Source organism: Winslowiella sp. 2C04, from assembly GCF_050037805.1.
Taxonomy (GTDB): domain Bacteria; phylum Pseudomonadota; class Gammaproteobacteria; order Enterobacterales; family Enterobacteriaceae; genus Erwinia; species Erwinia toletana_A.
In genome coordinates, this window is record NZ_CP188300.1 from 1,955,693 (window position 1) to 2,012,416 (window position 56,724).

At 51.1% G+C, this 56,724-nt stretch carries 55 protein-coding genes and 2 pseudogenes (1 of these 57 running past the window's edge); 27 read left to right on the forward strand and 30 right to left on the reverse strand.

The annotated features are described in order from the left end of the window. Positions 1–679, reverse strand: the 5' portion of a protein-coding gene (gene znuC, locus ACP3TC_RS08695) for a zinc ABC transporter ATP-binding protein ZnuC (RefSeq protein ID WP_313852366.1). 77 nt of this gene lie to the left of the window's left edge; the window shows 679 of its 756 coding nt (coding positions 1–679); the start codon lies at positions 677–679; its stop codon lies off the left edge, out of view. Between the two features lie 78 nt (positions 680–757). Here znuC and znuA point away from each other — a divergent pair, with 78 nt between their 5' ends. The 3 genes from znuA to lpxM all read left to right on the forward strand — a co-directional run bounded on the left by znuA (position 758) and on the right by lpxM (position 4,139). After that, positions 758–1,705, forward strand: coding sequence for a zinc ABC transporter substrate-binding protein ZnuA (gene znuA / locus ACP3TC_RS08700; RefSeq protein ID WP_313852365.1), 948 nt, complete (start codon positions 758–760; stop codon positions 1,703–1,705). Between the two features lie 14 nt (positions 1,706–1,719). Next, on the forward strand, positions 1,720–3,042 hold the full coding sequence (gene mepM, locus ACP3TC_RS08705) for a murein DD-endopeptidase MepM (protein WP_313852363.1): 1,323 nt from the start codon (positions 1,720–1,722) through the stop codon (positions 3,040–3,042). A gap of 122 nt (positions 3,043–3,164) precedes the next feature. Further along, the gene (gene lpxM / locus ACP3TC_RS08710) at positions 3,165–4,139 is read left to right on the forward strand and encodes a lauroyl-Kdo(2)-lipid IV(A) myristoyltransferase (RefSeq protein WP_426818028.1); all 975 of its coding nucleotides are present in this window, start codon (positions 3,165–3,167) and stop codon (positions 4,137–4,139) included. Between the two features lie 121 nt (positions 4,140–4,260). Here lpxM and ACP3TC_RS08715 read toward each other — a convergent pair whose 3' ends face one another. The 7 genes from ACP3TC_RS08715 to ACP3TC_RS08745 all read right to left on the reverse strand — a co-directional run bounded on the left by ACP3TC_RS08715 (position 4,261) and on the right by ACP3TC_RS08745 (position 15,041). Further along, entirely contained in the window at positions 4,261–5,466 is a 1,206-nt protein-coding gene (locus ACP3TC_RS08715) for an anthrax toxin-like adenylyl cyclase domain-containing protein (RefSeq protein ID WP_426818029.1), read from the reverse strand. Between the two features lie 135 nt (positions 5,467–5,601). After that, a complete protein-coding gene (locus tag ACP3TC_RS08720; protein ID WP_313852359.1) occupies positions 5,602–6,834 on the reverse strand; it encodes an MFS transporter in 1,233 nt (410 codons plus the stop codon). A gap of 91 nt (positions 6,835–6,925) precedes the next feature. Beyond that, the gene (locus ACP3TC_RS08725) at positions 6,926–9,238 is read right to left on the reverse strand and encodes a GNAT family N-acetyltransferase (protein ID WP_426818257.1); all 2,313 of its coding nucleotides are present in this window, start codon (positions 9,236–9,238) and stop codon (positions 6,926–6,928) included. 49 nt (positions 9,239–9,287) lie between these two features. Next, complete coding sequence (locus tag ACP3TC_RS08730) at positions 9,288–10,592, reverse strand: lysine N(6)-hydroxylase/L-ornithine N(5)-oxygenase family protein (RefSeq protein ID WP_313852357.1); 1,305 nt, start codon at positions 10,590–10,592, stop codon at positions 9,288–9,290. Between the two features lie 10 nt (positions 10,593–10,602). Continuing rightward, positions 10,603–12,156: a pyridoxal phosphate-dependent decarboxylase family protein gene (locus tag ACP3TC_RS08735; RefSeq protein WP_426818030.1), complete on the reverse strand. Its 1,554-nt coding sequence runs from the start codon at positions 12,154–12,156 to the stop codon at positions 10,603–10,605. A gap of 445 nt (positions 12,157–12,601) precedes the next feature. Beyond that, the gene (pyk, locus tag ACP3TC_RS08740; protein ID WP_313852355.1) at positions 12,602–14,044 is read right to left on the reverse strand and encodes a pyruvate kinase; all 1,443 of its coding nucleotides are present in this window, start codon (positions 14,042–14,044) and stop codon (positions 12,602–12,604) included. A gap of 127 nt (positions 14,045–14,171) precedes the next feature. Next, positions 14,172–15,041: a MurR/RpiR family transcriptional regulator gene (locus ACP3TC_RS08745; RefSeq protein WP_426818258.1), complete on the reverse strand. Its 870-nt coding sequence runs from the start codon at positions 15,039–15,041 to the stop codon at positions 14,172–14,174. 385 nt (positions 15,042–15,426) lie between these two features. Here ACP3TC_RS08745 and zwf point away from each other — a divergent pair, with 385 nt between their 5' ends. Both zwf and ACP3TC_RS08755 read left to right on the forward strand, forming a co-directional pair. Next, complete coding sequence (gene zwf, locus ACP3TC_RS08750; RefSeq protein WP_313852354.1) at positions 15,427–16,902, forward strand: glucose-6-phosphate dehydrogenase; 1,476 nt, start codon at positions 15,427–15,429, stop codon at positions 16,900–16,902. 224 nt (positions 16,903–17,126) lie between these two features. Then, complete coding sequence (locus tag ACP3TC_RS08755; RefSeq protein ID WP_313852352.1) at positions 17,127–17,765, forward strand: bifunctional 4-hydroxy-2-oxoglutarate aldolase/2-dehydro-3-deoxy-phosphogluconate aldolase; 639 nt, start codon at positions 17,127–17,129, stop codon at positions 17,763–17,765. Between the two features lie 42 nt (positions 17,766–17,807). Here the strand turns inward: ACP3TC_RS08755 and purT are convergent, their stop codons facing one another. Continuing rightward, positions 17,808–18,986, reverse strand: coding sequence for a formate-dependent phosphoribosylglycinamide formyltransferase (purT, locus tag ACP3TC_RS08760; protein WP_426818031.1), 1,179 nt, complete (start codon positions 18,984–18,986; stop codon positions 17,808–17,810). Between the two features lie 136 nt (positions 18,987–19,122). Between purT and ACP3TC_RS08765 the strand changes: the two genes are divergently transcribed. Together ACP3TC_RS08765 and ACP3TC_RS08770 are read left to right on the forward strand one after the other, a co-directional pair. After that, positions 19,123–19,437, forward strand: a complete 315-nt coding sequence (locus tag ACP3TC_RS08765; protein ID WP_426818032.1) for a YebG family protein — start codon at positions 19,123–19,125, stop codon at positions 19,435–19,437. Between the two features lie 112 nt (positions 19,438–19,549). Further along, on the forward strand, positions 19,550–20,206 hold the full coding sequence (locus ACP3TC_RS08770; protein ID WP_426818033.1) for a tellurite resistance TerB family protein: 657 nt from the start codon (positions 19,550–19,552) through the stop codon (positions 20,204–20,206). Positions 20,207–20,231: 25 nt separating this feature from the next. Here the strand turns inward: ACP3TC_RS08770 and ACP3TC_RS08775 are convergent, their stop codons facing one another. Further along, complete coding sequence (locus tag ACP3TC_RS08775; RefSeq protein ID WP_313852347.1) at positions 20,232–20,684, reverse strand: acetyltransferase; 453 nt, start codon at positions 20,682–20,684, stop codon at positions 20,232–20,234. Between the two features lie 104 nt (positions 20,685–20,788). Here ACP3TC_RS08775 and ACP3TC_RS08780 point away from each other — a divergent pair, with 104 nt between their 5' ends. Beyond that, entirely contained in the window at positions 20,789–22,852 is a 2,064-nt protein-coding gene (locus tag ACP3TC_RS08780) for a prolyl oligopeptidase family serine peptidase (RefSeq protein WP_426818034.1), read from the forward strand. On the opposite strand, the gene exoX is transcribed toward ACP3TC_RS08780, so the two are convergent. The 3 genes from exoX to ACP3TC_RS08795 all read right to left on the reverse strand — a co-directional run bounded on the left by exoX (position 22,853) and on the right by ACP3TC_RS08795 (position 24,586). After that, entirely contained in the window at positions 22,853–23,512 is a 660-nt protein-coding gene (gene exoX, locus ACP3TC_RS08785; RefSeq protein ID WP_313852344.1) for an exodeoxyribonuclease X, read from the reverse strand. Positions 23,513–23,538: 26 nt separating this feature from the next. Beyond that, the gene (locus ACP3TC_RS08790) at positions 23,539–24,282 is read right to left on the reverse strand and encodes a carbon-nitrogen hydrolase family protein (protein ID WP_426818035.1); all 744 of its coding nucleotides are present in this window, start codon (positions 24,280–24,282) and stop codon (positions 23,539–23,541) included. Positions 24,283–24,355: 73 nt separating this feature from the next. Continuing rightward, on the reverse strand, positions 24,356–24,586 hold the full coding sequence (locus ACP3TC_RS08795; protein ID WP_426818036.1) for a DNA polymerase III subunit theta: 231 nt from the start codon (positions 24,584–24,586) through the stop codon (positions 24,356–24,358). 163 nt (positions 24,587–24,749) lie between these two features. Between ACP3TC_RS08795 and yobA the strand changes: the two genes are divergently transcribed. Genes yobA through ACP3TC_RS08810 form a run of 3 tightly spaced genes read left to right on the forward strand, consistent with a single transcriptional unit; the run spans position 24,750 to position 26,403 of the window. Further along, positions 24,750–25,127, forward strand: a complete 378-nt coding sequence (gene yobA / locus ACP3TC_RS08800; RefSeq protein WP_313852340.1) for a CopC domain-containing protein YobA — start codon at positions 24,750–24,752, stop codon at positions 25,125–25,127. A 3-nt stretch (positions 25,128–25,130) separates the two neighbouring features. Continuing rightward, positions 25,131–26,009, forward strand: a complete 879-nt coding sequence (gene copD, locus ACP3TC_RS08805) for a copper homeostasis membrane protein CopD (protein WP_426818037.1) — start codon at positions 25,131–25,133, stop codon at positions 26,007–26,009. A gap of 52 nt (positions 26,010–26,061) precedes the next feature. Beyond that, a complete protein-coding gene (locus ACP3TC_RS08810; RefSeq protein ID WP_313852338.1) occupies positions 26,062–26,403 on the forward strand; it encodes a YebY family protein in 342 nt (113 codons plus the stop codon). A 373-nt stretch (positions 26,404–26,776) separates the two neighbouring features. Here ACP3TC_RS08810 and ACP3TC_RS08815 read toward each other — a convergent pair whose 3' ends face one another. Continuing rightward, positions 26,777–27,202 carry a tyrosine-type recombinase/integrase gene (locus ACP3TC_RS08815; RefSeq protein ID WP_426818038.1) on the reverse strand — a complete coding sequence of 142 codons (426 nt, stop codon included), beginning with the start codon at positions 27,200–27,202 and terminating at the stop codon, positions 26,777–26,779. Positions 27,203–27,353: 151 nt separating this feature from the next. Next, positions 27,354–27,548, reverse strand: a pseudogene (locus tag ACP3TC_RS08820) (terminase small subunit); the annotation flags it as partial. 49 nt (positions 27,549–27,597) lie between these two features. Between ACP3TC_RS08820 and ACP3TC_RS08825 the strand changes: the two are divergent. Further along, a complete protein-coding gene (locus ACP3TC_RS08825; protein ID WP_426818039.1) occupies positions 27,598–28,206 on the forward strand; it encodes a hypothetical protein in 609 nt (202 codons plus the stop codon). Here the strand turns inward: ACP3TC_RS08825 and ACP3TC_RS08830 are convergent. Beyond that, positions 28,184–28,633, reverse strand: a complete 450-nt coding sequence (locus tag ACP3TC_RS08830; RefSeq protein WP_426818040.1) for a lysis protein — start codon at positions 28,631–28,633, stop codon at positions 28,184–28,186. The genes ACP3TC_RS08825 and ACP3TC_RS08830 overlap by 23 nt on opposite strands. After that, a pseudogene (locus tag ACP3TC_RS08835) lies at positions 28,630–28,788 on the reverse strand (lysozyme); the annotation flags it as partial. The pseudogene ACP3TC_RS08835 and the gene ACP3TC_RS08830, both read right to left, overlap by 4 nt. Positions 28,789–28,805: 17 nt before the next feature. Between ACP3TC_RS08835 and ACP3TC_RS08840 the strand changes: the two are divergent. From ACP3TC_RS08840 to ACP3TC_RS08855, 4 genes are all read left to right on the forward strand, one after another. Next, a complete protein-coding gene (locus tag ACP3TC_RS08840; RefSeq protein ID WP_426818041.1) occupies positions 28,806–28,934 on the forward strand; it encodes a DUF2511 domain-containing protein in 129 nt (42 codons plus the stop codon). A 133-nt stretch (positions 28,935–29,067) separates the two neighbouring features. Further along, on the forward strand, positions 29,068–29,568 hold the full coding sequence (locus tag ACP3TC_RS08845) for an SHOCT domain-containing protein (protein ID WP_426818042.1): 501 nt from the start codon (positions 29,068–29,070) through the stop codon (positions 29,566–29,568). A gap of 646 nt (positions 29,569–30,214) precedes the next feature. Beyond that, positions 30,215–30,454 carry a DNA polymerase V gene (locus ACP3TC_RS08850; RefSeq protein WP_426818043.1) on the forward strand — a complete coding sequence of 80 codons (240 nt, stop codon included), beginning with the start codon at positions 30,215–30,217 and terminating at the stop codon, positions 30,452–30,454. Between the two features lie 2 nt (positions 30,455–30,456). Beyond that, positions 30,457–30,780: a phage repressor protein gene (locus ACP3TC_RS08855; RefSeq protein WP_313852328.1), complete on the forward strand. Its 324-nt coding sequence runs from the start codon at positions 30,457–30,459 to the stop codon at positions 30,778–30,780. Between the two features lie 114 nt (positions 30,781–30,894). Here ACP3TC_RS08855 and ACP3TC_RS08860 read toward each other — a convergent pair whose 3' ends face one another. After that, a complete protein-coding gene (locus ACP3TC_RS08860) occupies positions 30,895–31,053 on the reverse strand; it encodes a hypothetical protein (protein WP_426818044.1) in 159 nt (52 codons plus the stop codon). A gap of 330 nt (positions 31,054–31,383) precedes the next feature. Between ACP3TC_RS08860 and ACP3TC_RS08865 the strand changes: the two genes are divergently transcribed. After that, positions 31,384–31,560: a hypothetical protein gene (locus tag ACP3TC_RS08865; RefSeq protein WP_313852325.1), complete on the forward strand. Its 177-nt coding sequence runs from the start codon at positions 31,384–31,386 to the stop codon at positions 31,558–31,560. A 260-nt stretch (positions 31,561–31,820) separates the two neighbouring features. Here the strand turns inward: ACP3TC_RS08865 and ACP3TC_RS08870 are convergent, their stop codons facing one another. Next, on the reverse strand, positions 31,821–32,339 hold the full coding sequence (locus ACP3TC_RS08870; RefSeq protein WP_313852323.1) for a hypothetical protein: 519 nt from the start codon (positions 32,337–32,339) through the stop codon (positions 31,821–31,823). A 329-nt stretch (positions 32,340–32,668) separates the two neighbouring features. Between ACP3TC_RS08870 and ACP3TC_RS08875 the strand changes: the two genes are divergently transcribed. Then, positions 32,669–33,391, forward strand: a complete 723-nt coding sequence (locus tag ACP3TC_RS08875) for a YoaK family protein (RefSeq protein ID WP_426818045.1) — start codon at positions 32,669–32,671, stop codon at positions 33,389–33,391. Positions 33,392–33,567: 176 nt separating this feature from the next. Here the strand turns inward: ACP3TC_RS08875 and ACP3TC_RS08880 are convergent, their stop codons facing one another. The 5 genes from ACP3TC_RS08880 to ACP3TC_RS08900 all read right to left on the reverse strand — a co-directional run bounded on the left by ACP3TC_RS08880 (position 33,568) and on the right by ACP3TC_RS08900 (position 40,062). Beyond that, entirely contained in the window at positions 33,568–35,028 is a 1,461-nt protein-coding gene (locus ACP3TC_RS08880; protein ID WP_426818046.1) for a 4-hydroxyphenylacetate 3-hydroxylase family protein, read from the reverse strand. 16 nt (positions 35,029–35,044) lie between these two features. Then, positions 35,045–36,301 (reverse strand): acyl-CoA dehydrogenase family protein, encoded by a 1,257-nt coding sequence (locus ACP3TC_RS08885; RefSeq protein ID WP_426818047.1) that lies wholly within the window; start codon positions 36,299–36,301, stop codon positions 35,045–35,047. A 31-nt stretch (positions 36,302–36,332) separates the two neighbouring features. Further along, entirely contained in the window at positions 36,333–37,724 is a 1,392-nt protein-coding gene (locus ACP3TC_RS08890) for a tryptophanase (RefSeq protein ID WP_426818048.1), read from the reverse strand. A 26-nt stretch (positions 37,725–37,750) separates the two neighbouring features. Beyond that, positions 37,751–38,470, reverse strand: a complete 720-nt coding sequence (locus ACP3TC_RS08895; protein ID WP_426818049.1) for a DUF6875 domain-containing protein — start codon at positions 38,468–38,470, stop codon at positions 37,751–37,753. 71 nt (positions 38,471–38,541) lie between these two features. Beyond that, positions 38,542–40,062 carry an MFS transporter gene (locus tag ACP3TC_RS08900; protein ID WP_426818050.1) on the reverse strand — a complete coding sequence of 507 codons (1,521 nt, stop codon included), beginning with the start codon at positions 40,060–40,062 and terminating at the stop codon, positions 38,542–38,544. A gap of 89 nt (positions 40,063–40,151) precedes the next feature. Between ACP3TC_RS08900 and ACP3TC_RS08905 the strand changes: the two genes are divergently transcribed. After that, complete coding sequence (locus tag ACP3TC_RS08905; protein WP_426818051.1) at positions 40,152–41,066, forward strand: LysR family transcriptional regulator; 915 nt, start codon at positions 40,152–40,154, stop codon at positions 41,064–41,066. A gap of 25 nt (positions 41,067–41,091) precedes the next feature. Here ACP3TC_RS08905 and ACP3TC_RS08910 read toward each other — a convergent pair whose 3' ends face one another. Then, positions 41,092–41,385 (reverse strand): hypothetical protein, encoded by a 294-nt coding sequence (locus ACP3TC_RS08910; RefSeq protein WP_313852315.1) that lies wholly within the window; start codon positions 41,383–41,385, stop codon positions 41,092–41,094. A gap of 166 nt (positions 41,386–41,551) precedes the next feature. On the opposite strand from ACP3TC_RS08910, the gene ACP3TC_RS08915 reads away from it, so the two are divergent. Next, entirely contained in the window at positions 41,552–41,980 is a 429-nt protein-coding gene (locus ACP3TC_RS08915; RefSeq protein WP_426818052.1) for a DUF4186 domain-containing protein, read from the forward strand. Positions 41,981–42,004: 24 nt separating this feature from the next. Here the strand turns inward: ACP3TC_RS08915 and ACP3TC_RS08920 are convergent, their stop codons facing one another. Then, the gene (locus tag ACP3TC_RS08920; RefSeq protein WP_313852312.1) at positions 42,005–42,433 is read right to left on the reverse strand and encodes a hypothetical protein; all 429 of its coding nucleotides are present in this window, start codon (positions 42,431–42,433) and stop codon (positions 42,005–42,007) included. 327 nt (positions 42,434–42,760) lie between these two features. On the opposite strand from ACP3TC_RS08920, the gene ACP3TC_RS08925 reads away from it, so the two are divergent. Further along, positions 42,761–43,009 carry a hypothetical protein gene (locus tag ACP3TC_RS08925; protein ID WP_313852310.1) on the forward strand — a complete coding sequence of 83 codons (249 nt, stop codon included), beginning with the start codon at positions 42,761–42,763 and terminating at the stop codon, positions 43,007–43,009. A gap of 78 nt (positions 43,010–43,087) precedes the next feature. On the opposite strand, the gene ACP3TC_RS08930 is transcribed toward ACP3TC_RS08925, so the two are convergent. Beyond that, the gene (locus ACP3TC_RS08930; protein ID WP_313852309.1) at positions 43,088–44,110 is read right to left on the reverse strand and encodes a glycosyltransferase family 9 protein; all 1,023 of its coding nucleotides are present in this window, start codon (positions 44,108–44,110) and stop codon (positions 43,088–43,090) included. 671 nt (positions 44,111–44,781) lie between these two features. Between ACP3TC_RS08930 and ACP3TC_RS08935 the strand changes: the two genes are divergently transcribed. Beyond that, positions 44,782–45,732, forward strand: coding sequence for a VirK/YbjX family protein (locus tag ACP3TC_RS08935; protein ID WP_313852307.1), 951 nt, complete (start codon positions 44,782–44,784; stop codon positions 45,730–45,732). A 66-nt stretch (positions 45,733–45,798) separates the two neighbouring features. After that, on the forward strand, positions 45,799–46,251 hold the full coding sequence (locus ACP3TC_RS08940) for a GNAT family N-acetyltransferase (RefSeq protein ID WP_426818053.1): 453 nt from the start codon (positions 45,799–45,801) through the stop codon (positions 46,249–46,251). Between the two features lie 335 nt (positions 46,252–46,586). On the opposite strand, the gene rsmF is transcribed toward ACP3TC_RS08940, so the two are convergent. The 3 genes from rsmF to yebS form a co-directional block, all read right to left on the reverse strand. Next, the gene (gene rsmF, locus ACP3TC_RS08945) at positions 46,587–48,026 is read right to left on the reverse strand and encodes a 16S rRNA (cytosine(1407)-C(5))-methyltransferase RsmF (RefSeq protein ID WP_426818054.1); all 1,440 of its coding nucleotides are present in this window, start codon (positions 48,024–48,026) and stop codon (positions 46,587–46,589) included. A gap of 98 nt (positions 48,027–48,124) precedes the next feature. Next, a complete protein-coding gene (locus ACP3TC_RS08950) occupies positions 48,125–50,758 on the reverse strand; it encodes a PqiB family protein (RefSeq protein ID WP_313852303.1) in 2,634 nt (877 codons plus the stop codon). Then, positions 50,727–51,971, reverse strand: a complete 1,245-nt coding sequence (gene yebS / locus ACP3TC_RS08955) for a membrane integrity lipid transport subunit YebS (RefSeq protein ID WP_313852301.1) — start codon at positions 51,969–51,971, stop codon at positions 50,727–50,729. The genes ACP3TC_RS08950 and yebS overlap by 32 nt, the downstream gene beginning before the upstream one ends. Before the next feature lie 244 nt (positions 51,972–52,215). Here yebS and ACP3TC_RS08960 point away from each other — a divergent pair, with 244 nt between their 5' ends. The 4 genes from ACP3TC_RS08960 to htpX all read left to right on the forward strand — a co-directional run bounded on the left by ACP3TC_RS08960 (position 52,216) and on the right by htpX (position 56,672). Continuing rightward, on the forward strand, positions 52,216–52,716 hold the full coding sequence (locus ACP3TC_RS08960) for a GAF domain-containing protein (RefSeq protein ID WP_052900090.1): 501 nt from the start codon (positions 52,216–52,218) through the stop codon (positions 52,714–52,716). A 96-nt stretch (positions 52,717–52,812) separates the two neighbouring features. Then, positions 52,813–53,496, forward strand: coding sequence for an RNA chaperone ProQ (gene proQ, locus ACP3TC_RS08965; protein ID WP_313852296.1), 684 nt, complete (start codon positions 52,813–52,815; stop codon positions 53,494–53,496). Positions 53,497–53,515: 19 nt separating this feature from the next. Then, entirely contained in the window at positions 53,516–55,558 is a 2,043-nt protein-coding gene (prc, locus tag ACP3TC_RS08970; RefSeq protein WP_426818055.1) for a carboxy terminal-processing peptidase, read from the forward strand. A gap of 235 nt (positions 55,559–55,793) precedes the next feature. Further along, complete coding sequence (htpX, locus tag ACP3TC_RS08975; protein WP_313852292.1) at positions 55,794–56,672, forward strand: protease HtpX; 879 nt, start codon at positions 55,794–55,796, stop codon at positions 56,670–56,672. Positions 56,673–56,724: the final 52 nt, after the last annotated feature.

Below are 56,724 nucleotides of genomic sequence, written 5' to 3' on the forward strand. Positions count from 1 at the left end.
TAGCCAGCTGCTCGGCTCCGCGCGGGCCAAACATCGAAATAAACTCCGGATGCTGCGACACCACTTCCGGCGTGCCGGAACAGCAGATATGGTGATTCAGGCACAGTACCTCATCGGTTTTCGCCATCACCAGATGCAGATCGTGTGAAACCATCAGCACGCCGCAGTTAAGCTCGCGGCGCAGCTGATCGATCAGATCATACAGCGCGACCTGGCCGTTAACGTCAACACCCTGGGTGGGTTCGTCCAGCACCAATAATTGCGGATTATTCAGTAGCGCCCGCGCCAGCAGTACGCGCTGAGTTTCACCGCCGGAGAGTTTTTGCAGTGGGTATTCGAGTAAATGCCCGGCCTGTACCCGCTTCAGGGCTGGCAGAATATCGGCTTTTTTGACCGTCGGACGCAGCCGCATAAAGCGATCAACCGTCAGAGGCAGCGTGGAGTCGAGGTGCAGTTTTTGCGGCACATAGCCAATGCGCAAACCGTTGGGTCTGTCCAGTTTGCCTGAACCAGGGGCAATAAGCCCCAGCACTACGCGTACCAGCGTAGATTTTCCGGCACCGTTTGGGCCAAGCAGCGTCAGAATGCGTCCGGGTTCCAGCTTAAGTGAAACATCAGACAGCACGCGACGTTGACCAAAGGTCACCGAGATGTTTTCCAGCGTTACAAGTGAGGACATTATCGATTACAGGTTGCAGAAGATATCGAATGTTATAATATCACACTACTTCCGCTAACCACGATGGATTGACGCATTATGTTACACAATAAAAACCGCTTTATGACTGCCCTGTTGACCCTGGGTTTTACCGCTTCGCTTGCTATGCCTGCCTCGGCTGCGGTAGTGGCCTCGATTAAGCCACTTGGTTTTATCGCAGCGGCGATTGCCGACGGTGTTACGCCGGTCGAAGTGCTGCTGCCTGATGGTGCATCAGAGCATGACTACGCACTGCGTCCATCCGACGTCAAACGCTTGCAGAGCGCGGATCTTGTGGTGTGGGTCGGCCCTGAAATGGAAGCTTTTTTAACCAAATCCGCCAGCGGTTTACCGGCGAAAAAGAACCTCGAGCTGGCTGCTTTAACCGGGGTTAAACCGCTGCTGATTCGCGGTGCTGAAGACGATGAACATCATGAAGATGGCCATGCAGACCATGATGAAGAGGGGCACGATCACCATCATCACGGTGAATATAATATGCACCTCTGGTTATCCCCAGAAATAGCAAGGCAATCTGCGGTTGCAATCCACCAAAAATTATTGGAACTTATGCCGCAAAGCAAGGACAAACTAGACGCCAACCTACAGAACTTTGAGGTTAGCCTGGCGAAATTTGACCAGCAGATTAGTTCCGAGCTTGCGCCAGTGAAGGGGAAGGGATATTTCGTTTTTCATGATGCTTACAGCTACTTTGAAAAACACTACGGGCTGTCGCCTTTAGGGCATTTTACCGTGAATCCTGAGATCCAGCCTGGTGCCCAGCGATTACATCAAATACGAACACAGTTGGTTGAGCAGAAAGCCGTTTGCGTTTTCGCTGAACCACAATTCAGGCCGGCCGTCATCGATGCCGTCGCCCGCGGAACTTCTGTGCGAAAAGGCACCTTAGATCCGTTGGGGATGGGTATCAGCTTAACTAAAGACAGCTATGTGAAATTCCTCTCACAGCTGTCGAGCCAGTATGTGAGCTGCCTGAAAGGAGCATAGAGGAATAGTAAATAGTGCAGCAGATAGCCCGCTCTGTCGCCATGGCGTTCAACAACTTACCACGTCCCCACCGCATCATGCTGGGGTCGCTTACTGTCGTTACACTGGCCGTCGCTGTCTGGCGGCCTTACGTTTATCATCCCGGCGAAAACCCGATCGTTAAGCATATTGAACTGGAAAAAAGCGAGCTGCGTACCTTGCTGCCGGAAGCCAGTGAACCGATCGATCAGCCGACTCCGGCCCCGGAAGAAGATATTCCCAAAGACGAAATCGATGAAGATGTTCAGAATGAGTCGGGCACTCACGATTATACCGTCTCTACAGGCGACACCCTGAGCAGTATCCTTAATCAGTACGGTATTGATATGTCTGATATCAACCAGCTGGCTAAAGCGGATAAAGACCTGCGTAATCTGAAAATCGGCCAGCAAATTTCCTGGACTCTGACTGACGATGGTCAGCTACAGCGTATGACCTGGGAAATGTCGCGCCGTGAAACCCGTACCTATGATCGCTCCGGCAATGGTTTTAAAGCCACCAGCGAAATGCAGCAGGGCGAATGGAAAAACAGCGTGCTCAGCGGCACGGTGAACGGCAGCTTTGTCAGCAGCGCGCGTAAAGCCGGGCTGAGCAGCGGCGAAGCCAGTGCGGTGATCAAGGCAATGCAGTGGCAAATGGATTTCCGCAAACTGCGCAGCGGTGACAAATTCTCGGTATTGATGTCACGCGAAATGATGGATGGCAAAAGTGAACAGAGCCATCTGTTAGGCGTTCGATTGAATACCGGCGGCAAAGACTACTACGCGATTCGTGCCGAAGACGGTAAATTCTACGATCGCAGCGGTTCTGGCCTGGCGCGTGGCTTTATGCGTTTCCCAACCGTTAAGCAGTATCGCGTCTCCTCAAACTTTAATCCACGTCGCCTTAATCCGGTGACCGGCCGTATTGCTCCGCATAAGGGCGTCGATTTTGCCCTTCCGGTCGGTACGCCAGTGCTGGCGGTGGGTGATGGTGAAGTGGTGGTGGCGAAGCGCAGCGGTGGGGCCGGTAACTATGTGGCAATCCGCCACGGTCGTCAGTATATGACGCGCTATATGCACCTGAAAAAACTGCTGGTCAAGCCAGGCGACAAGGTGAAGCGTGGCGATCGTATTGCGCTCTCCGGCAACACGGGGCGTTCAACCGGTCCGCACCTGCATTATGAAATCTGGATTAATAACCAGGCCGTTAACCCACTAACGGCAAAACTGCCGCGCTCTGAAGGACTGACAGGTAAGGATCGCAGAGATTATCTGGCGCAGGTCAAAGAGGTGGTTCCGCAGCTGAGACTGAACTAAGTCCGGCATGCAGTAAAAAACCGACGGCGCGGGCTGTCGGTTTTTTTTCGTCTGTGTTCGGGAATGATTGCAAATTTGCCTGTCAGCACTATCATTAGCCGGTTATTGTTTGAGGCGAGTGCATGGAAAACAGAAAAAAAAGTAGTGTTGAATTTATTCCCGTCTTTCAAAAGGCTTTCCTTAAACCGAAATACTGGGGTGTCTGGCTGGCAATAGGTGCTTGTGCCGGTATGGCGATGCTGCCTGCGCGCGTCCGTGACCCTATTTTAGGTGGGCTGGGGCGCACCGCCGGTAAGTTTGCCCGCAGTGCGCGCCGTCGTGCGCAAATCAATCTGTTTTACTGCCTGCCAGAGCTGCCAGAACAGCAGCGTGAAGCGATTATTGACCAGATGTTTGCGGTGGCGCCGCAGTCGATGGTAATGATGGCCGAGCTGGCGCTGCGCAAGCCAGAACATGTGCGTGAGCGCGTTGAGTGGCACGGCAAAGAGATTATTGAGGGCTTGCGTGCTGAACAGCAGAACGTAATTTTCCTCGTGCCACATGGCTGGGCGGTCGATATTCCGGCGATGTTGATGGCGTCAGAAGGCCAGAAAATGGCCGCGATGTTCCACAACCAGCGCAATGAGCTGGTTGATTATATGTGGAATGCGGTACGCCGCCGCTTTGGTGGCCGGATGCATGCCCGTAATGACGGCATCAAGCCGTTTATCAGTTCAGTGCGTCAGGGCTACTGGGGCTACTACTTGCCCGATCAGGATCACGGCGCGGAACACAGTGAATTTGTCGATTTCTTTGCCACCTATAAGGCAACGCTGCCGGCGATAGGCCGTCTGATGAAAGTGTGCCGGGCGAAAGTCGTGCCGCTGTTCCCGGTTTATGACAGCAAAACGCATAAGCTGCATGTGCATATCCGTCCGCCAATGGATGATTTGCTTGAGGCGGATGATAAAACGCTGGCGCGTCGGATGAATGAAGAGGTCGAAATTTTCGTCCGGCCAAATCCGGAGCAGTACACCTGGATTCTTAAACTGCTAAAAACCCGTAAAGAGGGTGAGCAGGAGCCGTATCAACGCGACGAGCTTTTCCCGAAGAAATAAGCCACCGGGAAGTTGTTTGCGGCTGATGCCGGGTGTCGGAAGGTCGGTTTGCTTATCAATCCTGTGCAGATTGATAAGCAAGCTGTTGGCACAAAGACGCTCAATAGATCGTCCGGAAACCTTACACCTGTTTCCAGTGATGGATGGCGACGTTTTGCGCATCTTTAAAGCCTGAAGAGCGAATACCGGTAATCTCTTTTTCCCAAAGCGGATTTAACGGCACATAGTAGCCCGCATTTTTTGCAACCTGCACCAGCGTTTTTAACTCATCTACGTTTCTTATCACACAGATCTCATCGAACTGATCCAGTGGTTCAGGCAGGGTAAAGGCCGCAGGAAAGTTTGCCTCCATATCCGTCGCAGGATTGCCAGTGTCGGTGCTATGGTGCACTACGGCTTCACCTTTACCGACCAGCCGCTGATTAATTTCGGGGATCATAGTGAGGATGCGTGAAGAAGCATTACCAAACTGTTTATCTTCTGGCTCATAAAACATACCGGGATGGGTATAAGCTGCCTTTAAGGGTTCGGCAAGGTCTGCAGGGGAAGTTCGATAGTTATCAACTCTGGTCTTGAAAACGACATGTGAGACGTCGTGTAGCGATAACATATCCTGTGCACCGAAATCCTCGGTTAAAGGGGCAATTAAAAAAATGTCGTAATCGGCTGTCAGTGGTTTTTTATTTTCTCCCGGTGGGGCGAGCACTTCAACCGGCATACCTTCATGACTGACCAGGTACATTCCTGGCTCTTTATCAGAGAGGGCTAACTCAAATTTATGTACAACACCTTTTGGCGTGCTGGCTTCTAATTCAACAGGATGACGGCGTGCATCATATTTTACGTTATCGACAACATTATTTTCGATAAGCACATTGAGACGCGCCAGGGTCAATTCTAATGGGATCCGCCGGGCGTAACCTTCGGCCACACAACACGCTACTTGCTGATTAAATTTCCTCAGCTTTTCCTCTGACTGATCGGCCAGCTTACTTAACTCTTGCTTTGCACAGATGAAAGCCGCTTGCGGGCCCCAGTTTGCGCTTTTTCCTTTTATATGGAATCCTTTCGTTGGGTGCCCATTCTCAATCAAATCTGTTGCCATCACATCAACCGGGCGAATACCGATAATACAATTTTTCTCTTGCGCCAGCGTTTGCAATTTAATGAGATGATCTGCCACAACGCCGATCCCTTCCTTTTGGCAGAGTTCCTTAACTTCAGCCAGTCGTTCTTCCTCGTTTTTGGGCTGTGACTCAGCTGAAGATGCCGGGTGTATGGATTCCGCAGACACGGGGCGTTGCGAATTTGACACGCTTAATGTCATATATCTCCCTGGTGAAATCGATGTGGCATGTGAAATGGCACAATAATTGACGCAAAAGAAGTCCTTTTCTTTCGGTTTTCCAGGAAAACTACTGTTTATGCATCTTCGGTAATCAGTTTTAGCCGCTTCAACAGCTTACAACGCCACAATCTGGCTGCGCCGCTGGCGTTCGCGCAGAAATCCCCGCACCAGTGCGAACCAAATCAATCCCGCCAGCAGATTAATGCCGCTGAACCACAGATTGCCGCCGGCAAAGTAACCATATTTCGCCAGTTCAATGCCAATGGCGAAAGCGGCAATACTTAACATGCCAATCATCGCCGCTACGCTGCCTTTACCTGCCTCACTGGAAAACAGCGTCAGGCGATAAAGACCCGCATTGACCAGGCCGGAACCAAATGCATACAGGCTCAGACCGGCAATCATCCACAGATAGTCATGACTGTCGATAAACGCACTTAACGCGGCGATAATCAGCCCGAGCAGAATTGGCCATGCACCCAGCCTGAGCGGTTGCTCGAGCGGTACGCGTCCTGCCAGTCGGCCCAGCGTCAAATTACCGACGATCATCGCCAGGAACACCGGCAGTTGCAGCAGCGCATATTGCATGCGGCTGAGGCCCTGGTCATGGATCAGAATCACCGGTGACAACGCAACCCACGCCAGCATCGGGATGCCAAGAATACCGATAGACAGTGCGCCGCCGATCACCTGGCGGTCTTTCGCCAGCGCCAGATAACCTTTGCCCATCGATTTCAGTGATACCGAGGCGTTTCGATCTCCGGCGGTCTCCGGCATGCTGCGCCATAGCCCGATCAGCGCGATGGCGGTCACCGCAGCGAACAGATAAAACATATCGCGCCAGCCACCCACGCTGAGGAACGCCGCGCCCGCCACCGGTCCGGCCAGCGGAGCCAGCAGCGCCACGTTGGCCATCAGCGCGGTGATTTTCACACTCAGCGCTTCATCAAATGCCTCAAGCACGGCGGCATAGCCTACTGCGCCAATAAAGCACAGGCTGATGCCCTGAATAAAGCGCACGGCGACAAATTGTTCAATGCTCTGCACCCAGTGCATCACCAGGCAGGAAAGCATAAAGAACGCCACGCCAAACAGCATGACCGGACGGCGGCCAAATTTATCTGACAGCGGGCCCAGCAGCCATTGCAGCAATACACCGCCCACCAGATAGCCGGTCAGTGAAGCGGAGACCCATTCCGGTCCGACATTAAATTCGCCGGTAACCAGCAGCATACCCGGCTGAATCATATCGTGGGCGATATAGGTCGCGAACTCGAACAGCACCAACGAGAAGGGGAAGATCAGGTGACGAAAAGTCAATTTTGATACCGGGGTGTACGACGCCATCCAGGCTCCTTGTTTCCAGTAAACGTAAAAACGCGACCGCCAGTGCGGTCGCGCTAAAGATAAACTCTGTAAACAGCAGTTTACTGAGGTTTTACTTATCAGCAAATCGGGCGATTGGGTTAATCAACGTTCCGGCAAATTTCAGATTTTCTGCCGGATCGGACAGGTTAATCATCTGCTGGTTATTGGCCAGTTGCAGACGGTTGAGACAGGAGAGCTCGAACTCCGGTACAAACAGATCGTAGCGGGCAAACTTGCTGGCCAACTGCGGGTGCGCCTGTTGATACTGTTTTACGCAATCCGCGACGCAGCGCCAGAAGGTCTCTTCCGGCAGCGTGTTATCCTGCGCCAGAATAGCGCCAATAAAGCGGAAGATACAGTCAAACACATCAGTGAAGATAGACAGCAGCTTCAGATTTTCCGGCACGTCTACCGCCAGGCGCTGGGCTTTTTCTGGCAGCACAGCATCCGGATTCAGTACGGCAATCTCTTCACCAATATCTTTCATATAGGCGCTGACGGGCAGATTATTTTCCAGCAACAGAATCAGGTTTTCGCCGTGCGGCATAAACACCAGATCATGCTGATAAAAGCAGTGCAGCAGCGGGCTTAAGTAGCAGCGCAGATAAGCGTTCACCCAGCTTTCGGCGCTGACGCCGGAGTCGGCAATTAACGCGGGCAGCAGCGCTTGCTGATGATGATCGATATGCAGCAGCGACGCCATGGTCATCAGGCGCTGATTAGGTTGTAGTGCAGCTACCGGGTTATCACGCCACAGCGCAGCAAACATCTTCTTGTAAGCGGAGTCGCCGCTGATCGCCTGTTCATAGTAGCGATTATGGTAGCCGATGGCCGCCACTTCACGCAGGATGCGAAAATCGCACTGCTGAAGCCAGCTGTCGTTTTTCACCAGGCCTTCCAGCCACTGGTTTACCGCCGGAGTGGTGGCCATGTAATAAGGTGACAGACCGCGCATAAAGCCCATATTCAGTACCGACAAGGCCGTTTTCACATAGCGCTTATTCGGCTGACTGCGGTTAAAGAAAGTACGGATCGATTGCTGTGCCTGATACTGATCGTCGCCGGTGCCGAGATAAATAATGTCGCGCGCGGCGATATCCGGTGCAAATACCGTCAGCAGCTTATTCTGCCACTGCCACGGGTGCACCGGCATAAACAGATACTGTTGGCGATCGACGCCGATTTCATCCAGACGGGCGTTGAAAGCGTTGATGGTCGCTTCACCCAGCTCATCACGCATCAGCTGTTGGTAGTTAAGCTCATCAAGGCTGGAAAAGTGCGCATTACGCAGATTTACCGCGACCCATATCAGGTTAACCGGCGTGGCGGCTTCCGGCGCGTAGGCGAGATAGTCGCGGGCATCAAAACCGATGCGGCCATTATTGGCGACGAAGCACGGATGGCCTTCGGTCATTGCGGCTTCCACCGTCTGGAAGTCGGCTTTGGTCAGCGCTTTGCTGTCCGGGTTATTGTTTTGCAGTTTAAACACGCTGCTGCACAGCGTGCTGGTGATCTCTTCCATGTAGGTCGCCAGCATCGCTGAAGGAATGCCAATCTGCTGACTGAATTCGACGATAAAGCTAAGCGCATCCAGCTTCAGCGGTTCGCCATTCTGATGCTTGATCAGCGAGTCGAGGTCGATCGACCAGTGATCCAGCGCCATGCGCGTCGCGCAGAACTGATATTCCGCTTCGGCACCCGGCACCGCCAGGCTGTAACGGTCAAGTTTACCGGCTGACGCCACTTTTTTTGGTTCAATCAGTTTTTCATGGGCGAACTCGGCAATCGCCTTGCGGATTAACAGGCGGTTTGCCAGCGTCCAGTTGTCGCTGGCCAGATGGCTGCCGGTCAGCAGCGTTGAGCTGTTATTCATAGTTAAAGATTCCTGCAATAAAGCTTTTTGATAGTCATCGCGCTGACAGAACGCCAGCCAGGCGGTTTTATGGCCCATATCGATGGTGTGCTGATAGCGAAAGCCCGCACGTTTATTCAGCGGATGAATTTTGTGGTTGCGCACATCCGGTTCTACCACCACCCGGCCGACCTGCGGCAGGCTGAACATGTAATCCATTACCGTGCTGAACACCTGCCAGCTAAACTGTTTCAGCGGTTTCTCTGCCGGGGCGATCAGGATGTGCATGCCGTAATCATCATCGCGTGCCGGATAGAACTGACCGACCTGGTCCTGCTGCGCCTGGTAGAACTCCATCAGAAAGACCGGCTGCTGATTGCAACAGCCAATCAATGCCGCGTTGGGGTTATCGCGCGTCAGTTCACGATAGAAACCCGCGACGGTCTCGAAAGAATCATCCTGCATGCCCCAGAAACGCGCATAATCCTGCGTCACCCAGCGGTAAACCCGTTCGGCATCCTCTGCCTGCATTGGACGCAGGGTGAACTGGCCCGCCGGACGGGTAGCGCGCCAGAGAGTGTTATCGCTCACTGCGCACCTCCGATTGAGCCGGAAAAGTCTGGAAAGCAATCTGGCGCTCGACCGGATAGATCTCACGTCCGGTAATTTCGCGAATCAGCACCGAGTTGCGATAGCAGGCCATGCCTAAGTCCGGCGTGACAAAGCCGTGGGTGTGCAGTTCGGCGTTCTGTACAAACACCTGGTTATGCTGATCGATGCTGTAGTTACGCTGCACGTCATAGCGGCCTTTCTCATCCCAGCGCAGGCGATCGGCAATGCCTTCGACGAACATCGGTGGCTGGTACTGATAACCGGTCGCCATCACCAGCCCTTCACTGCGGCGGACAAAGTCGACATCCTGCTCCTGCTGATGCAGCGCCAGCTCAAATTCACCGCTCGGCAGCCAGCGCATATCGTTCAGTTCAGCGTGGGTAAACAGATTGACGTTAAGATCGCCATCCAGCTGTTTCACATACAGCAGGTCATAAATGTCGTTGATCAGACAGCTGTTAATCCCTTTATACAGATTCTTATGTTTAGCATTCAGCTCATCCCGCTTGCTGGCGGGCAGGGCATGGAAATAGTCAATCCACTCCGGCGAGGTCATCTCCAGCGTCAGCTTGGTGTACTCCAGCGGATAGAAGCGCGGTGCACGGGTTATCCAGTTCAGCTGATAATGATGCGTGTCGATATCACATAGCAGGTCGTAGAAGATCTCGGCGGCGCTCTGGCCGCTGCCCAGCACGGTGATCGAGTTTTTCTGCTGTAACGCCGCTTTGTCTGCCAGATACTCACTGGAGTGCGTCAGGCGCTGACGATGCGGGCGGCTGCATGGCGGCATCCACGCGCTCGGGCCGGTGCCCAACACCAGTTTGCGTGCCAGCCAGCTTTGCGTTTCACCGGTCTGCGTTGAGACGCTGCGCAGTCGATAACATTGCAGCTGCTCGTCATAGCTGACGTAGTCAACCCGGGTATTCCAGTGCAGATTATCCAGTTGGGCGCTGGCCCACTGGCAGTACTGGTTATACTCCTTGCGCATCAGGAAGAAGTCTTCACGGATATAAAAACGATACAGCTTGCCGGTTTGCTTCATATAGTTAAGCAGGCTGAAGCGGCTGGTCGGGTCGGCCAGCGTCACCAGGTCGGCCATAAATGGCGTTTGCAGATGCGCGCTTTCCAGCATCATGCCGGTGTGCCAGTCAAATCCGCTATTCTGATCGAGGAATACGCCGTCCACGCCTTCAATTGGATCTGTCAGGCAGGCCAGGCCGAGGTTAAACGGGCCGATGCCAATACCGATAAAATCATAAATCTTGTCATTCATGGTTTTGCTCTCACTGATTAACCGCGCTCAGGCTCTGACTTCGCGCCAGTTCACGTCCGTAATGTGCGACCAGCGCAATAATGTCTTCCAGGTCTGCTGTGGTGGTGGCCGGATTCAGCAGGGTAAACTTCAGATACTGGCGGCCATTCACTTTGGTGCCAGCCACTACCGCGTTACCGGAGCGGAACAGCGATTTTCGGATCTGCGCATTGATCTCATCGACCACCGCATCGCTGACGCCAGGGCGTGGTAAATAGCGGAAGATCTGGGTCGTCAGCTCTGGCTGATGCAGCACGTCAATCGACGGGTGGGCTGTCAGTAGCTGATGTGCGGTGCGGGTCAGGTCAAGCAGCGTATCGAAGGCTTCGCCCAGTGCATCCGGCCCCATAATGCGCAGCGTCATCCACATTTTCAGCGCATCGAAACGTCGGGTGGTCTGAATGCTTTTATTGACCAGATTTGGCGTGCCTTCCTGCTGCGCACTGAGCGGATTCAGATAATCGGCATGCACCGTAACGTGGCTAAGGTGCTGACGGTCGCGGACAAAGAACGCGCCACAGCTGACGGTCTGGAAGAACGATTTATGGTAATCAACCGTGACGGAATCAGCCTGTTCAATGCCGTTCAGGCGCTGACGGTGCTGTGGTGATACCAGCAGGCCGCAGCCGTAAGCGGCATCAACATGCATCCATAAACCGTAATGCTGGCAGAGCGTCGCCACCGAGCTAAGCGGATCAATGCTGCCAAAATCGGTCGTGCCGCTGGTGGCAACGACCGCAATCGGAATCAGCCCTTGCTGGTGGCAGCGCTGGATTTCCTGCTCCAGCAGCGTGGCGTCCATGCGGTAGTGCTCATCGTGATCGATGGCAATCACCGCGTCGTAACCGAGGCCGAGAATCGCCGTCGATTTTTGAATGCTGAAGTGGCTCAGTTTTGAGGTGAAAATACGCCACTTACTGGCTTCCGGCGGCAGGCCTTTCTGCTTAATCAAATGGCCCGGGCGATGTTTAGCACACCAGCTGTCGCGGGCCAGCAGCATTGCCATCAGATTTGACTGGGTACCACCGCTGGTAAAGATACCGTCTGAACTGGCGGGCAGGCCGATACGGCTTAACGTCCAGTCGATGACTTTCTGTTCAATTAAGGTGCCGCCCGCGCTCTGATCCCAGGTATCGACCGAGCTGTTTACCGCGCTCATAATCTGCTCTGCCAGCAGTGAAGGCAGTACCACCGGGCAGTTCAGATGGGCAATATATTTCGGATGATGGAAGTAGACCGCATCGCGCAGATAGAGCTGCGACAGCTCTTCCAGAGCCGCGTCGCTGTTCAGCAGCGGGGCATTAAGGTCGACAGCGTTAAACGCCGGTGCCAGCTCATGGGGAAGAATACCGCTAAAAGGTTTTTCGACCTGCTGAATGGTGTTGTTGATTAATTGCAGCGCCGTCAGCGTTTGTTGCGAATATGCATCAAGCTGGGCGGCATTAAACAGCATATCACCAGCCGCCTCATCGGGGTGTTGTTGAAACTGTGAGGCAGTGAGCGCTGCTTGAGAACCAAAGACCATACCCTGTACCTTTTTTTGGACGTAAGAAACCCTGCCGCCATAGCAACATGACAGCCGTTTACCCTGCGATGTCAGAAGACATCAGTTAAATGCTATTTAAGAATTATCAGAAACACACTTGTTCGATTAATGCGCTAAAACAGCGTCAGAAGTCGATAGTGCGCGATAATCACTCATTTCATAAGGTTAAATCACTATATGTTACCCGGATGTTACCTTTTATTGGTGTGAATGAGATTATAAATGGTAATCATTAGCATTCAATGAGTTTATTCTTACATGAAAGTGTTAAGCTTTATTGATGTTAAATTTGTGATGCAGATCACATTTTTGTGCCGGGGAAACCAGAGTGACTATCGGGCTATTGGTGGCGGGTGGAGGATATTTCAGCAGGGAAGTGCAAAAAATTGGGCTGCAAGGGCAGCCCAATCGGTTACGGCAGAAATTATTCGACGCGTAACACGCGGCTGGTATTGGTAGTACCGACGGTACTCATCACGTCACCCTGAGTGACGATAACCAGATCGCCGGAAACGAGGAAGCCTTTATCACGCAGCAGGTTAATGGCATCGTTAGCCGCTGCCACGCCGTCATTATTACTGTCGAAGTAAACCGGCGTAACGCCACGATACAGCGCCGTCAGGTTCAGCGTACGCTCATGACGTGACATGGCGAAAATTGGCAGGCCAGACGTAATACGTGATGTCATCAGCGCGGTGCGGCCAGATTCGGTCATGGTGATAATCGCCGTCACCCCTTGCAGATGGTTAGCAGCGTACATGGCCGACATGGCAATCGCCTCTTCGATATTATCGAACTGTACTTCAAGGCGGTGTTTGGATACGTTGATGCTCGGGATCTTTTCCGCACCCAGACAAACTTTCGCCATCGCTGAAACGGTTTCCGCCGGATACTGACCGGCGGCGGTTTCGGCAGAAAGCATTACCGCATCCGTACCATCCAGCACTGCGTTCGCCACGTCCATCACTTCTGCGCGGGTTGGCATTGGATTCGTGATCATCGATTCCATCATCTGGGTGGCAGTGATAACGGAACGATTAAGCTGACGCGCACGACGGATCAGTGCTTTCTGAATACCGACCAGTTCAGGATCGCCAATTTCGACGCCCAGATCGCCACGCGCCACCATCACAACGTCTGAGGCAAGGATAATGTCATCCATTGCGGCCTGGGTGGCCACCGCTTCTGCACGCTCGACTTTTGAAACGATCATCGCGTCGCAGCCAGCTTCACGTGCCAGTCGACGTGCGTAGTGCAGGTCTTCGCCGCAGCGCGGGAAAGAGACGGCCAGATAGTCGACGCCGATTTTAGCTGCGGTCAGAATATCGGCCTTGTCTTTTTCGGTCAGCGCTTCTGCCGACAGGCCACCGCCAAGTTTATTAATGCCTTTGTTATTGGAAAGTGGCCCCCCGACGGTGACTTCGGTGAACACTTTCATGCCCTGAACTTCCAGTACTTTTAGCTGTACGCGCCCGTCGTCGAGCAGCAGCACATCGCCAGGCACCACATCTTCCGGCAGGCCTTTATAATCAATGCCGACTTTTTCTCTGTCGCCTTCGCCTTTGCTCAGGTTGGCATCCAGCAGGAAGCGATCGCCGAGATTAAGGAAAACTTTGCCTTCTTTAAAGGTAGAAACTCGAATTTTCGGACCTTGCAGATCGCCGAGGATCGCCACGTGACGGCCAAGTTTTTTTGCAATTTCGCGGGTTTTATCGGCACGAAGCTGATGATCTTCAGGCGTACCGTGCGAGAAGTTAAGACGAACAACGTTAGCGCCAGCAGCGATGATCTTTTCAAGGTTGTTATCGCGATCGGTTGCCGGGCCTAAGGTAGTTACAATCTTGGTTCTTCTGAGACGTCTTGACATGTAGGACTCCGTTGACTTGTAAACGTGGTGTTGCCATAGCAATCACGGGTTCATCTGTTCTGGTTATAACATTTATATAACAAGGGGCATACCTGGTCGACCCCCTGATTTTAATAGTAGTTGAATGCTAGCGCGGAAAGAGCGAGGTTGCCGCGTCCTTATCTAACCGCGATTCTTTCAAACCTTCTTTGACGCGCTTCAGGTTATCTCTGAATTTTGGTCCCCGACGTAAAGTAAAACCGGTTGCCAGCACATCAATCACGGTTAATTGCGCGAGGCGCGAGACCATTGGCATGTAAATGTCGGTATCTTCAGGCACATCGAGGGTCAGTGCCAGTGAAGCCTCAAGCGCCAGCGGAGAGCCGGGTGAGGTAATTGCCAGCACGGTGCCGTCATTTTCGCGTGCCAGACGTGCCAGTTCGATTAAATTTTTGGTGCGGCCAGTGTGCGAAATCAGCACGATCACGTCACCTTCTGCGCTGTTCATGCAACTCATGCGCTGCATCACAATATCATCGGAATAGATGACAGGAACATTGAAGCGGAAAAATTTATTCATCGCATCATGAGCCACCGCCGCCGAGGCGCCGAGGCCAAAAAAGGCGATTTTCTTTGCCTGGGTCAGCAGGTCGACCGCACAGTTGACCACGCTGATATCAAGATGCTGGCGTACCTGGTCCAGACCGGCCATCGCCGATTCAAAAATCTTGCCGGTATAACAGTCGACATTGTCATTTTCATCAATGTTACGGCTGACATACGGCGTGCCGGTGACCAGACTTTGGGCCAGTTGCAGTTTAAAATCGGGGAACCCTTTGGTTTCCAGCCGGTGACAAAAGCGATTAACCGTAGGCTCACTGACTTCCGCTGCACGTGCCAGCAAGGCGATGCTGGAGTGCATGGCGGTTTGTGGCGCGGCGAGGATCACCTCAGCAACTTTGCGTTCAGATTTGCTAAGGTATTCAACAGAAGTCTGAATTTTTTCCAGCATATTCATCGGGGGATAACCACTCATCAATTCTGACGATTTCATTCAAAGGAGAAATCGATGTCATTTTGTAGAGAATATACAATGCCATAACGGATGACAGGCAGAGCCAGACGGCCAATCTTTACATTTTTTATCAGAGTATGAGCTGGGTCTGATTTTCATAATGGTAAAACGGTAACAAAAAAGTCGAAAAATTACGCACAAACTGACCTATTGCTGATTTAAACAGCCAGTAAATTGGACATTGGCAAATACATTGGCCTGGCAGACGCCGCGCAGGTTTACGCGCCATAGCCAAAGAAGTACATTGTATTGAAAGAAAATTACAATTAAGAGTCTGACTGATTACGGAATCCGCAAGTCAGATTCATCCGGAAACGAGGAGATTAAAATGGCGGTAACACAAACAGCCCAGGCATGCGATCTGGTTATTTTCGGTGCCAAGGGCGATCTTGCACGCCGGAAACTGTTGCCTTCACTGTATCAACTGGAAAAAGCCGGTCAGATCCATGAAGACTCGCGCATTATCGGTGTTGGCCGTGCAGACTGGGATAAAGCTGCTTATACCAAAGTCACGCGTGAAGCGCTGGAAACCTTCATGAAAGAGAAAATCGATGAGGCACTTTGGGATAAGCTCAGCAACCGCCTCGATTTTTGTAACCTCGACGTAAATGAGACTTCACACTTCCCGAAACTGGGCAAGATGCTGGATCAGAAAAAACGCGTGACGATTAACTATTTCGCGATGCCGCCAAGCACCTTTGGCGCCATCTGTAAAGGTCTGGGCCAGGCGAAGCTGAATGCGATGCCGGCACGCGTGGTGATGGAGAAGCCGCTGGGCACCTCACTGGAGACCTCACGCGAAATTAACGACCAGGTTGGCGAGTATTTCGAAGAGAGCCAGGTGTTCCGTATCGACCACTATCTGGGTAAAGAGACGGTACTGAACCTGCTGGCGCTGCGTTTTGCTAACTCGCTGTTTGCCTCCAACTGGGACAACCGCACGATTGACCACGTGCAGATTACCGTTGCAGAAGAAGTAGGTATCGAAGGCCGCTGGGGTTACTTCGACCAGGCGGGTCAGATGCGCGATATGATTCAGAACCACCTGCTGCAGATTCTGACCATGATTGCCATGTCGCCACCGGCAGACCTCTCTGCTGACCGAATCCGCGACGAAAAAGTTAAAGTGCTGCGCTCGCTGCGCCGTATCGACCACACTAACGTGCGTGAAAAAACCGTGCGTGGTCAGTACACCGCTGGTTTTGTGCAGGGCAAAAAAGTGCCGGGCTACCTCGAAGAAGAGGGCGCAAACAAATCCAGCCATACCGAATCTTTTGTCTCGATCCGGGTGGATATTGATGACTGGCGCTGGGCGGGTGTGCCGTTCTACCTGCGTACCGGTAAACGTCTGCCAACCAAATGTTCTGAAGTGGTGGTCTACTTCAAGAACCCGGCGCTGAACCTGTTTAAAGAGTCCTGGCAAGAGCTGCCGCAGAATAAACTGACTATCCGCTTGCAGCCAGATGAAGGCGTGGATATTCAGATTCTGAATAAAGTGCCGGGTCTCGATCATAAACATAACCTGCAAACCACCAAGCTGGATCTAAGCTACTCCGAAACCTTTAACCAGTCGCATCTGGCCGATGCTTATGAGCGTTTGCTGCTGGAAACCATGCGCGGCATCCAGGCGCTGTTTGTGCGCCGCGATGAAGTGGAAGAGGCGTGGAAGTGGGTTGACTCCATCATGGATGCCTGGGCTGCGGATAACGAAGCGCCTAAGCCTTATCAGGCAGGTACCTGGGGCCCCGTCGCCTCCGTAGCGATGATTACCCGTGATGGCCGCTCCTGGAATGAGTTCGAGTAATTAATCGTTAATAATCAAACCCGCTTCGGCGGGTTTTTTTGTCGGTGTTGTCGGGGATTTGAAAAAATGAACCGCAGTTTTAAAAATCACCTGATGGCATGGACGCCGTTCAGCTAAATCATGTATGGTAGATGCGCTATCACTTTCCTGACGCCGGATGCGCGTCACTTTCGCCCGCTGTCGCCACCGGAAAAGGCAGCAGGCTCGACCGGAGAACGACACTGATGAAGAACTGGAAGACGAGCGCTGAACAGATTTTGACAACCGGACCGGTAGTTCCGGTTATCGTCGTCAATAAACTGGAACATGCTGTTCCGATGGCGAAAGCGCTGGTTGCGGGCGGGGTTCGCGTGCTGGAAGTGACGCTGCGCACGCCGGTGGCGATGGACGCGCTGCGTGCGATAATCCAGCAGGTGCCGGAGGCGATTGTCGGCGCAGGTACCGTGCTGAATACTCAGCAGCTGGCGGAAGTGACGGAAGCGGGGGCGCAATTTGTCATCAGTCCCGGACTGACTGAGTCACTGGTTAAAGCGGCGGTTGAAGGCCCGATTCCATTGATTCCGGGTATCAGCACGGTGTCAGAGCTGATGACCGGTCTGGAATACGGGTTGCGCGAGTTCAAATTCTTTCCGGCGGAAGCCAACGGCGGCGTGAAAGCGCTGCAGGCAATTGGCGGTCCATTCCCTCAGGTGCGTTTCTGCCCGACCGGCGGCATTACGCCGAACAACTACCGTGACTATCTGGCGCTGAAGAGCGTGCTCTGTATTGGCGGTTCCTGGCTGGTGCCCGCGGATGCGCTGGAAGCCGGAGATTATCAGCGAATTACCGATCTGGCGCGTGAAGCGGTGGCGGGCGCACGTTAAGCGCTGAAAGTGCAGGGGCGTTTTAACTACGCCCCTGCAATGTTAGCCGCTGACTTTCACGCCCGCTGCGCAGGCAATCGCGCGCTCGACGGCTTGATCAATATTGTCTCCGGTTGCCAGCGCAACGCCTAAGCGGCGCTGACCGCGAATCTCCGGCTTACCAAACAGACGCAGCTGCAGACCAGCACCCAGCACTGCCGGCACGCCGCTAAACTGCAGGTTATCGCTGTCCAACTGCGGCAAAATTACCGCTGAGGCCGCCGCGCCATACTGGCGGATTCCGCCAACCGGTAAGCCGAGGAAAGCGCGCACGTGCAGCGCGAACTCAGACAGATCCTGTGAAATCAGCGTTACCATACCGGTATCATGCGGACGCGGTGACACTTCGCTGAACACCACCTCGTCGCCACAGACAAACAGTTCGACGCCAAACAGTCCATGACCTCCTAAGGCGCTGACCACTTTCTCCGCAATCTCTTCGGCGCGCTTAAGCGCCAGCTCGCTCATCTGCTGCGGCTGCCAGGATTCACGATAATCGCCATCCTGCTGGCGATGACCAATTGGTGCGCAGAAGTGGATGCCGTCGACGGCACTGATGGTCAACAGAGTAATTTCGAAATCGAAATTCACCACGCCTTCAACGATCACCCGGCCTGCTCCGGCGCGGCCACCTTGCTGCGCGTAGTCCCATGCCTGATCGAGCTGTGAAGCTGTACGGATAAAGCTCTGGCCTTTGCCAGATGAGCTCATCACCGGCTTAATGATGCACGGGAAGCCAATTTCCTCGGCGGCTTGCAGGAAAGCGGTTTTGCTGTCGGCAAAGCGGTAGCTGGAGGTTGGCAGCGCCAGCTCCTCAGCGGCCAGACGACGGATACCTTCGCGATTCATCGTCAGGCGGGCGGCACGGGCAGTCGGTACTACGCGCTGACCCTGTTTTTCCAGCTCGATCAGCATATCGGTGGCAATGGCCTCGATTTCCGGCACGATATAATCAGGACGCTCTTTCGCAACCAGTGCCTTCAATGCTTCGCCATCCAGCATGTTGATCACATGGCTGCGATGAGCCACATGCATCGCGGGTGCATCGGCATAGCGATCTACAGCAATCACTTCAACGCCTAAACGCTGACATTCGATCGCCACTTCTTTACCCAGTTCACCTGAACCTAAAAGCATCACGCGAGTTGCGGCAGGGCGCAGCGCGGTTCCAAGAGTCGACATAATACCTACCTGAAGAGATGAAAAAATCGCGCGCAGTATAAACGAAAACGATTGCGTGCACATCTGCTTCGCCGGCTTGATCGCAAAAAAAGCTGCTGCTATACTGGATATAAATACAGTTAAATGGGCGAAAATCATGGCTATCGAAGTAAAATATGTCGTTGTCAGAAAAGGTGAGGAAAAGATGACGTTTGCCAGTAAAAAAGAAGCGGATGCTTATGACAAAATGCTTGATATGGCAGAAGTTTTCACTGACTGGCTGATGACAAGCGGTATTGAGCTGGATGAAGCGCAGCAAGAAGCGCTGGGCATGCATCTGGCAGAAAATAAAGATGCGGTAAACCACATCCTGCGCACCAGTAAATTGCCAAAGAGCAGCGCCGCCGTCGCGTCTGATGACGAGGCAGAGCAGGGTAAAAGCAAGCCGGTGCGTGCGGTAAAAGCGGCGTAATCGTCGGGTCGCATTCAGGCGATCCGATGTTTTCCCGACTTTTCTTCTGCTTACGCTTCTTGACGCACGTTGTTCTACTCTGAAGTTCATCGGTTCTTTTAAAGGAAATAAGATGAATAACTGGCTACAACAAATTCAGTCGGTACTGGGTAACAGCAAAAGTGGCGGTAAAAGCGGCGGCGAAGGGCTGAGTAAAATGCTGGCGCCAGGCGCGCTCGGCGGTCTTGCGGGGTTGCTGATCGCCAACAAGTCGTCGCGTAGCCTGCTGACCAAATACGGTAAAAACGCGTTAATTATCGGCGGTGGCGCGGCGGTAGGTGCCGTGTTGTGGAACAAATACAAACAGCGCGTCACTGAAACCCACCGCGATGAACCACAATTCGGCCAGAGTGAAACGCCGGTTGATTCCCGTGCGGCACGCTTAATCACAGCGCTGGTGTTTGCCGCGAAAAGTGACGGGCATATCGATGCGCAGGAACGTCAGTCAATTGAACAAAATGTGCATCAGTTAGGCATTGGTTCGCAGGGCGAAAAGCTTATCCAACAAGCTATCGAGCAACCACTCGACCCGCAACTGCTGGCTCATGACATCCGCAATGAAGAAGAAGCGCTGGAACTTTACTTCCTGAGTAATGCGGTAATTGATGTTGACCATTTTATGGAGCGCAGCTATTTGCAGGCGCTGGGCGACGCGCTGAAAATCCCGCAAGATGTCCGGGATGGCATTGAAAACGATATCCGCGAAGAGAAGAATAAACTCACTGCCTGATTGTCAGGCCGGACAAGTCCGGCCGCTAATCTGGCCTGTTCTCACTCTCTGGCAGGCGCATATGCAGTAAAGGATAGGGTTTTCCCTGAGCATCCAGTGCTGAGCGTCCGGTTATCTCAAATCCCATACTCAGATAAAATCCGGTCGCCTGCGGGTTCTGTTGGTTAACGTCCAGCTCGCGGGCGGCCAGCTGGCCAACAGCAAAATTGACCAGCTGCCTGCCGATGCCCTGACCACGTAGATCGGGATCAATAAACAGCATTTCAATCCGCTGTTCCACTACGCCAATAAATCCACCCGGCCGCCGGTTGTTATCCAGCCACACATAGGTGTTAACGTTGGGAAGATACTCATTTTCAACGCAAATCTTCAGGCGTGCGATCTCCTGTACAGAGAGAAAGTCATGGGTTGCGCTCACCGAGCGCTGCCAGAGTTCGGTCAGTACTGTGTATTCAGAGGGGTAAGCCGGGCGAATCATGGGGATTTCCTTATTACTTGCTTGTTTAATTTACCTTTACCGCTTGGCAATCACAACGTCAGATGCCACCCTTAGCTCAACTGACTCAAGGGTGTAAACGGATTATGACTGCTCCAACCGCAAAGAAAATTCCTCACGTAATGACTCTGCATGGCGAAACGCGCCAGGATGACTATTACTGGCTGCGCGACGATCGGCGCGCAGATCCGGCGGTGCTCGAATATTTGCGGGAGGAAAACGACTATAGTCAGCGTGTAATGTCCTCGCAACAAGCGTTGCAGGAACAGGTGCTGAAGGAAATGATCGATCGCATTCCGCAGCAGGACCATTCCGTGCCCTACGTGAAAAATGGCTATCGTTATCAGCGTCGCTATGAATCCGGCAATGAATATCCGATTTATACGCGCCAGCCTGCCGAAACCACCACGCCAGAACAGTGGGATACGCTGCTGGATGCCAACCAGCGCGCAACACACAGCGAGTTCTATACCACGGGGGCACTGGATATCAGCCCCAATAATCAGATTATGGCGCTGGCGGAAGATTTTCTGTCTCGTCGTCAGTATGGCATTCGCTTTTGTAATCTCACCCGCGACAGCTGGTATCCGGAAGTATTGCAAAATGTCTCATCCAGCTTTGCCTGGGCGAATGATTCCCGTACTTTCTATTACGTGCTGAAAGATGAAACCACGCTACTGCCGTGGCAGGTGTGGCGTCATACCCTCGGCGAGCCGCAGAGTGCTGACCAGTTGGTGTATGAAGAGCTGGATGACACCTTCTACGTCAGCGTGCATAAAACGACGTCAGAGCAGTTTATTGTTATTGCGCTGAACAGCAGTACCACCAGTGAAATCCTGCTGCTCGATGCCGACGATGCCGAAGCCAAACCGCAGATATTCTGCCCGCGCGTTAAAGATCATGAATATTCCCTTGATCACTACGACGGCCATCTCTATGTACGTTCAAACCGTGAGGGCAAGAACTTTGGCCTCTATCGCACCGACTTTAGCGACGTCACCCGCTGGGAAACGCTGGTGGCCGCGCGCGATAATATCGTGCTGGAAGACTTTCAGCTGTTCCGTGACTGGCTGGTCGTGGAGGAGCGCCAGCGGGGCCTGACCAGTCTGCGGCAAATAAACTGGCAAAATGGAGAGGCAATTGGCATTGCGTTTGACGATCCGGCTTACGTCACCTGGCTCTCTTATAATCCGACACCGGAGAGCAGCAAGCTGCGCTACGGCTATTCATCGATGACCACGCCTTCCACGCTGTTTGAGCTGGATCTGGATACTGGCGAGCGTCAGGTGCTGAAACAGTCGGAAGTGAAAGGCTTTGACGCCAGTCAGTACCGCAGCGAGCGTTTGTGGGTGAAAGCACGTGATGGCGTTGAAGTGCCAGTATCGCTGGTTTATCACCGCCAACACTATCAGCCGGGTAAAAATCCACTGCTGGTGTATGGCTACGGTTCCTATGGCAGCAGTATGGACGCCGATTTCAGCGCCAGCCGTCTGAGCTTGCTTGACCGCGGTTTTGTCTTTGCGCTGGCACATATACGCGGCGGCGGTGAAATGGGGCAGCAGTGGTATGACGACGGTCGTCTGCTGAATAAACTCAACACCTTCAATGACTTTATTGACGTCACCCACAGTTTATTGCAGCAGGGTTATGGTGATAAACGGCGGCTGTATGCGATGGGCGGCAGCGCCGGAGGATTGCTGATGGGGGCGGTAATCAACCGCGAGCCGCAGCTTTATCATGGTGTGGTAGCGCAGGTACCGTTTGTTGATGTGGTCACTACCATGCTTGATGAGTCGATCCCGCTGACCACCGGCGAATATGATGAGTGGGGCAATCCGTCTGAACAGCAGTACTATCATTATATTCGGCAGTACAGCCCGTATGACAACGTCAGCGCGCAGCATTACCCGCATCTGCTGGTCACCACCGGGCTGCACGATTCTCAGGTGCAGTATTGGGAGCCTGCCAAATGGGTAGCGAAGCTACGCGAGCTGAAAACTGACGATAATCTGCTGCTGCTGTGGACCGATATGGATGCTGGCCACGGCGGTAAGTCCGGGCGCTTTAAGGCCTATGAAGGGGTGGCGCTGGAGTATGCATTTCTGATTGGGCTGGCGCAGGGGACGTTAACCACCGGCAACGCCAGCTAATCAGTCAGCCAGATGGTGCTGCATCGCGCTGCGCAGGTCGGCTTTCAGGTTCGGGATATTTTTAAGTACCCACTTAAGATATCCCGGATCGCGCTTCGCTACTTCCTCAATCTTACGTCCGCGATATTTGCCAAACGGGAAAGTATCGTTGCCACTTTTGGGCTGCATCCGCGCCAGCATTTCTGCCGCATCCCAACCGGTAGTTTGCATAATGCGAATCAACAAGGCGGCGGTGACGTAGCAGTCATATAGCGCACGGTGCGCATGCAGTTCCGCCGGTGGAGTGACATCCAGCTGTAAACTTTCGCGCAGCGCCTGATTGCCATATTTAATTCCCGGCCACAGTTTACGTGACAGCGTCATGGTACAGATCCACTCGCCGTGCATTTCCGGTAGCACCCGGCGATCAAAGCTGGCGTTGTGCGCCACATAGTAAGGGCTGCCATGATAACGGCTAATCGCCTGTTCAATCGGCGGCTTGCCGATCACCATCGCTTCACTGATACGATGAATTGCCATCGCCTGGCGGCTGATTGGCCGGTCAGGTGAGACCAGGTCGCTCATCGGATTGACGATCTGGCCGTCAATAACATCCACCGAAGCGACTTCAACAATGCCGCCTTGCAGGCCACAGGTTTCTGTATCGATTACGCGTAACATGATTTACCTTCCCGACAAAATTGCGCTTAGCCTAACGGATGGATTTCGCCTTGCCAACCCTGAGGTGTGCGCCGTACGACCATAAGCAGTTCACCGCTTCCGCTGCAGATGACTTTATTACCCTCGGCATCCCAAAAGGCGCTGCCGCCATTACTCTCATAGCCACCGGTCGGTTTCGCATGGTTAGCCATCAGTACTGCCATACGGTAATCAGCAGACCAGCGCGACAGAGAATGGCAATCGCTGTCATAAGTTTTTTCAGAAACTAACACGCTGGCGGCATAGAGATCTGCACCGCATTCGGCCGCGTCACGGGCAAATTGTTCAATCACAATATCGGCACAGACCGCAATCGCCACATTACGGGTTGGTGTACCGAAAACTGGCCCGCCACGTCCTGGCTGGAAGAACTGACTTTCACTGCCAAGCAGATGGCGTTTGGCATAAGCAAAACGGGTGCCGTCGGGCAGAAAGGTCACCGCGCCAATATGGTAATGGTGGTCAACCCGTAACGGCATACCGACAATAATATTCATCTGGTGTTGATGAGCGGCTTCTGCGAACTGATCGAGACGCGCATCATTCAGCGACAGAGCCAATTGTGGGCCAACTTCCAGTTCATAACCGCTCAGGGAAAGCTCAGGAAATAACAGCAGATCGATCTGCTGGCGGCTCGCCTGCTGAATAAATGAGAGATGGTGAGAGATATTCCCGTCGATATCACGAGAGCGGGAAGCATACTGTGCAGCGGCGACACTCCAGGGCAACATACCGATTCCTGAATTCAGATTGAGGTGCGATTATATCATCGCAATTTACCGCTAATCTCAAGCGATGCATCAGTTATTTTTGCTTCGGCTCATAAGGTAAACGAGACAGGCTGAGTGATGCCTGACGATACTGCATCAGACGCTGGCGAAACCAGTCGCGCAGCGCTTCCGGCTGCTCGCGTTCCACCATTTCCGCAATAACGGGCATATTATAGCGCTCTTTAAACGCCACGCCGGCGGCGGCTAAATCGACATTAATTTTATCTTTTTCTTCTTGCGGCAGTGTCGCCAAATTATAACTCATTTTCTTCTCCTGTTGCTGTGCGGCAAAAAGTAATGCAGATAAGCATAATTGGCAAGCAGAGGCGCGCATCGATAGCTGTTATCGCCTCGACAGCCCTTTATTAGCGGAGTATTCTTTTGCTCTCATCGGCAGCCTGCCGGCTGCAGCACAGAAGGATGATCCGATGTTTAACCGTAAATTCTCCTCATTATTCACCGCCACAGCGCTGCTGGCGACGGTGGCTTTCTCGCAATCTGCTTTGGCGCATGCGCATCTGAAAAGTCAGTTTCCGGCGGCAGATGCCAATGTTGACGCGGCACCTCAGGCGCTGACGCTGACTTTTTCGGAAGATATTGAGCCAGCTTTCAGCGGGCTGGAAATCAGCGGCGCGGATAACAAGGCCTTGCCCGTCGCCAAAGCGCAACGCAATGGCGCGAAAAAGAATCAGCTGATTGTTCCGCTGGAACAGCCGCTGACCAGCGGTAAGTATCAGGTTAAGTGGCATGTATTATCAGTTGATGGTCACAAAACCAAAGGGAACTACAGCTTCAGCGTGAAGTAATTGATGTCGCTCAGCACGTTATATATCGCCTGCCGCTGGCTGCATTTCGCCGCAGTAATGCTGTTGGCCGGCAGTGCGTTTTACAGCGCACTGCTGTCGCCGAAACGCTTTAAAGCGCACCTGGCCCAGCGGCTGCATCCACTGATGCTGACAAGCAGCGTGGTTGCATTACTTAGCGCGCTGGCTTTACTGGCCGCGCAGACCGGCCTGATGAGCGGTGACTGGCGTAATATCTCCGATCCTGATACCTGGCGGGCAGTGCTCGGCACCGGCTTCGGCGAAGCCTGGCAGTGGCAAATTATCCTGCCGCTCATTGCCTGTGCGGCTTTTCTGCGGCGCGGCGTATGGCGTCAGCCGTTGCTGCTGACACTGGGGCTGGCCCAGCTTATCGGGCTGGCCTTTGTCGGTCATGCTGCGATGTTGGATGGCTGGCCGGGCGCACTGCAACGCGCTAATCATGCACTGCATCTGATCTCATCGGCATTCTGGGTGGGTGGTTTACTGCCATTGCTGTTGTTAATGGCCGATGCACGTAACATTGCGCTGCGCAGTGATGCGATACGCGCCATGATGCGTTTCTCGCGCTATGGTCATCTGGCGGTTGCACTGGTGATACTCACCGGTATTGTCAACGCTCTGATGATTCTTGGCTGGCCGCTGGTCAGCTTCGGGTTATACAGTCAGCTGTTGCTGATTAAAATTCTGCTGGTGGGGTTAATGGTGGCCATCGCGCTGCTGAATCGCTACTGGCTGGTACCGCGTTTTCGCCGGGCAGGGCAGCGGGCGCAGCAAGGTTTTATCCGCATGACGCAGGCGGAACTGCTGCTGAGTACGCTGGTGCTAATGCTGGTCAGCATCTTTGCTACCCTGGCACCGGCATAAATTATTTTTGCGCCTGAGAGTTCGGGCGCGTTCAGTGAGGTTATAAAACTCGATGAAAAAACTGGTCTGTTTACTGCTCGCAATGGGCATCAGCAGCAGCGCACTGGCTGCATCGCAAATCATTACCGTTAGCCGCTTTGAAATCGGTAAAGAGAAGTGGGCGTTTAACCGTGAAGAAGTGATGCTGACCTGCGCCGCCGACCACGCGCTATTTGCTATTAATCCCAGCACGCTGATGCAATATCCGCTGAATAATAAAGCCAGCGAGATGATGTTAGCCGGACAGGTAAAAGCTCAGCCAATCAATGTGATTCAGATTGATGACCCGAAAAACCCGGGGCATAAGATGAGCCTGACACCCTTTATTGAACGCGCAAGCAAACTCTGCAACTGATTGATTTAAATCGGTAAATTGGCGCGCTTCTTTATAAGCGCGCTGAGCTCTTTTAGCGCCTGCTGCTAGTCGACAGCCTTTATTAGTGAAAGGCTGCATTCGGATTTCTGCCATCCCGATCACAAAGTTAACTTCTTCCTTTCAAGCCGATAACCTGTGGCTGGAAATCCCCTTTAGTTTGGCTACTCTTTAAAGGGCAAGGCGACACCGCCTGCAATAATGCCAACTTTTAGCGCACGGCTCTACCAGAGCCATTTCCCTGGACCGAATATAGGAATCGTATTCGGTCTTTTTTTAAGTTATTGATTCATCTGCTTTTATTAGGGTTTAGCCCGAAATTATCCGAAATATGTCCGAATTTCCAATATCCAGTCTAAACCATCATGTATTCTTGCCCGCGAGTATCCAGATACTTTTTGGTCATTGACAGGTTTTTGTGTCCCTGTAATTTCTGCGCGAAATCCTCGCCATTCTCGGCTTTGAACAATCGACTTGCCAGGCTGCGTATTTCATGAAATGTCGGTGGATTTTCACCGAACTTAATACCGCTCAATTCTCGTGCTTCAGCAAAAGCCTGGGTTAAAGCAACCGGCGTAACAGGGCCTGGCTTTCTGCCCCCGCGCCTTACGGCTGAATAGATCATATAATCTGACGGATTATCCCGTCGGCATAAATCGATAACTGCTTCAAGTGACAACCCCAACGCTTTCAGCTCAAGGTTTAAAGGTATGGCCAGCTTATGGCTGGTTTTGCTCTGAGTGATAAATACTCGATTATCCCTGACATCGCTGAAAAGCATCCGCGTGACATCTTCCGAGTTCTATCCACTATGCTTTCAAACATTCCAGCTATGTCAAAGCCCGCGATATAGCAGCAATATGAGGCAGGCATTTGGTTATCGATTTTAACAATAGTCCATCACAAGCAGTTTCAGGCGCATCGACTTAATAGATTTCTGCCAGATGACGCAGCACATAGGCAGCAAAAATGTTTAACTGCTCGTTGCGATCTGCAGTGAGATCGGCGATCCTTTTTAGGATGTCAGGTTTTCAGATGTTGTACGGTTTGTGCTTTTATCACTGTACCCTGCTCTGATGGACGCTTGCGTGGCATTCAAGTCAAGTAAGGTACTCGCTACAAAAAATATTTTATCTGTCGGTGAGTGCCATTCAATTACCTGCTTACCGGGACATTATGAATAACTTTATTTTTATTAAACTCTTCGACAACAAATCAGTACGCAATGCATTGATAGCATCAACTGAAAGCAAAGATGACATTGGTGTAGTACTGAGGCTTCACCTAATTACAGAAAACTTTCTTGAAGCGTTCATTTGTTCAGCAATTGGGAAGGAAAACCTCTTCGACTCCACTCCGAAAGAAGGAAGACCATTCAAACTAAGTTATTTCAAAAAGCTCGAACTAGCGTCAAAACTTGGCCTGCCTACACCATCTTTCAGAGTGCTTGATAAATTTAACTCTCTGAGAAACGGTCTCGCGCACAACATACACACTGATTTTATCGAAAAAAGTTTTATTACCTCGTTAGCTGACCTTGTCAGGAATATAGATAATGATGTTGATTTATCTCTTAATGAAGAAAGCTTTGAGCTTTTTGATTCAGACGGTATAAGCAAGGGAAGCTATGAATTCAAGGCTCATGAAACCCCCAACAGAGTCAAACTTATAATATTAGTTTCTTCTTTAATTCGGAAAACCATTGGTAAATGCTTGGGCTTTTACCAGCTTCATACACACCTTGAGTTTAGTCTTTCGAACACTAATTCAGACACTGTTCTTTGATGTACTGCTTCAGCCCATTTAGTTGTGTGGTCATGATGACAATTCGCTTTTTAAGAGTGAAATAATCCCGTTGAGCGGCGTCAGTAAGTCTGGCGCTGACGTCATCATCCAGCCTGGTGATGCTGGTGGATGGCTTCGGACAGGTGGCGTTGATGCGCAATTCGCACTTATTAGAACTAACGCATTGCTCAAGAGCATCAAGCTTAGATTTCGCATTGGCCAGTTCTCCGATGTATTTGGCATACAGTGCAGCAACATCGCGTTGGCGTGTCTGCATGTCAGTGAGCGTCTGTATTGCTGATTTCAAATAACTCGCAGCTTTATTTGCCATGTCTTGGTAATCTCTGGTTGAATAAGCCAGCTGCACAACGCAGAGCACCAGAGCGAACCAAATCAGATTGCGCCAGTTATTTGCCAGCCACATCATTGATCCAGCTCCCAGCAGGTTAACTCTGATTCCTGATTCCGGCGCTCGACCTGACCGTAACTGCCATTCGCTTGTCTTTTGGTTAACCGGCAGTCGCGGCCACAGTCATGCACCCAGCGTTTTATATCCGCGCAGGCTCCCTTACGATCGCCAGCATACCGGCTGACGCACAATGGGGAGCAGGTCAGGAAAAGTTGAGGCAGGTGATATCAAATCGGTATGGCTGGATAACCCCGAGTTTCCGGGTGCTAAGAAAAGCATTGACACATTACTCGATAAAGGACTGGAGCTTTGCGATTAAGGCATAGTTTACTGTAGACATTTTGTTCCCACTGAGTATCTAAAACTGTATTATTGAAAGAACTAATAAGTAATCGCCATTTTATAGCATATTCAATGCGCTAAGCGCTACATGCAATCAATGAAGGCTGAGAATGAAAACTAATAAACACGTTGAGAACTTTAAGAGTAAGCACCTCCAGAATGGAGAAGCAGCTGTAGCTTGGGCTGAGGGTTATATCGGCAGATTGATGGGGCAGGGCAAGGATAAGCAGTACAATGGTGCCCTTATTGTTACTGATATAAGGGTAGCATTTTATCGAAAAGGGCTTTTGGGCGAGGTTATTGAAAATATTCCGTTGAAGGCAATAACTTCTATAGAGAGAAAATCTATACTCGGCCACAGGTCAATAAAGATGCATACCAGCCATGATGACCTCGAATTCAAAACCTGCAATAAAGAAGGCGAGGCTTTACTGATTGCTGCAATTGAAGCTGGTAGACATCTGAGCGCTAATCCTACGGCTTCGCAAACCATATCTACAACAGCCGATCCTTACGAACAACTGAAAAAGCTTGCTGAGTTAAAGGCCGCCGGAATTCTCTCTGAAGAGGAATTTCAGGATAAAAAAGCTAAAATAATGGAATTAATCTAACTTCAATCACATAGCAAAACCTTTTTCGAAGATTTAGACGCCAAACTGAGCCGACCATAGGTTGTAGACATAATGGCACCTAAGTGATTGATTTTAGGTGCCATTAAAGGTATTCAGTCTTTTTTTTGTTTGTTGATTTTAAGAGAGATTTTCATTTGTATTACGAAAATTCCTCAAATTACCAATATTCAGTTCAAACCAAATCATACCCGGCACTACGGGCATCCCGATATACTTTGGTATGGCTAAATCAATCGCGAACATAAGCCGACAGGCTGCTCAGAACACTACGTTAATTTACTACTGACCGACCCACAAATCTCGGGAACAGCTTTCTGTCGACTTTTTTAAATAGGCTGAATGTTGGCGATTTAAAGGTGGAGTTTTAGCAGAATAAACGCTCGGTGTTAGTGGGGAGTATCGCGACTGACGATTAATCTGATGCCAGGCTATCAGAAGAATCGGCTATAGCGCAGTCATCTTAGGATGTCATCGCTAACTCTTGCCTGATTAGCGCCAGCCCTGACCTGTTCTAAATTTTCCCACTGCACAACAGCATAGAGTAAACCTGTACTTAAGTCGCTTGATCAGTTATATACTTTGATAATACTGTTTGCATATACAGTAATTATCGGGTTAAAGACTCATGGCAAGACAATACGAAATCGAAGCGGCATTTCGCGCAGCTGTAAAGATTCTGCCGAAAACCGGGCGTACCATCACCACTGTGGATTTTGTTGCGGAGCTGGCGAAAGTGAACTGGCACTGGACAGAAAAGGAAGCTAATCAGTGGATTGAACATCATCAGGATCAGTTCAAGGATATCTCTACTCAGGAAGGGGAATGCAGAACGTTTAGGCTTTTCAACGCTAATCACTGGAGGTAGCTATGGGATTCCCGTCACCGGCTGGCGACCATATCGAAAGGCGGCTTAACATTTATGACTTCATCGCAATCAATCCGGCATCGATGATGATTCTTGATGTCGGCGACAGGTTATTCATTGTCGACAGGAGCATTTCAGCCAGGAGCGGCAATAGAATTGTTTTTGAAGTGTTTGGTGAATCTCAGGTAGGGAAGCTGATGGGTAACAGCATCATCACACAGGAAGGGGAGGCATACGAAGGAAGTGTACTTGAAGAAGTAGAGCTGTTAGGCGTCGTGACGTCGGAGATTCTGCGCGTGCATGAAGCGGAAAGGCCGACGATTTGATTTTGCGAAGCTATTAAGGAGCAGGCAAAAAATTTTACGGCGCGCTGGCCGGATAGTCGATTGTATTTTTTATAAAACTTTTTTGTCAGCGGCGAAAGCGGACTGTTCAGAAGACTAACTAACACCCATACCGATTACCGCATTCACCAGCCCGGCCGCAATCAGCACGAAACCGGGTATAAGAAAATTTTTATCCTTTTTTCGATAAAAAAGCGCAACCAATGCTAATCCTACGGCCAGTAACGGGAATGCGATGATTAAGAATGTTGACATACTGCTTCCTTCACTGAATTTATGGTGTTCTGGATATATTAGTCATCTTAGGATGATTTGTGAAAATAATATAGAGTATCTATAAAAGAATAATCTTATCGAAAGTGATATTAATCTTATTTCGAGGGTGAAGGCTGATAATGTTATTCATTCGCAGCTCTTTCAGGATGGCTTAGCAATTATCTTACTGTCTTATTCCATTTTAAATGGCACCAGTTACTTATTGTTGACTATTGCTTTTAGCAGAGTATGGTACTGCGGTATTCTATACTTATATCTGGTGTAGAGTATCAGAATAATATTATTTTAAGTAATTATTATGGGGTTTTTATGAAAAAAGTCTTAATCACATTAGCACTGCCTCTTCTGGCATCATTTGTATCTGTACCTGCATCAGCCATTAATAACGGTGCATCATATTGTCCAGGAAGCACTTCTAAACCCGGCTATGTATTGGTTAATCGGGGTGATGGCTGTTATTTATATGTGCCAGCTAAAACAAAATAAATAATCAGAGCTGTTTGTCGCTCCCGGTGTACAAGCTGACACTGTAAACTGGACGGTTTATCTGGCAGCTATCTGGGCCTGGCTTCGGTACTTTATCGAATTCAGGCCTTTTAATTTCTTGAAGAAATTTAGGCATAAGTCTGGCGAAGAGGCTTTCTGACTTTGCATCATTCTTATGCCGCGTTGTGCCATCTTTTCAGGATAAGGCTAACTGAAAGGCTTAGCCATCAATATTTTTCCCTATCCTGACCTGTCAATATTCAGCCCTTACGTAGGGCAGTTTGAATGATCTGAAGTGCGTGGGGCAAGTTCAGAATGCCCTGAGTGAGTAATTGTAAGGTCAAATGCTTCAGGGCATCGGCTGGAAGATCCCTGAGTTTAGCAATCAATCCTTTCTGCTGTTCTTCCGGAATATTAGCAACGCGAATAATATCTTCAAGCGCAATGAGAGTGTCGTTGTGCAGACGGATTGTTTGCACATCCAGTATCGCACCCAGTCCGCCATCATCTAAGAGAAAATCGATGCCTTTAGCGGTAGCCGTTATATTTTCAAGTATATGAAGAGGACTGTCTTGGGGATTTGCATTGAGTTTTATCAAATTATGCTCGGCAAGATAAACCAGATTGGCGTGAAGCTTGCTATGGGCTTCTGTGTTGCTTAGGTCCCAGCAAGCTTCGACAGAGGTATTGAGATAATAAAGAAAGTCTGCTGAGTGTGGGTAAGCTCTCATGCAAGCGGTTAAAATATCGTTCTGTAATTGCCGGTCAAACTTATCCATGTGGGCCTCTTCCGATGTGTTTGTCGCAAGAGTAACCTGGCGACAGCTGCTCGACTATCCTGACAGATGATCAGTGCGCAGGGTCTGCCTTGCACACTTTTAGCGTCAGGATTTATGCAACACGGATTAACCTTGATAAGACGGCTTAACCGCGGCTACAGGACAACATTGAGAATGTCCCGGCCAGCTTCGCTGATTGAACGACTGGGCAAAATTACACCCGCAACTGTTTCAGCTCAACTTACTGCCAAATTTATCTTTGCTGCCTACTTGTTAAACCCGATGAATCGGAGAATCATTGAGTTTTTCATACTTATTAAGTAGGCGTTATGCTGCTGAGTACAGAAAGTGAGCGTAATAATATTGTCGATAGCCAGCTTGCCTGCACGCTGGCCGCAGTAGCAGGCGCTTTAAATACAATGGCGTTCGAGATAGTGGGGTTTTTCTCCGCTAACATGACGGGAAATGTATCCTCGTTTTCAGATCATCTTGCCAAGGCGAATATATCGGTAGGAATGTTTTTTCTGTCGATTTTATTTATGTTTATTGCCGGGGCCGCTTTTTCAACCATGATTATCAATGCCGGGCGTAGAAATAAAATCCGAAGCATATACGCTGTCAATATTCTGATTGAGGGAGCCGCGCTTCTCACACTGGGTGTTATTGAAAGCTGGTTCAGGCCAGAAGCATCAGGCTCTTTCTTAATCCTTAGCCTCAGTTTTTTAATGGGATTGCAAAATGCTGTCGTGACACGTATCTCAAATGCTCGCGTAAGAACTACGCATGTTTCGGGTGCTTCTACTGATATTGGTATCGAGCTGGCGATGCTCTTTGATGTGTTGCGCCGAAAGGAGTCACCCAAAGATGCTCCGATTTATTTAGAACGTCTTAAGCTTCACTTTTTAACTATTAGCTGTTTTTGCGCGGGAGGTGTAGCAGGTATCTGGTTTTATCATTTACTGAGCTATAAATTTCTGATGCTAACGGGTGTCGGCCTGATGTGTTTAGCATTGAGGACTATATTAATAAAAAAAAGAATTCTCAGTCATTGAAACACAGGATGTGATGGGTGGTTGCGTTGTAAATGTGGCGGCCTGGCGGATTTACACGGCTTTGCTGCAAACATCAAAGCCAGGCCGATAGTTGGCAGTGGAGTGTCGACGTTGACCAGCGTTGGATTGGCTCCAGGTGAGCATATTAAGAGTAACGGTTGTACTATCTGGCTATTCTACTGGGTTCTGAAATCCATCATATCATCAGACGCCAGTAGCGTACTGGTCATATCGGTCGCATTTTGCCAGTCATAGCGTCCATACAGGCGTGCAAGAGTGGCAAAATGTGGACCAGAGTAAAACATTTCGTACTGGGTGTGTCTCGAACCGAATTCTGAACCTATGGCATCCCACACCAACTTCATCAGTTTTACACGTTCGATCGCAGAAGTTACTGAAGAATATTGCGTGGCTTCGATCATATGATTTAATTCAGGGTTATTAAAATCCAGAACACTGGACGGCAACATAATAACACCGCCACCAGCTAACTTACGGATGATTTCGATAACCTGTGGATAGATTGTCTGGGCGAAGGCCTGGCAGGCGTAGAGCAGGACTTGATTCGGTATGAAATAATTGCCGTATTGAATAGGGTTATGCAGCAAGCTGCGGAACAGACCTTCTATAGTTGTTGCGTGGCATGCAATATTCGCCAGCGATTCACGCACAGATGGAAACTCATTAATTCCGGTGATCTGAGTCATGCGCTGTGCCAGTCCAGCGAGAAAATGCAATTTTACCGCGTAGCGCGCCTGGCTCTGGGTATCCATCAGGATTTCCGCTGCCGTGCCGTGAAACTGCTGCCGACACATAGCAGTATTTGAATAAACGAAAATCCGCTCCCACGGCACAAATACATCTTCGAAAAAGATTATAGCGTCGTTTTCATCGAAATGATGGGCGAGTGGTGCATCCAGTTGGGTAGATGTTGCCTCATAAGATTTGCGGGCAAGTATCCGGATGCCCTGCGTATTAAGAGGCAAGGCAAATGACAGCGCGTATTTATCGTCCACTCCGGGTTTGAGAGGGTTTTGTACAGCAACAAGAATCTCTTCTGCCAGAACAGCAGCGGTACCGAGCATCTTCGCACCCCGAACAATAATACCGTCTCGCATTTCTCGTACAACCCCAAGAGTGTGGAATTGGTTCCTCGTGTGCTCGCCGGGTGACTTAGATCGATCGCCCTGAGGATTGACGATGGCATAAGTCAGGTAGAGATCTTTGTCACGTGCAAACTCATAATAGCGTCTGAGTGCGTCTGCGCGCTCCACTGAATAGATATCGAAAAGTTTGATATGGGTAATCATGCCAGTGATGGCAGAGGCAACATGATCCGGACTTCTTCCCAGCCACCCACAACTTTGCCTGGCCCATGCATAAGCTGCATCACCTCTTTCGGCAAGGATTTGGCGTGAGGTTGGCAATTGCCACGCCCGGCCCACACGATTACCGCAGGGAGTTTCGAAGGTCATTAATTCTGTGTTACTGGCTTGATAATCATAGAGTTTAGCGACTGATCTGATCGCATTGCTGAAAGCGGGGTGGTCAACATGATTAATAATCTTTTCACCGTTCAGATAGACGGTTCTGCCATCCCGCAGGCTATTTATATAGTGTTCTCCGCTTCTTGGCATATTACTTCCCACACTTTTATAGGTTAAGAAAATCGAGCGGTTTTCCAAGCTGTGCCCGTCCAACATATGCTGAGAAACTCTCCCATTGTGAACCTGTATGGCTGCGATACATTTGAGCGTCGGTAAAATATCTCAACAGCCGAGCGTCTTTTCGTGTTTCAGACGACCCCGCCGTATGGAACAGTAGTTCGATGGCATCACAGGCCAGACGACCTGCCTGCTGCAAAGCTCCCCATCCCTTAACGTTTTCTGAAAGACTTATCGGTTTTGCTGTTCGTTGCCATCGTTCGCCTAATTCTCGCTGCTGATCACAAACCTGCAGCAGAATGGCTTCTGCAGCTTCTGTCAGAACGAGGGCCTGACCAAATAACTGCTGATAAAAATTGTCGTCTTCACGGCGCAACGATGAGCAGAGAGTCGTCGGGCGTGTCTGCAAAATGGTTTGATATTCATCGAGAGCGGCTTTGGCTGCGCCGATAACCGGTGCTACCAGATTGGCGTGATAGGGCACCATCAGATAACCGAGATACAATGGATTTTTGTGCAGTTGGGTTCCAATGGAACCCTGTGATACGTCCTGATTAGCATAAAAGCCAGAGAAAGGAACGGTCATCCTTTCTGGTATGAACGTAGCAGCTACGCGTGCGCTATTGGAACCGCTCGCTCGCATACCCAGAGTTCGATCGCCACCCCAGTCGTCTAAAATTTCATAGTTCTTCCGTGGAATGATGCAGTTGATCGACTTAGCAGGCGCTCCATCACTTTCGCTATAAAGGGTATTAACAATCAGGTGAGTAGAATACGTTATTCCGGTGCAATAACGAAAAACACCCTCTACCATAAAACCATTGTTAACCCTGTGGCAACTTCCATCAGGAAATGCACGATGCGGAGCTACGAAATAGTTTTGCTTATCAAATAATTCGTCCTGTACCGCTTCAGGCCAGTGTGAGGCGACTAACAGTCCATGAGCCGCCCCTAAAGTGAGATTCCAGCCTATCGCAGGATGGCCACGGGCAATGGCGATCATGACACGATAATAGTCTTTCAGGCTAACTTCAAAGCCGCCGTAACGGCGTGGCAGTAGTAGCCGATAAAAGCCATGCTCATAAAACTGCTGATGCAGTGAAGGTGAGTAGGTACCAAGGTCATCGTGCTCTCTTTGGCTGGTCCGTAAACCCTCTTGCAGCCGTTCAGCCAGGTTAATTAGTCTGGTAATTTCCGCCGGATTGGGTCCAGTGGTTTGCTGTTTTATGCCTGTTTCTGCTTCCATGTCGGTCCCCGTAATATTGAAGGATCTGGCATTAAATCTCTTTGAAACGAGCCGTGAACTGTCTTAAGACCTCAGGCTCATATTCAAAAACAAGTTTGCGTAGTTGCGGTGCCTTTTCAATTAATCTGACCAGCGATTCCGCGACGTAGTCCATATGATTGTTGGTGTAGGTACGACGGGGAATAGTGAGGCGCATTAGCTCAAATAAGGCGGGTTCCTGTTCTCGAGTTACAGGATTCCGCCCCATCATGAGCGAACCAATTTCAGTCGCGCGGACGCCACTCTCTATGTAAAGCGCATTGCAGAGCATCTGAGCAGGAAAAAAAGTCGAAGGTACGCTGCTCAGTACCTTACTGGCATCAACGAAGACGGCGTGGCCCCCTACTGGTGTCTGTACAGGAATGCCTGCGCGTTGAAGTTTTTCGCCAAGATATTCGACCTGGGCTATACGGCTGCGCAGATACTCCTCATCACACGCCTCTTGCAAGCCGATTGCCATTGCTTCCATGTCGCGACCGGCGAGCCCGCCATAAGTCACGAAACCTTCCATAATTACGCATTGGCGCTGGACGCGCTCGAATAGCGTTTTATCAGTCTTAAAGCAGCACAGTCCACCAATATTAACCAAACCGTCCTTCTTGGCAGACATAGTAAAGATGTCGCCGTTAACGAACATCCCGGCCACAATATCGTGAATACTTTTGTCTGCGTAAAGCGGATCTCGTTGCTTTATAAAATAGGCATTTTCGGCAAAGCGCGCGGCGTCAATGACTACTGGAATTTCATGATGACGGGCCAGCGTCGAAACCTGTTGGATATTACTCATTGATACGGGTTGCCCGCCCACACTATTGCAGGTAATGGTAATGACGACTGCAGCTATTTGCTCTGCACCTGATTGTTCGATCTCTGAGGCTAACTTCGCAACATCCAGATTTCCCTTCCAGTCACTGTAAGTCGAGGTATCAAGTGCTGCTTTGCAAATGAAATTTTTTGCGATGCCGCCAGCTATTTCAACGTGAGCTTTTGTGGTGTCAAAGTGGTGATTGGAGATAAATAATGGTTTTGATGCGCCTCTTTGTTTCGCGCGTTCCACAAGGCTGGGAAAAAGAATTTGCTCAGCACCACGGCCCTGATGTACCGGAATGGTGTGTTGATAATGAAAGAGTCGTTCGACCACTTCAGCCAGCCTGTAGAAACTGCTACTGCCAGCATAGGATTCATCACCGCGCATTATTCCCGCCCACTGTTGGTCACTCATTGCTCCGGTGCCGCTGTCGGTGAGTAAATCGATAAATACATCATCTGCTTTCAGTAAAAATGGGTTTAGCCCTGCGTTAAGTAGTGCAGTCTCACGATATGCACGGGTTGTCATTTTTATTGGTTGGACCACCTTGATACGGTATGGCTCTGGAATAATCACATGAATTTCCTCGCTGCCTCATCTGGTTAAGTATTGCTGGCGTAGTCCGCGATAACCTCTTCAAGGACTGTAATTTTTTGTGGGCTTAAATCCAGTCGCTGATTATGTTTCAACAGAGTTCTTATCGCGGTCTTCCCTTTTTCTCCATGGCATTTTAAGTAATTAATGACGTTTACTTTGGAATCCGCAAGAAATGCAATATCAAACTCAACCATTTCCCGTACTACTAATAATGGAATTGGCGATCTTAAGGGATGAAATGCTGAATTTCTTAAGCCAGGTTTAGTGCAAGTTGAAAAGAACTCTCCCAGCATTAATCCTGCTTCAAGAAATGCAGGTTTTAACAAAGTATGCAAATCGTTAATCTTGTTTTCCGGATTAACATCGGGTAACGTTATGACGATGGTTTTATACTGAGTATCAACACAATTAAGTGGCAATTGCTGATTGAAGCAATTAATAGCAGATAAAATGTCATGATAAACATCCTGCTCTTTACGCCCCCTGGTGGTGAGTTCAGTTAGCCAGAAAGTCTCCTTTTCCTTGGCTACAGCAGACCAGGGGCATACGACACCCGGACGTCCTATATCAGGATTAGTATTGCACAAATAATCAACGCCCCACTGTGCGACTTGCTGCAGAGGGGACAGGACTGTTGAACCTGTCTCAATTGAATTAATAACCTCGTTTATCGTTATCAATTTCAGATGTGCAGATCCGCATACTTCATTAATCACTTTCACCATGCATCACCTCCTAATTATCGCAGCAGAATTTACGAATCTTATAACGTGGTGCAGTTTTCAAAATTACAGAGTCATTTCTCCTTGCTGTAGCTCAGCGTCAGGCGGCAAACGAATGCTGCGATTAACGTGATTGTCATCAATGTAAAAACAACGCCGCGAAATGCTTTACTGTAAGCAGTGTTTAACTGGTGCATGGCTAATCCTGCCGGTTGGGAAGCCTGCATCGCCTGATCCAGGTTACCCAACGCCATACTGTTAGCGATAGTCTTGATATCCGGTGCCGCAGACAGCGTATCGACAGCAATATTCTGCAGTTGATACTGCAATAGCCCATTCAGCAGGGCGAGCGATGCAGCGACACAAATGGCCTCGCCGCATGCTCGGGTAGTGGTGAATATGCCCGTCGCCATTCCTGCACGTTCGACGGGCACAACGCTGATGGAAAGATCATCCATTAGTCCCCATGGCAGACCAGTACCCAAGCCAATCAGTAACAACGCAGGAAGCATGCTAAACCATGGTGTACTGATGGGAAGCATGCCCAGCCAGCCCAAGCCAGCGGCAGCGATCAACAATCCCCCGCACGATAAGGTTGTGGCAGAAAACCAACGGGTGAGGAGTGCGGCGAGCAAAGGGACCACCATCATTGGCGCTGACAGCGCGATCATGGTTGCCCCTGCGCTTATCTCACTCATGCCATTGATGCCAACCAATCGGAGTGGCAGCAGGATAAGCAAAACGATAAAGCAGATAGCGGTCGCGATGGGCAGAAGCTGCACGCCGACAAATCGCGGATAACGGAATAGCGTTAAGTCCAGCATTGCCCGCTCATGGGTTAATTCAATGCGAATAAAGCATATAAAAACAACGATGGATGTCAGCAGCATGCCCATTACCGGGGCGCTAAACCAGCCGCTTTGTGGGATTTGCATAATGCCAAACGTCAGCAGCAGCAAAAACAGAGTGAAGCTAATCAGCCCCCACAAATCGAGACGCCGGGCATCAGGATCGCGCGACTCACGCATTTGTATACTCCCGATCACCATTGCGGCTCCACCGACCAGGGCTCCGAGGAAGAATATTGAGCGCCACCCCAAGGTTTCGACTAACACACCAGCGATTATCGGGCCAAAAGCTAGCCCCAGGCCAAATGCGGTGCCGAGCAGGGCAAAAGCCTTGGTTCTGGCGCGACCACTGAACTCCTGCGCCAGTATTGCCGATCCGCCCGCAATGGTCAGGGCGGCGGCAAGCCCCTGTGCACCACGTATCAGGTCAAGGATAATCAAGCTCTGCGCAAGGCCAACCAGTACAGACAAGGTGGAAAAACTGGCGATACCCAAACAAAATATGCGCTTGCGTCCATATTGATCGGCCAGCGCGCCAGCGGCCATCACGGCGCTGCCGAAACTGAGTGCAAATGCATTTACCACCCACGCCAGGGCGACAGGACTACCGCCAATGTCACGCTGAATAGCGGGCAATGCCATCGCAGGGCCGGTGTATTCAAGGGGCAGGATCAATCCCGCAGCACAGACAGCAAACAGCACCCAGTAACGATTAGAAGAAGACTGAAGATCAGAACGCCTATCCACGGTATCCATACCTTATTTTTTATTAGTGATTGAGAATACCATCTGCAATATGCATTGACATTGCCGCGAATCCATAATGGTATTGCGCTATGCGCATGAATGATGAAGTGTCTCTCTGGAGATTGTTCTTTCGGATTGTAGAGCGGGGCAGCCTCTCAAAAGCTGCGGAAGATCTGCAACTTGAACCGTCGTCGGTCAGCCGGCGAATCACCGCACTGGAGAAACGCCTTAAGGTGCAGCTTCTCTACCGATCCACACGAAACCTCAGCCTTACCGCTGCCGGTGAGCGCGCTTACGAAAAAATGCGTCCAATTATCGAGGATATGGAAGGGGTTCTTACCGATCTTGATGCCCGATCACCGATAGTGAGCGGCACGATACGGATTACGGCACCGGTAAGCTTTGGTGAGTGTTATGTGATCCGCTGGCTGATGGCATTTCAGCGCCAGCATCCTGCTGTGCTGTTTGATCTGGTTCTTTCAGATAATCGACTGGATTTGATGGAGGAGGGTTTCGACCTGGCTATTCGCATTGGTGAAATGTCTGCTTCCGATTTGGTCGTCAGACGTCTGGGCGATATGCCAAACATTATCTGCGCCAGCCCGGCTTACCTGGCAGAAACAAGCGTGCCGCGACGACCTGCTGATCTGAGGCTCCACAGAGCTGTTGTCTATTCTCTCAGCAGGGAAAAACATCTTTCACGTTTGAAAATGGAGCGGGCAGGTGAAACAGAGCATGTTGAACTGACAGGGATATTTTTTCTTAATAATGTAGGGGCAATTCGACAGGCGGTGATTGGCGGTGCAGGTATTCACGCAGGCCCAGCCTGGCTGTTCAAAAGCTGTCTTGAAACCGGGGAGTTGGTTCAGTTGTTACCCGACTGGCGACTGGCGGCACTGCCCGTCCATCTGGTCAGATTAAAGAGTCGGTATGTACCACACCGTATTACCGCGCTCTATGACTGGCTATATCAATGCTGGAATAACGCTTCACTGATTCAGTAGCTGCATTGCAATCGCGTTTCGTATATTAATGACCCGCTTTACGTCTTATAACAATCATCCTGATATAAAAGTCATAAAGCTCTGAGAATTGCTGTTTTTGCATCTGTTGCGGTAGGCTTTCGCGTGACTTTCTCCAGTCATCGATGGGATCTTTGCAGCGGAAAAAGGCATCATCAACAATATCTTGCGCGCTGAGCTCGCCATCAATAAATGGCAAGGTGTGGTCGTTCAGGCAGCGTACTTCTGGCGATTCAAAACTGCGGTTTTCAGCAAACGCTCCGGTTGAAGCTAACACGGTGGCAAAAATAATCCATTTCATTAATATAAGTCTTCTTAAATGCTCATCATTTCAGATGCCTGAAACATAAATTAACCGAAGCTGACTGTCACCCCTGGGATTCGCATCAACTTCTGTTTAACCGCAGGTCAAAAGTGGGGCTGGCTGGTATGATGTCACCTATACCGATCTTAACGCTGCAACCCTAATGCTTCCAATTGATGACATTTTCACGCAACTTCTCCGCTCACCTTTTCGTCAGCGCTTCCGTTTGGGCCGCGCTGAGTATGACTATTGTCAGAATAAGGGTGAACAGGCAATCAGAATACATGCGGCTGAGTTTATCAAGCTGCGTTTATCACCGGCGATACCAGCCAATGATGGCAAGCAGACGCCAATGCGCGGGCATCCGGTGTTTATTGCTCAGCATGCCACGGCCACCTGTTGTCGTGGTTGCCTGAGCAAATGGCACGGTATTGGGCAGAATCAGCCGTTGACCTCTGCGCAGCAAAGCCATGCGGTAGAGGTGATAATACGCTGGATCACTCAGCAGATGCAGAATCCCGCGCCGCCGCAGAAGAAAACGGCCGATACTAAAGCAAAACCTGATGCAGGCGGTCAGCTGGATTTACTCTGATTAATCTAACCGGCGGTAGCGCATTTAAATCGCCGCCACCGATAGTCTGACCTCATACCCCAGCAGATACAGCGCTTGTTCCAGCGTCTCGACTTTTGAAGCATGACTGACATCCAGCAGCCGATCGGTTTGCGGGCCATTCATGTTCATCTTTCTGGCCAGTTCTGCCTTGCGCGTGCCGGTGTTAATCAGAGCATTGCTTAAGGCGGCTTTCAGGCAGGTGAGTAGTGGCAGATAAACCAGTATCTCCTCCCCGACGGCCTCAGAAGGAAGTGGAATCAAGCTGCGAGAACTGATGCTTTCAGCAATAGCGGTGATTAATCCTTCCGTTGCCTCTAACTCAATGTCATCTTCGTTCAGGGCGATGGCAGGAAGCGTTTCGAAGTCACGAAATACGATTTCCCAGCTGCCCGTTTCCTCGTCAAAGCTGACCGCTGCCGGATATTTATACATGTTGAACCTCTTAAAAATCGTGATTTCTCAATGGCTTTTTAAGCCTGTCAGCCATAAGATAAGCGATATCACTATGGTATGGATATCAGATGCGTTCGCAAAGATCGCCGGCCAACGAGTCCGCACCGTTACGATACTGATACTCGCGATACCCTGCACGAAATAATGATTCCGGCTTGTAGCCGAAAAGCACTGGTTGAGCTGGGTAAAACTGAGCTTTGCAAAAAGCATCTAATGGCAGAATGATTTAGCCACCCGTTAAACGATCAGGCCTGTTCCGTCGGGAAGAGGGTGTTCGCGATAAACAACATTGAAAAGGTGTGAACAATGGGAACCATGTTAGCGCTGCTGGGGTTAGTTCTGGGAGCCTGGGCGGTGCGTGGTATCTGCCTTAAGCAGCAAAGCAATGCCAGTAAGCTGCTTAAGTCGGTGATTGCTGCCGGATATTTTCTGGGTGTCGGTGGTTTAGCGGGTACCGAAGAGAATAAGACGGCGCTGACGATTGTGCTGTTAGCCCTCGGTGCTGCGCTGGTGTGGTATTCGAACCATCGTGACAGAAAAGCGGGCAGTCGCTAAATCTAAACCTCTATTGCTTTCATGATAGTTGCGCTGACACTCTCCCACCACCCAACGGCCAGCGGGAGAGCTTTTCAATTATTTGGCGGCATTCAGCACTGATTGACGCAACTGCAAAAACTGTTGTTCAACCCTCTCTACCGTTATATCACCGACATTTCGCGATTCTTCAGAGACCACTTTGTTTGGCACCTGCCACGGTCCCCAGAACCAGGCATCGCTGTTACCAAACAGTGCCACCACCGGTTTGCCCAGTGCAGCAGCAATATGCAGTGCACCGCCGTCGCTGGTCAGCATCTGGTCGCAAAGTGAAACCGCAGCCATCAGGGCGCGCAGATTGCCGGTGATGACCGGCGTCAGAGCAATGTCCTTACAGTTGTCGATAATATATTGCGCCTTATCGTCATCGCCAGGATGCTGCTGATTATCGGCGCTGCCTGGTGACCAGAACAGCAGAAAGTGGCAGTTTTCCTGACGTGCGAGGCGGTGTGCCAGTTCAATAAATTTATCAGCCTGCCAGCGCTGCATCGGCTTGCGCGCGCTGATTTGTAATCCATACAGCGGTACGCCGGTCGGCAATGAGAGCAGCTGTGCTGCATGTGCCAGTTCCTGCGGCGTCACATACAGCTCCAGTGGTCCGGGCTGTTGCGCAATACCCAGCTTCTGCGCAAACTGATTGAGCAGCTCAACGATATGCTGCTGCTGCTGAGAAGGTGGAATGCAGTCGGTAATTGATGCCGGGGCATTTTCGCCAATTGCGAGAATGCGTTTTGCGCCAGAGAGTTTCGCCCATTGTAATGGGCGTTTATCCCACTGTTCCCGGGCAATAATTGCCACGTCGTAACCTGCGCGACGGATATCAATCATTGTTTTAGCGCGTCGGAAAATAACACCGGTGGCGGACTGACCAGGCTGGCGGTGATGAAGTTTACTGTAAATATGCACTTTACCCACGTGCGGGTTGTGCTCAAGAATCGGCTGATTATAGGTATTGACCAGTACATCAACTTTACAGTTTAGTGAGGTTGCCAGCGTTGCAATAAGCGGGGTAGTGAGGATAAGGTCACCGATGTTATCACGCCGAATTAACAGGATTTTCATTTCACTTCGATATGTCAATATACTGTGCGGTGCAGCTTAACATAACCAAGTGAAATAAGGGCAGTTTTAGTTGAAATTCTATTTTTTTAGGATAAAGCCATAAGTATTACTCAAGATATAATAAATACATTAAGCTATTTTTAGTTTATCACACCGGGAACAACGATGCCGTTGTTGGTACTAGCTGTAGATAATCCACACGGCTCCTACCAGCAACCAAAACATTGCACTAAAGGTAAACACCAGCACCCATGCAGTTCGTTTACTCATCATTCTCCTCTCCTTATGTTTTGTCGTTATTCTAACCTGTTATACACCGCTACCGGCAGGTAAGGGTAAACAGGTGTAACGGATAACGGCTAAAAGTCAGAACTCCCTGGTTGGAAAAATGGTCTTGCTCTGGCTTAGTGGCTACTCCACTGCGTTATGGTATGCGATTAATCTTATTCAGGCACCCCATTATTCGCCAATTGGTGTGAATTAAAGCATTTTTTTAATAAAAATTTGTAAATATTGTCTCTGATAAGTGTAATGATACTGATAAGGCTCTCTTGTTAAACCAAATGTCAACATTGATGAAATGTTCTCATAGCATCCTGGCTCATTAAATAATTGTTTAGTTTCATTCTGGTGAAATAGCGCAAATCCAAAAATGATGGTCACCAGAGAACATGTCACAATTTATCCTGTCGCAGGAATTGCCTGAATCTGATAGCGCGTTGCAGCTGTTTGCCTCGCTGGTCAGCGGAAAAATTAAACCCGGTAGTTCCTGGAACCGGGCGGGTTACCGGCTTAAATTCTTACTGCGGGCGTTGACGTTGCCGCTTTCAAGTCATCATTTATTAGCTAACCTGGCGCGTAATGATCGTTTGCAGGAAATCCTGCTGGCGCAACCCGCGCTACCGCTTAAAATTTATCGTCCCTATCTGGCAGCGAATCTGGGTCATCAGCAGGTTGTTGAGGCTTTAAGTCAGCACTATTTGCAGCTGGAAAAACATCTGCCAGCCAGTCTGTTTGAGGGTTACTTGTCTGCTGACGGCGTAGTGCTGGTGCGGCTGCAAGGCAAAAATGATGAAACCTATCGCATCCGGCTGCTGGCGATGGACCAACTGAACAAAGAGGGTGAGGCGACGCTGTTGTTTGAAAATGAACAGGGCGTGCAGCTGGCGACCACCACCTTCAGCGTATTTAATTTCCAGCATCAGCAGACGCTGTTTATTGGCGGTATTCAGGGCGCAAGGCCGGAAACGCCGCATGAAGCTATTCAGCTGGCGACGAAAGCCTGTCACGGCCTGTTTCCTAAGCGCCTGCTGATTGAAGCGCTCTGTGCGCTGGCATCGCATCTGGGCGTGCAGCAGATTCTGGCTGCCGGCAATAAAACCCATATTTACCAGAACTGGCGTTATCACTACAAAAAGAAAGCACAGCTGTTTGCTGATTATGATGCTTTCTGGCAATCGCTGAGCGGTGAGCTCACTGACGACAACTATTTCCAGCTGCCGCTGCGGGTTGAGCGCAAGTCGCTGGATGATATCGCCAGTAAAAAGCGTGCTGAATATCGCCGACGTTATAGCTTGCTGGACAGTCTGGAAACGCAGCTGGACAGCCAGCTGCGTCACTAACGCTGTACCACCGCGCCGCTGTTGCTTATTATTAGATTATTCAATCAGTAATCAGCAGGTGGCGTGATGTTCAGAGCAATGCAGCAAGCGGAATTTGACGACTGGCAGCGGTTGTTTATCGATGACTATGCCGAAGATATGCGGGCTAACTCCGGTTACAGCGATGAGTTAGCGCGTCAGCGGGCGCAGAAATCTCTGGATGATTATCTGCCGCAGGGGCTGGATTCATCCCGGCAGGTATTGTTATCGATCGAAATAGCACAGCAGCTGGTGGGTTATTTATGGTATCAGCGCGATGGAAACAGCATCTATATCAATGATTTTATCTTGTTGCCGGAATTTCGTGGTTTAGGTTACGGCAAGCAGGCCATAGGTGAACTCGAAGAGTTACTACAAAAGCAGGGCGTTGAGGAGATCAGATTACGCGTAGCGGCAGATAATCTTCGTGCCAAAGGCTTATATGAATCCTGCCAGTTCAAAGTAACCGGATATAATATGAGTCTGATGCTAAAAAAATAAATTAACCCAGCCAGGTTAAACGCACCAGTCGGGTAAATACTTCCAGCAGTAAAAGGCTGCCTGAAAGGAGTATTATCAGCGTCAGAATAAACTGCTTACGATCGTCCATGGCTGCTTTTTCTCAGTGAAAATTATTTATGGTGGTTTTATTTTAGCCTGTACTGCTTAAACGAGGCATCAATATTGCCATTATAAATAAGTGAGTGACGATGATTTATCAGCGCCATAACGGTGAACCGTGGCGGCATATTTATATTATTGGCGATTTGCACGCTGTGACTTAACGTTCAACCCTGCGGCAGACTTCACCCGTTTGCCGCAGGGCAGGGGATGCGCTATCTGGCTTTAAACAGCTTGCCATCGCGCACCAGGTCGCGCGGATAGTTATTTTTCAGTCGGGTGCCAACTTTTTTCGCCAGGCCGATCGGCTGTTGCCGCCAGGTCACAATCACTTCATTACGTGACAGCTCGGTCTGCGGATAGATGTCACGTCCGCGATACCACTCTTCAGCTTCATCCTCATTCAGCTCGAAACTGTTCTCCGGCGTCGGCCGAGCCAGCGCAACGGTCGCTTCATGTTGCCAGCGGTAGCCTTTCGGGAAAGTTTCCGCCAGTTTCAGGCCGATACGTGAGAAACGCACTCTGCCGAGCAGAGGCTCGATCGCCGCAGGGAATAACCACAGCTCTTTATCGCGCTGCCAAAGCGTCAGCGAGTCATCCCAGAACAGCCCGGACTGGCTGGCCGCCGCCGCGACTTCCTCACTCATTTTGCGGCTGAGCGGGGAGAAGGGCAGCTTACCCACTTTGTAACCCGGTTTTTCCATCGGCTCAACCGAGGCGGTTTTGCGCAGGCGCGCGACAAAGAAGCCTTCGCTGTCAAAAATATGCGGAAACACGTGCAGATAGCCTTCTGCCGTTAGCGCACGCTCCGCGCCGTCAAACAGGCCGTCCAGCGCGACGACCTCAACCGCATCGGGATAGCGCGCCAGAAGCCAGGCCACGACCTGCTGGTTTTCGGTCTGATTTAAAGTACAGGTGGAGTAGATCAGCGTGCCGCCAGCTTTCAGCGCGTGGAAAGCGCTGTCTATCAGGTCGCACTGGGTAGCCGCGATATCGCGGGTGCTGTCCGGCGTCCAGTTACGCAGCGCATCAGCATCTTTACGGATCACTCCTTCGCCGGAGCAGGGCGCATCCAGCAATATCGCGTCGAAGCATTCCGGCAACGCCGGACCAAATACCCGGCCATCGAAGTGAGTCATCGCGGTGTTGCTGACGCCACAACGGCTGAGATTGGCGTGCAGCACTTTCACGCGGCTGGCGGAGTACTCATTTGCCAGAATCGCGCCCTGATTGGCCATGCGGGCCGCCATCTGGGTGGTTTTTGAGCCTGGCGCGGCGGCGACGTCCATCACGCGTTGTGGATGCGGTTCGGCATCAAACAGCGCGCTGACCGGCAACATTGAGCTGGCTTCCTGAATGTAAAACAGGCCGCTGAGATGCTCGGCGGTACTGCCCAGTGGCAAATCGTCATCCTGCTCACGTGTAATCCAGAAACCTTCTTCGCACCAGGGAATCGGCGTCAGCTGCCAGTTATAGGGAGCGACCAGCTGCAGAAAATCGGCCACGCTGATTTTCAGCGTATTGACGCGCAGACTGCGGCGTAACGGCTGCTGGCTGATGGCAATAAAAGCCTCAAAGGCGCTGCTGTCAGGCAAGGCTTCGCGCATGACAGTTAAAAAGGATTCAGGAAAAAAGACGCGGGAAGAGTGAGCCACTGAAGGGGTCCGTTACAGAAAATGAAGCGGCAAGTTTAACACAGCAACGGGCAAAGCTGAAAAGCAACGGGCGACCAGAGTCGCCCGTTTTACCAAGGTTAGCGCGGGATGGCGGTTCCCCATTTACGCCACTCTTTCGGCTCTTCATCCAGCAACAGGAAGTGCTTGTTGGAGGTGGCCTGTGGCGCCAGCGGCACCGTCGGCGGGGTCGCAAACTGGATTCCGCCGCGAATAAACTGCTGGAAGGTGCCGGTTTTCACCACGCCACCGATCAGGCCGAACTCAAGGTTATAGCCGGACGCCAGCCAGAACACCGAGTTATTACGGACCAGATGCTGGTATTTTTTACTGATGCGCAGAGTAATCTGTACGCGGTCTGCCATGCTGCCCAGCGAGGTGCCGGTAACGGTGCCCACTTCAATACCGCGGAACAGTACCGGAGTGCCGATTGACAGCGAGCCGCCTTCCGGCGCATCGACCACTACGCTCAGGCCATCGAGATAGCGCGAGTCGGTGATGGTGGCTTCCTGCAACTCAAAGCTGCGTGCAGCACGACCTTTACCGGGATCGACGTTGATATACGGTTGCAGCAGGGTTTCCAGATGATTGACGCCGGTGGCGGAAATTTCCGGTGACACCACCGAGAAGCGGCTGCCCCAGCGCGCGAAATCATCAACGTATTCCGGGTACAGTACCGCTTTGGCGATCACCTGGTTTTTATCCGGGCTAAGCGCCAGTGATTCAACCTGTCCGACATTAATACCGAGATAGCGGATTGGCATACCTGCGGCCAGTTTACTGGCGTCAAAGGTATGCAGTGAAATCTGGCTGCCTACCGCGCGTGCCGCAGTTTCAGAATCGTACAGTACGCGTTTTTGATCGCGGCTAATCCCGCTGCCGGCACCACTCAGGTTATCGAAGCTGATAGCGCCTTTCAGTGCGCGGTTCAGTGGCGATGCCTGCACCGTTAGTCCGCTGCCGTTAAGCTGCACGCGTGCGCCGCCTTCAGCCCAGAACACGCTGTTTTGCGTCAGCAGCTTGCGGTATTCCGGCTTGATATGCACGGCGACATCAAATTCATTGGCTTTAGGCGTGACGTCAACAATCTCACCCACCTGGAATTTGCGGTACAGCACTATCGATCCAGCCTGGATATCCGGCAGGCTGTTAGCCGTCAGCATGATGGTGGTCGGCGGGCGATCGCTGGTTATGCCTTCTTCCGCTTTTTCACTGTCGGCATACAGTGGATAGCTGCTTTTCGCTGCGCCTTTCGCGCCGGGTTCCAGTCGAATGCCGCCATCGACCCATTCACGGGCGCTGGCGCCGAGCACCTGCATACCGTCAATGCCTAATTTCACATTTAGCCGGCTGTTGATAATAAATTTGCTGTCGCCGTGCACCAGGTGGCGATGATCCGCCGCAATCGCCACAACAAAACTGACGCCTTTCTCGTCGAGCTTGCGGCTGATCACCTGACCGATTTTCATGCCGTGCAGCATGATTGGCTGGCCGGCATCAATACCGTAGCTTTCCGGTGCGCTCAGTTTCAGCGTCAGCACATCGGGCTGTTGCAGTAAGGATTCGTTACTGGCGCGCACCTTGAAGTGATCCTGAGGCTCGCCGTCACCCGGAATCAGTTCAAGGGTATTACCGGTTAACAGGCTACTCAGGCTGGTATCCGTCAGGCTAACCTTCGGGCTACGCATCTCAATGCGCGTGCCTTCTCGCATCAGACTGACGACCGATGGATCAATGGTCATTTCACCCTTGACGTTACCGCCGGGCTGTAACGTCATCTTGGTCAGGGTGCCGACTTCCAGCCCCTGATACATCAACGGCGTGCTGTCTTCTTTGAGGTCTTTACCGTCTGGCAGATCGAGAGATATCACCACGCCGCGCTGACTGTGCGCGAGATCGGGGTAAAGAGTATAGTTGTCTTCAGAGGCCGCCTGCTGTGAGGCATCCGGTGAGTCAAAGGCGATGGCACCATTCACCAGCGCCGCCAGGCTTTCCAACTGGACTTTCGCACCAGCCAGCCCGACATCGGCTTTTACCCCAGACACATTCCAGAAGCGGCTCTCTTTTTTCACCAGATTGGTAAAGCGGCGCTCAATCAGCACATCTACCGTGACGCCCTTATTACCGGGGTTGATGCTGTAATCGTAGACGCGTCCCACCGGAATTTTGCGGTAGTAGACCAGTGAGCCGGTGTTCAGCGAGCCAAGATCCGGCGTGTGCAGATGAATCAGCATTTCGCCGGTATTCAGCCGGTATTTAGGCTGGGTATCCAGCGCGCTGAAGGTTTCGCGTGGCTCACCTTTACCCGGCATCATACCGATATAGTTACCGCCGACCAGCGCATCAAGACCGGAAACGCCAGCCAGCGAGGCTTTGGGCGTCACCAGCCAAAATTGAGTGTCTTCGCGCAGCGCATCTTTCATATCGCTCTTGATGCTGGCTTTAATTTTGATGGTGCGCAGGTCGTCAGTCATGCTGATGCCTTGCACCTGGCCGACTTCCACCCCCTGATAACGGATCGGTGTTCTGCCCGGCACGATGCCATCCGCCGACACAAAGTCGATGGTAATGGTGGTGCCGCGCTCCTGATAGTTAGTCCAGAGCAGCCAGCCCGCAATCAGCAGCGCGATTAACGGCAGGAGCCAGAAGGGCGATATTCTGCGCTTATTGGTGACTCGAGCTTTAGTCGGTGTAGTCGGCGTTTCCTGTTGCATGTGCATCCCAAAGTAAACGACTATCCAGCCACTCAACGGCTAGGATAGTGAGAATAACCGCCGAGCCAAAGTAGAAGGCTGCCGGTCCCATAGTAAAAGCTAAAAGTTGATCGCGATTGACCAGTGACATGGTCAGCGCAATCACGAACAGATCTAACATTGACCAACGTCCTACCCATTTCACTACACGCAATAAGCGTATACGGGTCTTCAGACCTTGCTGACATTTAAACTGAATGCTGAGCAATAACGTCAGTAACACAATCACTTTAGTGAACGGCACCAGAATACTGGCGATAAATACCACTGCTGCTACCGGTATATTGCCGGAAGCCAGCGAAAGAATGCCGGAAAAAATAGTATCTTCCTGCCGCGCACCGTTGAGATAGATAACTGAAATCGGCATCAGGTTAGCCGGCAGCAGAAATATAATCGATGCAATCAGCGCCGCCCAGGATTTTTGCAGGCTGTGGCGGCGGCGAAAGCGCAATGGGGTGTGGCAGCGTGGGCAGCGGCCGCGATCGTCCGCCAGCCCGGTGTGATGGCAATTCAGACAGACCTGCAATTTTTCCGGCGCTACCTGCGGCTCCGGCTGCGGATAAAAACGCTGCCACAGCTGCTCAACATTAAGATGGATCAGGGTGACGAGGCTGAGAATGGTCAGCACAATATAGGCCAGTAGCCCGGTGCCCAATTGCAGGTCGGCATAATCCTGCACTTTGATTGACGCCACGGCGATGCCTACCAGGTAGATATCCAGCATCACCCACTCTTTTAACCGGTCAAGCATCAGCAGCACCGGACGCAGATTCATACCGAGTCGCTGACCAAAAAACAGATAAATAATCGACGCAACCAGCGTTACCGGTGCGCCGACGGTGCAGAACGCGACCATCGATGCGCTGATCACATTGCCCTGTTCGGCCATTTGCAGAATGCCGCCCAGCAGGCTGGCGCTGATATTGGTGCCCAGCAGGCGGATGTCGACCAGCGACATGCCGAAAGCAAACGGCATCAGCAGAATCATGGTGACGGCCATGGCTGTCAGGCGCGTCATTGACCAGTCACGGCCGTTGAGAATTTTGGCGTTACAACGCGGACAGTGTGCTGTCTGACGGGATTTAACATCCGGCATGGAAAAAAGGGTATCGCATTGCGGGCAACGCTGATAACGTTCTCGGGGCAGGGCATGGCTGATTGCGTAAATTTTCATATTATTGAGGATGCGTTGCCCATGTAATGCCAATAATAAGCAGAAATTGTTATCAAAATCGTGCTCTGAAGCGATGCGATAAACACCGGGACACTGATAAAGTGTTCTGCAAACCAGTGCGGAAGATCCTAAGGTTATATGAACTGACGGAATGATTCATCTTGTCGGCCTGGGCAATTAATGCTTATTTTAACGAGTGACGCACTAAAAGGCGCGCCTCAATAGTATTTACAATGGTTAATAAATGAACAAACAAGAATTTTATACGGATTTAAACCGTGATTTGCGCGCGTTAATTGCTGGTGAAACCAGTTTCCTGGCTGCTATGGGCAATTGTAGCGCGCTTTTATATGAACGTCTTGATGGTGTTAACTGGGCAGGGTTTTATTTGCTCACGGAAGAGAACACGTTAGTACTCGGCCCGTTTCAGGGTAAAATTGCCTGCGTGCGTATTCCTGTCGGTAAAGGCGTATGTGGCACGGCAGTTGCAGATAATCAGGTACAGCGTGTTGATGACGTGCATGCGTTCCCGGGTCATATCGCCTGTGATGCCGCCAGTAATGCCGAAATCGTGCTGCCGTTAGTGGTCGATGGTGAAGTTATCGGCGTTCTGGATATCGACAGCACAGTTTATAATCGCTTCGACAGCAACGATGAAATTGGCCTGAAAACCCTTACTGACGGGCTTTGCGAAGTACTTGCGGGTAGTGATGTGAAAAAATTTATTCACATGAAACGCACCTAAAGAGCTGGATCACGTAGCAATTGCCGCCTGGCTCATTATAATGACGCCTGTTCATGCCTGCGCCGGTTGGCAAACCCGTTGTAATCAGGAAATTTCATGGAAAATCAACCTAAGTTGAATAGCAGTAAAGAAGTCATCGCCTTTTTGGCAGAGCGTTTCCCAAACTGCTTTAGCGCCGAAGGCGAAGCACGACCGCTCAAAATTGGTATCTTTCAGGATCTGGTCGAACGTGTGCAAGGTGAAATGAACCTGAGTAAAACTCAGCTTCGTTCCGCACTGCGCCTGTATACCTCCAGCTGGCGTTACCTTTATGGGATTAAAGCGGGTGCGACGCGCGTCGATCTTGACGGCAATGCATGTGGTGAGCTCGACGAACAACACGTAGAGCACGCACGTAAGCAGCTTGAAGAAGCTAAAGCGCGAGTTCAGGCACAGCGTGAGCAGCAGCAGGCGAAAAAACGTGAGGCCGGTGAAGAGACCGCACCACGTCGTCCGCGTAAACCTGCGCCGCGTAAACCTGCTGCAGAAGGCGAACAGCCGCGTAAGGCTCGTCCTAAAGCGCCGCGCCCTGCCCAGGAACGTGCAGCACCCGTTGAACGCGAACCGCGTACTCAACCGGTTACCGATACTTCAGCATTGCAAGTCGGCCAGAGCATTAGAGTCAAAGCAGGTAAAAGCGCGATGGATGCCACCATTCTGGAAATCTCCAAAGATGGCGTCCGGGTGCAGCTGGTTTCCGGCCTGGCAATGATCGTGCGCGCAGAACATTTGCAGTTCTGAAACGGAGGCCAGCCACGGCATGAACAATTTTTTTAGAACGACCATTATCGCGGGCCTGCTTATTGCAGGCCACGCATTCGCTGCGGAAAATATTACCCGCGCCGATCAGATCCCTCAGCTGCAGCAGGAGCCGCAACACGCCACCGTCAGTGAACGTGTTACCTCCCGTTTTACCCGTTCTCATTATCGTCAGTTCGATCTGGATAAAGCGTTCTCTGCAAAGATTTTTGACCGCTACCTGAATATGCTGGACTACAGTCACAACGTGCTGCTGGCTTCAGACGTGGCGCAATTTGCCGATAAGAAAGGCACCCTCGGTGAGGAGTTTAAATCCGGCAAGATGCCGGTGTTTTTCGATTTATACAACCTGGCGCAGAAGCGCCGGTTTGAGCGTTATCAGTATGCGCTGTCGGTGCTGAATAAGCCGATGAACTTTACCGGCAATGACACCATCGATCTCGATCGTGGCAAAGCGCCATGGCCAAAGAGCGTTGCTGAGCTTAATGCGCTATGGGATGCCAAAGTCAAATATGACCAGCTTAGCCTGAAGCTGACCGGCAAAGACGAGAAAGAGATTCGTGAGATTCTCACTAAACGCTATGAATTTGCCATTCGTCGGCTGGCGCAGAGCAACAGCGAGGACGTGTTCCAGCTGGCAATGAATGCTTTCGCCCGCGAAATCGATCCCCATACCAGCTATCTTTCACCGCGCAATACCGAGCAGTTCAATACCGAAATGAGCCTGTCGCTTGAAGGGATTGGCGCGGTATTGCAGATGGATGATGACTACACCGTCATCAATTCCATGGTAGCGGGTGGCCCGGCAGCCAAAAGCAAGGCGATTACCGTGGGTGACCGCATTGTGGCGGTCGGGCAGCCGAATAAGCCAATGGTGGATGTGATCGGCTGGCGGCTGGATGACGTGGTTGCGCTGATCAAAGGGCCAAAAGGCAGTAAAGTCCGTCTGGAAGTGTTACCGGCAGGTAAGGGCAGCAAAACTCGCACGGTGACGCTGACGCGTGAGAAGATCCGCCTGGAAGATCGTGCCGTGAAGATGTCGGTGAAAAACGTCGGTAATCAGAAAGTCGGCGTGCTGGACATTCCAGGCTTCTATGTTGGTCTGACAGACGACGTTAAAGTTCAGCTGCAGAAATTGCAGAAACAGAATGTTAACAGCGTTGTGATTGACCTGCGCACCAACGGCGGTGGCGCACTGACTGAAGCCGTCGCGCTTTCGGGTCTGTTTATCCCAAGCGGCCCGGTAGTTCAGGTGCGTGACAATAACGGTAAAGTGCGCGAAGACAGCGACACTGACGGTATTGTTTACTATAAAGGTCCGTTAGTGGTGCTGGTGGATCGCTTCAGTGCCTCGGCATCTGAAATCTTCGCCGCCGCGATGCAGGACTATGGCCGTGCGTTAGTCGTCGGTGAGCCGACCTTTGGTAAAGGCACCGTGCAGCAGTATCGTTCGCTGAATCGTATCTACGATCAGATGCTGCGCCCGGAATGGCCTGCGTTGGGTTCAGTTCAGTATACCATTCAGAAGTTTTACCGTATCAACGGCGGCAGTACGCAGCGTAAAGGCGTCACGCCTGACCTGCTAATGCCAACCGGCGTGGAAGCGGTTGAAACCGGTGAGAAATTTGAAGATAACGCGTTGCCTTGGGATAGCATCTCCGCCGCGACCTATGTGAAAACGGGCGATCTGAAGCCGTTTGAGCCGCAATTGCTGAAAAATCATCAACAGCGTATCGCGCAGGATCCTGAGTTCCAGTACATCATCAAAGACATTGCCCGCTTTAATGCACTGAAGGATAAGCGTAACGCGGTGTCACTCAATCTGGCGCAACGCGAGAAAGAGAATCACGAGGAAGATGCGCTGCGTCTGGAACGTATCAATGCGCGTTACAAGCTGGAAGGCAAAAAGCCGCTGGCTAATATAGATGATTTACCGAAAGACTATAAAGAGCCGGATCCGTATCTTGATGAAACGGTGAAGATAGCCAATGACCTGGCGCAGCTCGAGTCTGGTCAGCCGGCAAGCAAAAAAGCCGCTAACTAGTCAGTAAAACAGGCACTGCTCAGGCAGTGCCTGTTTCTTTCCTCGTTCCTTACTTTAGCATCGCTAATTACTGCAAACCTGTCAGCGATTAATCGCTGTGCATTGCATAAGCCAAAAATGTAAAGTTATGTCTTTTTAGACACTTAAACGTTAAGGTCGCTTGAAATGCTGATGGTTACCCATACGATGTATATCCGCATACCGGCACTAAGCTAACTGAGGAAGATTATATTTTATGATGCGTATTGCTCTTTTCCTGCTAACCAACCTTGGCGTAATGTTGGTTTTCGGGCTGATTCTCAGCCTGACAGGGATCCAGTCAAGCAGCGTTCAGGGCCTGATGATTATGGCAGGCCTGTTTGGCTTCGGCGGTGCGTTTGTTTCACTGCTGATGTCAAAATGGATGGCACTGCGTTCCGTTGGTGGGGAAGTGATTGAACAGCCTCGCAACGAAACCGAACGCTGGCTAATGGAAACGGTTGGACGCCAGGCGCAACAGGCGGGCATCGCGATGCCGCAGGTTGCTGTTTACCATGCACCGGATATCAATGCTTTTGCCACCGGCGCACGGCGTGATGCGTCACTGGTGGCGGTTTCTACCGGCCTGTTGCAGAACATGAGCCGTGATGAAGCCGAAGCGGTACTGGCGCATGAAGTCAGTCATATTGCCAGCGGTGATATGGTGACCATGACGCTGATTCAGGGTGTGGTGAACACCTTTGTGATCTTTATCTCGCGTATTATTGCGCAGGTAGCTTCGGGCTTTCTGTCCGGTAACCGTGACGAGGGTGAAAGTAACGGCAACCCGATGGTGTATTTTGCTATTTCTATGGTGCTCGAACTGGTGTTCGGTATCCTGGCCAGCATTATCACGATGTGGTTCTCACGCCATCGCGAATTCCACGCTGATGCCGGCGCGGCGCGCCTGGTCGGTCGTGAGAAGATGATCGCCGCATTACAACGACTGAAAACCAGCTACGAGCCGCAGGAAGCCAGCAGCATGATGGCGTTCTGCATTAACGGTAAAAACAAATCGTTCAGCGAGATGTTTATGTCGCACCCACCGCTGGATAAGCGCATCGAAGCGCTGCGTAGTGGCGAATACCTGAAGTAGTTGATCACTCGCGGCTTGGGCGGCGAAAAGCCGCCCCTGCGATTGAAGGGGG

Coding starts and splice junctions, on each gene's coding strand:
- znuA (WP_313852365.1), top strand. CDS start 758: ATGTTACACAATAAAAACCGCTTTATGACTGCCCTGTTGACCCTGGGT.
- lpxM (WP_426818028.1), top strand. CDS start 3,165: ATGGAAAACAGAAAAAAAAGTAGTGTTGAATTTATTCCCGTCTTTCAA.
- ACP3TC_RS08715 (WP_426818029.1), bottom strand. CDS start 5,466: ATGACATTAAGCGTGTCAAATTCGCAACGCCCCGTGTCTGCGGAATCC.
- ACP3TC_RS08720 (WP_313852359.1), bottom strand. CDS start 6,834: ATGGCGTCGTACACCCCGGTATCAAAATTGACTTTTCGTCACCTGATC.
- ACP3TC_RS08725 (WP_426818257.1), bottom strand. CDS start 9,238: ATGCAGGCAGAGGATGCCGAACGGGTTTACCGCTGGGTGACGCAGGAT.
- ACP3TC_RS08730 (WP_313852357.1), bottom strand. CDS start 10,592: ATGAATGACAAGATTTATGATTTTATCGGTATTGGCATCGGCCCGTTT.
- ACP3TC_RS08735 (WP_426818030.1), bottom strand. CDS start 12,156: ATGGTCTTTGGTTCTCAAGCAGCGCTCACTGCCTCACAGTTTCAACAA.
- pyk (WP_313852355.1), bottom strand. CDS start 14,044: ATGTCAAGACGTCTCAGAAGAACCAAGATTGTAACTACCTTAGGCCCG.
- ACP3TC_RS08745 (WP_426818258.1), bottom strand. CDS start 15,041: ATGAATATGCTGGAAAAAATTCAGACTTCTGTTGAATACCTTAGCAAA.
- zwf (WP_313852354.1), top strand. CDS start 15,427: ATGGCGGTAACACAAACAGCCCAGGCATGCGATCTGGTTATTTTCGGT.
- ACP3TC_RS08755 (WP_313852352.1), top strand. CDS start 17,127: ATGAAGAACTGGAAGACGAGCGCTGAACAGATTTTGACAACCGGACCG.
- purT (WP_426818031.1), bottom strand. CDS start 18,986: ATGTCGACTCTTGGAACCGCGCTGCGCCCTGCCGCAACTCGCGTGATG.
- ACP3TC_RS08765 (WP_426818032.1), top strand. CDS start 19,123: ATGGCTATCGAAGTAAAATATGTCGTTGTCAGAAAAGGTGAGGAAAAG.
- ACP3TC_RS08770 (WP_426818033.1), top strand. CDS start 19,550: ATGAATAACTGGCTACAACAAATTCAGTCGGTACTGGGTAACAGCAAA.
- ACP3TC_RS08775 (WP_313852347.1), bottom strand. CDS start 20,684: ATGATTCGCCCGGCTTACCCCTCTGAATACACAGTACTGACCGAACTC.
- ACP3TC_RS08780 (WP_426818034.1), top strand. CDS start 20,789: ATGACTGCTCCAACCGCAAAGAAAATTCCTCACGTAATGACTCTGCAT.
- exoX (WP_313852344.1), bottom strand. CDS start 23,512: ATGTTACGCGTAATCGATACAGAAACCTGTGGCCTGCAAGGCGGCATT.
- ACP3TC_RS08790 (WP_426818035.1), bottom strand. CDS start 24,282: ATGTTGCCCTGGAGTGTCGCCGCTGCACAGTATGCTTCCCGCTCTCGT.
- ACP3TC_RS08795 (WP_426818036.1), bottom strand. CDS start 24,586: ATGAGTTATAATTTGGCGACACTGCCGCAAGAAGAAAAAGATAAAATT.
- yobA (WP_313852340.1), top strand. CDS start 24,750: ATGTTTAACCGTAAATTCTCCTCATTATTCACCGCCACAGCGCTGCTG.
- copD (WP_426818037.1), top strand. CDS start 25,131: ATGTCGCTCAGCACGTTATATATCGCCTGCCGCTGGCTGCATTTCGCC.
- ACP3TC_RS08810 (WP_313852338.1), top strand. CDS start 26,062: ATGAAAAAACTGGTCTGTTTACTGCTCGCAATGGGCATCAGCAGCAGC.
- ACP3TC_RS08815 (WP_426818038.1), bottom strand. CDS start 27,202: ATGCTTTTCAGCGATGTCAGGGATAATCGAGTATTTATCACTCAGAGC.
- ACP3TC_RS08825 (WP_426818039.1), top strand. CDS start 27,598: ATGAATAACTTTATTTTTATTAAACTCTTCGACAACAAATCAGTACGC.
- ACP3TC_RS08830 (WP_426818040.1), bottom strand. CDS start 28,633: ATGATGTGGCTGGCAAATAACTGGCGCAATCTGATTTGGTTCGCTCTG.
- ACP3TC_RS08840 (WP_426818041.1), top strand. CDS start 28,806: ATGGGGAGCAGGTCAGGAAAAGTTGAGGCAGGTGATATCAAATCGGTA.
- ACP3TC_RS08845 (WP_426818042.1), top strand. CDS start 29,068: ATGAAAACTAATAAACACGTTGAGAACTTTAAGAGTAAGCACCTCCAG.
- ACP3TC_RS08850 (WP_426818043.1), top strand. CDS start 30,215: ATGGCAAGACAATACGAAATCGAAGCGGCATTTCGCGCAGCTGTAAAG.
- ACP3TC_RS08855 (WP_313852328.1), top strand. CDS start 30,457: ATGGGATTCCCGTCACCGGCTGGCGACCATATCGAAAGGCGGCTTAAC.
- ACP3TC_RS08860 (WP_426818044.1), bottom strand. CDS start 31,053: ATGTCAACATTCTTAATCATCGCATTCCCGTTACTGGCCGTAGGATTA.
- ACP3TC_RS08865 (WP_313852325.1), top strand. CDS start 31,384: ATGAAAAAAGTCTTAATCACATTAGCACTGCCTCTTCTGGCATCATTT.
- ACP3TC_RS08870 (WP_313852323.1), bottom strand. CDS start 32,339: ATGGATAAGTTTGACCGGCAATTACAGAACGATATTTTAACCGCTTGC.
- ACP3TC_RS08875 (WP_426818045.1), top strand. CDS start 32,669: ATGCTGCTGAGTACAGAAAGTGAGCGTAATAATATTGTCGATAGCCAG.
- ACP3TC_RS08880 (WP_426818046.1), bottom strand. CDS start 35,028: ATGCCAAGAAGCGGAGAACACTATATAAATAGCCTGCGGGATGGCAGA.
- ACP3TC_RS08885 (WP_426818047.1), bottom strand. CDS start 36,301: ATGGAAGCAGAAACAGGCATAAAACAGCAAACCACTGGACCCAATCCG.
- ACP3TC_RS08895 (WP_426818049.1), bottom strand. CDS start 38,470: ATGGTGAAAGTGATTAATGAAGTATGCGGATCTGCACATCTGAAATTG.
- ACP3TC_RS08905 (WP_426818051.1), top strand. CDS start 40,152: ATGCGCATGAATGATGAAGTGTCTCTCTGGAGATTGTTCTTTCGGATT.
- ACP3TC_RS08910 (WP_313852315.1), bottom strand. CDS start 41,385: ATGAAATGGATTATTTTTGCCACCGTGTTAGCTTCAACCGGAGCGTTT.
- ACP3TC_RS08915 (WP_426818052.1), top strand. CDS start 41,552: ATGCTTCCAATTGATGACATTTTCACGCAACTTCTCCGCTCACCTTTT.
- ACP3TC_RS08920 (WP_313852312.1), bottom strand. CDS start 42,433: ATGTATAAATATCCGGCAGCGGTCAGCTTTGACGAGGAAACGGGCAGC.
- ACP3TC_RS08925 (WP_313852310.1), top strand. CDS start 42,761: ATGGGAACCATGTTAGCGCTGCTGGGGTTAGTTCTGGGAGCCTGGGCG.
- ACP3TC_RS08930 (WP_313852309.1), bottom strand. CDS start 44,110: ATGAAAATCCTGTTAATTCGGCGTGATAACATCGGTGACCTTATCCTC.
- ACP3TC_RS08935 (WP_313852307.1), top strand. CDS start 44,782: ATGTCACAATTTATCCTGTCGCAGGAATTGCCTGAATCTGATAGCGCG.
- ACP3TC_RS08940 (WP_426818053.1), top strand. CDS start 45,799: ATGTTCAGAGCAATGCAGCAAGCGGAATTTGACGACTGGCAGCGGTTG.
- ACP3TC_RS08950 (WP_313852303.1), bottom strand. CDS start 50,758: ATGCAACAGGAAACGCCGACTACACCGACTAAAGCTCGAGTCACCAAT.
- yebS (WP_313852301.1), bottom strand. CDS start 51,971: ATGAAAATTTACGCAATCAGCCATGCCCTGCCCCGAGAACGTTATCAG.
- ACP3TC_RS08960 (WP_052900090.1), top strand. CDS start 52,216: ATGAACAAACAAGAATTTTATACGGATTTAAACCGTGATTTGCGCGCG.
- proQ (WP_313852296.1), top strand. CDS start 52,813: ATGGAAAATCAACCTAAGTTGAATAGCAGTAAAGAAGTCATCGCCTTT.
- prc (WP_426818055.1), top strand. CDS start 53,516: ATGAACAATTTTTTTAGAACGACCATTATCGCGGGCCTGCTTATTGCA.
- htpX (WP_313852292.1), top strand. CDS start 55,794: ATGATGCGTATTGCTCTTTTCCTGCTAACCAACCTTGGCGTAATGTTG.